Raw genomic sequence first — 41,391 nt, 5'->3', positions numbered from 1 at the left:
ATAACTGTAAATTTCAAGTTTGCCACAAAGGTATATTTATATTAAATCAGCGTCAAGGCGGAAAATAGGACGTTTACTTTTCTTTTTGCCGAAGTTCCATTGCTGCCGAAGCATGGGCAGACGGCAAACTGCACTCTTTCAAGAAAATCATGTGCCTGTCAGCCGATAGGCGGAGCGGTAGCCGTCAGCAAGCATCCTTTCGATGTCGGATTCACGGTAGAGGATTTTACCGCCCAACTGGATATAGGCTATGCGCCCTTCGTTACGGTAATCTTGAAGTGTCTGGAGGCTTACCTTCAACCGTACCGACACCTCCTTGTTGGTGAAGATTCAGATGATTCCGATTTACGCCAAAATCACCAATCAAAAGGTGAATAATGATATGAAAATTCTATCTAGTCGTATTGAAAACCGCTATGAATTACTGAAATATGGTGTACTAGTATATTTTAGTAGAAATCAGTATCAAAGCAGTTATTATACCAAAGATAATAATGTAAAAAAAATAATCAGAAAAAAGCTAAGACTTCTTTAATGAAATCCCTTAATTCTGGAGAGCAACCTCGTGAATGTATCTTATTTAAGGCAGGAATTATCCACTTGTTTTTTTTCTTAGTTCCTAAGTCCATCCATCCCTCTAACTCACCAACAGGAACAACAAAAATCCCTTTTGCTTTCAAATCATTAATCAAAGCGATAGCCGTTGGTTGAATATCAGAAGACAAACCAATGATTCCTTTATCCTTAACATCCTTCCATGACGTGAATTCTTTTTCTATCCTTTTATATGCGCTTTTAGCTCCATTCAAAGTATGTTCTCCTCTTTCTAATTGTTCCAAAAATAATCTAATCTCATTTTTTACGTGTTCAAGAATCTCATTTTCACTGGTTTTATTAACAGACGCTGCTATTACTTTTCTTTTCTCTAGTAAATCTACATTTTCTAAATTATCTCCAAGTATTTCAAGTATATTTTTCAAATCAGTGTCACCATTGAAGATATCAATATCAACAATCAGGGCAACAGGTATTTTGGCTTCAACAAGTAATTTTGCAACATCTTTATGAGTTTGTTTGTTATGAGAATGTATAAAAAGAATTTCTTGATTAGACATGTGTTCGACAGATGCTACACTTTGATAAACAGCTCTATCTGCGTCAGCCTCGCACACAACCACCCCTTTATGGAAAATCCCCTCAATTATTCGCTGACTAGACAGTATCGGGCTTTTAGATAGATTATCAGTGGCATTTGGTGGAAGTAAATTATATTCTGTTATATTGTCATGCCTATTTAATCTAAAAATATCCACTTTTTTATCGCTCGACAAAACACCCGATAAGAAATTAGAATTATGAGTACATATTAGAAGTTGCCCTTGAAACAAATCAGAATTATCAATAATCCATTTGCCAAGAAAGCGTGCTTGTGCTGGATGAAGAAAAGCTTCTGGTTCATCAAGAAGAATAATACGATCTTTCGAAAATAATAGCCCTAATATTATTCCTACAAAACTTTTAAATCCATCTCCTTGAGTGTCTATTTTTTGCAAAAACTGTGTGATTTTACATGCTTGCTGAGGGTCTTCAGGAATTTTGGGCAGTTCTTTACCAACACGTAAACATAAAGAAATGAGTTCGCTATAATCCAGTTTTATATCCATATCGAAAGCTAATTTGAATGCTTTTATAAGCAATAATTCATTATTTTCATCTAAGAATAGCGACTGAATTAAATTTGATGGCATATCCAAGTTCGGATTAAATGAAGATGTTGATAAAACAAGATTTAGACGGGTAGATGAATCTAAATTAGCAACTCTATATTTCGTTATATTTCCTAGAATATAGTTATATGATTTATTTATTTGAAAATCAGACTCCAAACTTGGTATATGTAACTCCATTGAGTCTTTTGATAAAAGATCACTTTTTATTCCAAATACAGTCTTATATCCAATGTTATGTATACTATCTTTAATTTCTAGACCTGAATAGAAGTCTTCAATAGAAGATGGTGCATCAAATTCAAAAGAATCGATGATAACAGGCTTACTCTTTTGTCCATTCTCTAATCTTTCTCGAATATCACGTAACGTTTGCGATTTCCCCGTATTATTTGGACCAACAAAGATTGCAATCTTAGTTAGCGAAACATTCTTCCCTTGTTTTGTTGTAAATGATTTTAGTTTCATACAATATGCTCTTTCTTGCAAAGATAGTTGTTATAATTCACTTTCATATTTAAGTGAGCGTAGAAATTTTTAATTCTCGATACTGAATCTTCCCTTTCTGTCAGATTTGCAGTATTTTCCTCGTATCCCTTCTGTTTTGTAGGGAATGGTATTTGTAAGTTCATCCAATGTCGTTAGAAATGAGCTGATTTTCAGAGATTCGTCATTGAGTATATCCATGATTCATTAGTTGTTAGTTTCTCATAATAATCAACCATCATAGTAATAGTTGACATATCAAATCTTTGACAATAGGTCATTGAAGCTCACCTTCCATTGAGATATACAAAATATTATTGTATTTAGAACGCCCAAATAACCAAAACCAGTCAGAAATATCCAAGTATAAACCTTTAATTGCCAACATATTCCAATATTTAACACATTTCGGCTGCTTTTTGATGCTTCCCAAATTTCCACATATTTTTGAGACATATTTCTGACGTGGAGAATTTGCGGGGCTTATTTTTTGTCACATCGTGCATAGAGTTGACAAGGGTTTACAACCGTTTACGATGAGCGACAATTTCCGCTCCGATATGCAGCGACAGTCACACCGTGTGGAAATGCGACAACGGTTGACTGCTGTTTACATCCGTTCACCACTTCAGGAATATACAAAGTGAGAAGTGAACAAGTAAACGATAAAGCAGTATGAAAACAACCAAGAAATGCCAATTTTGCGGCAAACCGTTTGTAACCCGTAGCGGTATGCAACGGTATTGCAGCGAGGCTTGTCAGACGGAAGCCAAGCGAGCCAGGACAGCGCAGAAGAATAACCTCTTCAAAGTCTCCCTGCCACTCATGGAGATACAGCATCAGGAGTATCTCACCTTTTCCAAAGCAGCCACGCTCATGGGCTGTTCCCGACAGTACATCTATAAATTAGTAGCCACCGGCAAGCTGAAAGCCTCACGCATCAGCAACCGCATGGCGATTATCCGCAGAGCCGACATTGAGCGGATGCTGGAGGGCAATCCCTACCACCGCGTCCTGCCCGGCAGCACTTCCTCACCGAAGAAATCCGTTTCATCTTCCTTACCAGCCAAAAAAGAAAAGAGGGAAAAGGAAGCCGATGAAGTGCTGGACTTCTATTCCAGTGAAGAGGTGATGTCCCTTTATAAGGTCAGGCAGTCGTGGCTCTATACCACCGCCAAGCGCAACCGCATCCCCATCTGCCGCATTGCAGGAAAGAACTACTACAGCAAGAAGCATATTGACGAGTTCTTCGGTGTGGCGGTTGACACAAGCAATATCACCGACTGGCTCTTGATTGAAGAAGCGGAAGGACTGTTCGGCATGAAGCCGTGCGCACTCCGGGCATACGCCTACCGCCACAAGATACCGACCAAAAGAGAATACGGGCGCACCTACTACTCCAAATCCCATCTGGACGAACTCCGCAGGACAGACCTCGTGAACGATGAACGCTACTACACTGTGGAACAAGTCCGGCAGATTTACGGGCTTTCCTCCGCCAACATCTGCCATATCGTCAAGGTGAAGCACATCGAAAAGATAAAAGTAGGCGTGAAAAACCTGCTTTTACGCTCCGATGTGGAGCGTGTCATGGCTGAAAGGGAGAAACAACCGTGAGCAACCGACATTGCCGGAAAATTATTTCAAAATGATTGTCGTGGAGGTATTCACGGTTGTTTCACGTTGTTCCTTTGCCACCGTAAACACGGGAACACCCCCGAAAATGTACAACTTAAAACATCATCAATATGAGCAAATGCAAGACAGTTACCTTGCGCAAGCGCAAGATTAAGAACGGAACACAGTATTCGCTGTGTTTGGACTATTATCCCGGCTACCGTGACAACACCACCATGAAGGTGATTACACGTGAAGCTCTTGGGATTTACATCTTCGCCAAACCTGCCAACCAGCAGGAGCGTGATTTCAACGCACGCATGATGAAAAAAGCGGAGATACTGCGTAATAGGCGTTATGAAGCCATCTTCAACGAGAACAACGGCTTCTTTGACAAAGCCAAGATGAAAGGCGATTTCCTCGCCTACTTCAAGGGGTTGGCAGACAGGAAGAATATCAAGTGGCAGCACGTCTATAAACATTTCGAGCGGTTCGTGAACGGCAAATGCACCTTTGAGGAGGTGGACGTGGATTTGTGCCGCAAGTTCATGGAATATCTACTTAACGCCCCACAATCCATACACACCAGCCAAAAGCTGCATATCAATTCTGCGGCGGGCTACTGGTCGGCTTTCCGTGCGGTACTTCACACCGCCTACCGGGACAGGAAGATAAAGGAGAACCCAAACGGATTCTTAGACCGCATCGAGTGCATTCCCACCATGAGGGAACATCTGAGCCAAGAGGAACTGATACGGCTTGCCGAAACGCCTTGTGAGGAAGAGGTATTGAAAAGGGCGTTCCTTTTCGGTTGTCTGACCGGACTAAGAAAGAGCGACATCAGGCAGCTCACTTGGCAGCAGATACAGCCGTACACCAACGGCAAGATGTTCGTGACCACCCGTATGCAGAAGACCAAACAGATTGTACACAACCCCATCAGCGATGAAGCCTACGGACTGCTTGGGGAACGGTGCGAGGGGCTTATCTTTGACGACTTCAAGGACAAGATGCTGCAAGGACCGCTGAAACGGTGGCTCTTGACAGCGGGAATAACCAAGAAGATAACATTCCATTGCACAAGACACATCAATTCTTCTTACTCATTGAAAACAAGAAACTTACAAAGATTATCAGCTTGACAGGTAACGATATAGAAACCAGCGGGCTTCTATATTCTGCAATGTTCTGCACTAATCAAAAGAACGCTTTTCTCACTTACAAAAGTAGTGTTTTTATCCTTTATTACCAAAGTTATTCCTCTGAAAAATGGAGAAAAGTTCACGTTAAGTATAAAGTTAAGTATAAAGCATCTCTATGATATTCTCTGCCAATATTGAATTATAAATGCGTATGGCATTGTTTTCATCGGTGTTGTAACCAAGATAGTTTATACTGCCATACCATATCAAGGATTTGTCAATGATTGCAACGTCAATAACCAATGCGTCATTAACTCTGATACTTGCTCCTGTTCCTTTTAACTGTTTTTCCTTTTCCAAATCGTTTTTGATAAAAGTGACAACCTCCACACCCTGTGCCGATATGCCTTTTAATGTATCAAGCACAGATGAATGTTTGGCAAACCAAAGCTTTGTAGCGGAAATGACAATCGAGTGTTTTGCGTTGAACAAATCATTGAAAAACTCTCTTTGGAATGTATGTCCATTAAAAATCACGCTATGACTTTCGTTGAACAAGTCCATTGGTGCATTTGACTTGATCTGATAGCCGACAGACGCATATCCTTTCAATCTACGCTTGTACATGACATCACACATCGGTACGCGAATGTCAATGTAATCGTAAATCCGGACTTCTTTCTTACCCGGGTATTCCCGATGCAACCGTCCGGCATATTGCGCGATGAGACCTTTCCATGAGACAGGCAATGCCAAGAACAAAGTGTCCAACCGGGGATAGTCGAAACCCTCACCCACATATTTTCCGGTTGCCACTATAACAAGCGGTTCCGATAATGATATGTCTTGTAAGTATTCCATTTTCTGACGTTTCTCCTTTGCCGATTCGGAACCGACAAGAGTAATGACATGTTTACAGTGTGGTATTAACGCGCCTGCTAATGTTTCGACATGGGCGGTGAGGTTGGTCAGTACAACTGGTGAACGCCCTTCTTTCAGAGCCACGCATACATCCTCTATTATAAGTCCGTTCCTATTTTCATCATCAGCCATTTTCTGAACCATCCGGGCATAAGTGGACTTTTCATCCGTCAACTCTCTATAAGAAGTAAAGCGGGGAACAAGCAGGCGTGTGAATGTTTGGGATGCCATTTGAGCTTTTGCATCTGCCGAATAACGGATTGGGCCGCATTGCATGAAGATGATAGGCTGATGTCCGTCTTTTCGGATTGCGGTGGCTGTCAGTCCATAAACATAGCGGGCATTGGCATACTTCAATATCCGTTCAAAATTCACCGCTGACACATGATGACATTCATCCACTATCAACATGCCATAGTCCCGGACAAAATGTTTCACACCGTTGTCCTCTAAACAGGATTGCATCAAGGCTATATCTATTTTTCCATGCAGTGAATTTCCCTTGGAATCCAATGTGCCGAACGGTGAAAAGGCTTTTCTACGACCACGCTTCTTGGGAAGGTTATCTTCCGTAAAGTCTATTTGCAGGAATTCTTCCAAACGGGATTTCCATTGGTCCAACAAAGCTTTGGTATGCACAAGTATCAGCGTGTTTATTTTTCGTTCTGCTATCAAGCCGATGGCAGTGACCGTCTTACCAAATGCGGTAGTGGCATTCAATATTCCGTTGTTATGGGCAATCAAGTTGGCTATGGCCGCTTTCTGTTCTTCACGGAGTTTCCCTTTGAATTCTACGGTTATATTTTCTCCATAATTGGTCTTGTCTTCCACACGGTAGGCGACTTGGTTACCTTCCAAAAGGGCAACGACCGCATCTTCACATCCACGGGGCAAGGCAATATAATCGTCTCCCATATCGGCACATGAAATGATGCGGGGAATGTTGTAAGTGGACAGCCGCATACCTTGTCTGGCATAAAATTCCGGATTCTTGAACGATGCAATTCGTTTCAGATGGTTAATAACCTTTGCCGAAAATCCCTGCAAGGGAATGTACAACATATTGGAACGTATAAGAACGGGATTGGCAGGAAAATCATTATGAGAAATCTTTTGAGGTACAGGTGTTTCCCATGGTTTCGATTCGCTGGTGGTGGACAACTCTCCCAATTCCGAAGCTGTTTCATGTTTGGCCAATATAGCGTCAACCGCCATTTCGGATATCCGTTCTATTTCAAGCAAAAAATACCATTGGTTTTCGTAAACCATGAAATTTTCGTCCACAAACACGCTGTTCCCTTCCTTGCGGGCTTTGCCTTGCAATGGCAATGCTACCAAATTACCGAACCCACCTTCGGGCAACCTGTCTTGATTAGGGAAGAAACGGTCGTATGATTTGAAATTCATCCTTCCGTATCTTTCTGTAGCTTCCGTCAATATCATATTTCCGAGCCTTCGTGCCTTGGATGCAGGCAACGGCTGTTCGAAGAATATCCAAACATGTGCGCCGTTCCCGGAACGGGAGCGTTCAATGAAGCAAGGAACACCCCAATCCTTGCAGACACCCACATACGCTAACACATCTTTCTGGTATCCATATTCGCAGGACTTATCATCAAAATCTGCACACAAGAAGTTACAGGTATTGTCGGCAAAAATGGCATAGACACCGATTACATCCTGCCCGTCCGGGCTTTTCCCTTCAAGGTGTCGGTATATATCCTCGTATTCCAACGGTTTGAACGACCTGTTGGGGCATTCCGTACATTTAAATCTTTTCTTGTCGCATAATTGCCTGTCCCATTCGTTCCGACATACTGGTTGGTAGCCGAATTTCCCACTTGTCCGGCTGTACCATCTCCGCGCGAAGACATCTTCACGTCCCTTGAACAGATTGCGGAACACATCTACTTTTTCTTCCAAAGACAAATGTTGCTTCATGGCAGGCAATGTCGAAGACGCACCGTTGCTGCTTAGCAAAGACTGTAGTCTGTCTATCTCCTTATGAAGAAGCTCATTTTCCATAAGAAGTTTGTTGTATGCCGCCAACAGTTCTTGGTATGTAGGCTTTCCTCCCATATCATTCAAAGCAACGGTGTCATATATAAAGGCAGGTACACAATGCCATCTTCTGTTTTCACATCCTTGTCGTGAAGCACGTAGGGCGTGGATAACTGGGAACTATACTTGGCGATACACTTTCTCAATGAATTCAGTGTGTAACGTTGCCCGGACTTCACCTCTATCGGTGAGATATTATGCCTGCTGGTCGTTACAGGTTTGGCTATCAGGAAGTCAATCTCCATGCGGTCGTCTGCCGATGTCCGGGAACTGTTACTGAAAAAATAAAGTTTGTGTCCTGCTGCACGAAGCATCTGCGCTACGATGTTCTCCACCAGCATCCCCTCGTTCACTTCCAGTTTGTCAAACATCAGTTTCCGGTACAGGTCGGCACTGACAATACCTCGCTCGTCAAAAGCATGGCTGATGAGCAGTCCGGTATCGCCCATGTAGCATTTCAGCGTGGTGCGTTCTTCATTCAGTTTCAGCCCGATACTCGGCTCTGTTGAGTTATAGCAACAGTTAATGATTTTGGCGTCACTCAACCAAAAGAAAGCCTGCGAATAGTCACGCATACGGGCTTCGCTCTGCAAGGCTGACAAGACAAACTTCTTTTCATGTTTCTGCAATTGGCCCGGTATTTCCTCAAAAATAGCGGCAACTTTGGTTTCCTGATTGTCGGCGTATTTGTGAATGTCATTGCGATAAAGAGCCAATATGTCACGCTTCACCTCATCCACCTTTTCAAAATCCCGCGTTTCCACATACTTGGCGACAGCCTGCGGCATACCCCCGACAATCAGGTATTGCCGGAAATAATCCATTGCCCGACGGTGGAAAGCCTCCATCGGAAGGCGTTTGTCAAACCGCATCCGGATATAAGGCATCAGCATCTCGTCTCCCATAGCCCACAGAAATTCCTCAAAGTCCATCGGAAACATTTCGATGGCATGTTCTTCAGAAGGCAGCATGATGTCCTTGACATTCTTCTTGATGGAAATCAACGAGCCTGTCTCTATGTAATCATAACGCCTGTCTGCCACCAAGTGTTTGATGGCTGCACGGGCACGTGGACAAAACTGCACTTCATCGAATATGACTAAGGAACGGGCTTCCTCGTCTTTCGTCTGACGTGGTGTGAGCTTCTGCCTAAAATAAAGCTCCAGATTCATGAAAAGCATGTCGAGGTCGTCCAAATAAAGATTGAAAAACTCCATCACCTGCGGATTAACCTTGCTGAAATCCACTAGAATGTAAGACGTGTATTCCTTACGCGCAAACTCTTCCACGATATAACTTTTTCCTATACGTCTGGCTCCTTCTATCAAAAGGGCGGTATCACCCTTATGGTCTTTCTTCCATTCCAACAGTTTATTGTATATTTTTCTTCTCATAATTCACGTATTCACTTTTATTGCTGCATTGATATTTCACATATTCAAGATTATTACGTTTGCAAAAGTACACTTTTTCTTGGATAAAAAAAGAACTTTAGGATGTTTTTATTTCAATCAGTCGTTTGACATTGGTATATCGCCACATTGATAGGCGAATACATTGTGCCACCGATTTACATCATCCAAACTTTACCCATCTAAATCCGCACCCCATTGCTGAAACCTTTATTTGATGTTTCGCTGTTGTAAACCAGTACGACAACACAACAATAAGCCAGTAAACCAGCACATCATTGAAACTATGTTGTTTCCTATCTGTATGGAATTGCTTTCTTGATTGGCCGTTTCCGTTCATCATCGTTTTCGCAAACCATTGGTTCTCTGTGTTTGTAAACAAGCGAAGATACATTTTTCTAAAATTGCATTTCCCTATTGGTGTCTAAGGCAGATTTGGCTGTAATTGGCACAGATTGGCATCGAATTGACGCTATTGTCTGCTTTTCGGGCGGATGAAAATCCGACTTTCATTCCCTGCATTCTCAAATATAGCTCAGACTTGCACATCAATTTTATTCTGGTTCTTCTTTTGGGCAGCTTAGGCATCGGGAAACGATGCTTTGGAAGCCGGAATAACAGCACAAATTCCAATCCGTTTGCTGGCGGATTGTTGCTTTCACGAGAAAGCAGCAAGGTGTCCTTCGGGTTACCCGAAGGCTTTTCGGTTACTGCCGAAAATGGCAGCAGCAAGGTATGTTTTGAGTTACTCAAAACGTTTCGGGTTACTCCGAAAACCTTGCCGCCGGGTTGCCCCTCCGAAGTCGGGCAACCTATTCAAACCTGCGGTGTTCCTATCCCATTCCTTGTACTTTATGCCGTACAATCTTATCTTGTTGTAAAGCGTGGTACGCCCGATGCCGAGCAATGCCGCCGCCAACGTGCGGTTGCCTTTTGCCTGTTCCAAGGCATGGATGATTTGTTTCTTCTCCATATCGTTTAGTGCCAATGAAGCATTGGTTGCCAATGGCATTTCGTCAAATTCTAATTTGTCCGCTATAACCGTACCACCTTCGGTATGCAGCACCGCCATGCGAACAACTCGTTTCAGTTCCCTCACGTTGCCACCCCCACGTATAGGCGAGCATCTGTTTCCTTGCTTCCGCGTCAAAGCATTTCACTTGCTTTTCAAATTCCTCGTTGGCAAGTTGCCGGAAGAAGTCCGCCAATGGAATTATGTCCTCGCGGCACTCTCGCAATGGCGGTATTTGTATGGTATATTCCTTCAACCGTTGGTAGAGGTCTGCCCGGAAACGCTTTTCGGCAATGGCTGTCTGCAAGTCCTCGTTGGTGGCGGCAATGATGCGCACGTCGGCTTTCTTGTCCTTGTTGCCGCCCGTGGGTCTGTACCGCTTGGCTTCCAACGCGCGGAGCAGCATCTGTTGTACTTCCAATGGCAGGTTGCCTATCTCGTCGAGGAACAACGTGCCGCCATCCGCATCTTCCCAAACGCCCTGTCTCTTGCTGTCGGCTTCCATGAACGCCCCTTTCTCGTGCCCTAACAGCTCGGATGCGGCAAGCTCCTTTGACAGCAGGCCGCAGTCAACTGGCACAACAGGCTTTCCCGTCCGTTTGCTCCTTGCGTGTATCTTTTCGGCGATGTGTTCCTTGCCCGTGCCGCTCTCGCCCAGTATCAGGACGCTCATGTTCGTGGGGGCAACTAGCCTTATCTTGTCGTATATCTTTCTGAACGCTTCGCTGGTACGTTCAAGAATGGGCGCGTCTTGCTGTTCCGCCCTTTTTTGCAGGCTGCGAAGCAGGGGCGGCAGGTTCATTTCCAACAGGTTCTTTGGAATGAAGTCCTCCGCTCCCAGTTTCAACGAGCGGACGGCGATGGGAATGTCGCCATGTTCGGTCATGACAATGTAGGGATTGTTCCTGACTTGTTTCCGCAGTTCTGCCAGCAGGGCGATACCATCACCGTCGGGCAGGCGCATATCGGCAAGCACGATGTCATCCTCCTGCATCTTGGCAAACAGCTTCCGTGCGTCATTGCAGTTGAAAGTGCTGACACTTTGGAAGTCTTTGCTTGCCAACAGACGGCATACATAGTCGGCAAATACGGGATTGTCCTCTACCACGATTATCCGTCCCATCGTTCCGCCTCCTTCCTTGCCAAATCTACAATCAGTTTGCCTTGTGCCAATACAGCACCGACGGCTGCATTCAATTCTTCATCCGATACGCTCTCCTTATGGATGGCATCATACAGTACTTTCAGCGGCTGTTCCGCCTTTATCAGCATCCATGAGCTTCTTAGATGGTGTACCCAGTTATCCAACGCTTCCATGTTCTTGGCTTCCGCTGCCTTGCGCACTTCCTCCATGACTGCTTATGTCGTAGTCGCCAGCTTTTCCAATGCACGCCGCTTGTTGCCGAAGGCAAGCAGGAGCAAGAGGTCAATGTGACTTACGTGTTTTTGTCCGATGCTCTTGTTCTATACAGTAAAACAATTGCTACTATTCGTCCTCGTATCATTGCATATACCACTAAATTTTTTTATAATAATTGGCAGGAACTAAATCTAGTGGTTCTGCAAGTTTATCTGTACTATATAAGACATAGAGATGATGCATTGTACGTGTCATGGCAACATAGAGTGATTTTCGCTGTTCTTCTGTAATCGCACCTTCAAATTTTGGAATTATTACCACATCAAATTGCAATCCTTTTGCACTATGATATGTCAACACCTTTGGTAAAGTATTGGTAAAATGAAGATTGCCTTGTCCTCGTCTGTCATCTGCAGCAGTCTTACACTTGTATTCTATATTGAGACCACGTTTTGTCAATGCTTCACTCATTTTAAGTACTAACTCATTACTGTAGAGCAAGATCCCAACTGATTTTCCATCATATTGCTCTATAAGTTTTCCGATTGCCTCTATTTGGTCTTCATAAGAATTATAATGTATAAAATGAGGAAAATCATTTTCCTTATTCAAATATACTTTCTCTTGATATGGCATTACATTAACACCAACGTATTTTTGAGTTATTTGAGCAACATTTTTTGGCAGTCGATAGTTGTTGTATAACTTCAGTTCCTTAAGTCCAGTTAATTTTGAAATTGCCTCAATAGAGAGAGTCTTTTTACCAAAACGAGTATAGATGGACTGAGCTGAGTCACCGAAGAATAGGAAATGCTTTTTGGCAGCACTCATAAACTCCCGAATTTCTTTAAGCTCAAAGTCTTGAATTTCATCGACTATGATATAGTCGGCAGATGGCATTCCCAACCATTTCCACTGATAGTGATAATAGAATTTATATGATTGCGAGGTGTAGCCAACTCCCATAAAGCCAGTCAATGACTTTGTAAGGGCGATCAGAATAACCGAATAGCCCATACCTGCTATTTGAGCAGCCTTGTGCATCGCAATGACTGACTTGCCGCTACCGGCGCATCCTGACACCAACATTGAACTATTGATTGTATGGTCAATAAGATCAAGTTGGTCATCATCCAAAGATTCCTCTTCTACAGGCCAATTCGTATTGCATCCCTTTAATCTTTGTGACAGAGTTATAGGGGTTTCAATTGATTTTTCAGCATCATGTTCTATTTCGTCATCAACAACATTTGAGGCTTTTGGTACAGAGATGGTATCAAAAGTCGTGTCTGATTCTGACTCTGCTATTCTTTGTTTTAGTGCTTCTAACTCACTGAGGGTATTCTCAAGTTGCTCTGACAATTTATCAGTACGATTCTTCTCCGTTTTTGCAGAAGCATCTAATTTTTCAAGCTCAGCCTTTTGCTCTGCAATCTGCTTATTCTGTTGTTCTATCTGTTCTTGCTTTTGGTCTCTTTCTTGAATAGCCTTCTCATACTCGCATCTAACTTTCTCCATTTCTTCATGGTTAGAGTTGTTTGATAAAAAACCATTCAAATCCAAAAGAAAGTTTATGCTATCAGCTGACAATAGTCTATTTGTCTTTAAAAAATCAAAATAACCCTCAAAAAATGATGCGCAAAAGTTCGCCTGGCTCTCTAAAGACAAGCCTGAACTACCAGTATGACTTCCAAGTTCGCTCGCAACACTATATAGCTGCATCAATACATTACGATAGGATTCAATGCCTTTCTTGACTCTCTTTTTGTCATTGTCAAGAAAAGAGGCTTGTAGCTCCTTATGGCTATAGAAAAGTGCATTCTGTGCCACTATGGCCAAAGCACTCCCTGTAGGTCTACGGGAATTATTATCAATTTTGATTTTATATTCAACACCTCTGCCCCCAATGATTACTTGGTTACCTTCAAGGACATCATGTCCATCCTCGTTATCACCGACTGTATCCAAAATAATAAACTTACAGATAAGTTCAATGGATGGTCGTATGTGAACGAAGAAAGATTCATAATCTTTGTCATTAAAGAATACAACCGCAAGATTGTAGTCTTTCTGTAGCCTTTCTTTTATTTGATTCATAACTTATTGCTTTATTGTCCAATACCTGCTATCTGTACAATAAGTACATAACCTTTCCCACGAGCTTTTGATTGCCAATTTCGAGTAAAATCTGTACCACTTTTTTTATCTGCTTTTTCACTGTCTTCCAATCTCCAAACACTTATGTCGCTAACAAAAAAACCATTAATACATGCGAGATTATTTTTACTGGCCATCTTGGCTATTCTACTTCCACCCGACAAACGGCCAATATAGTGATTGTTATGATATAGATAGTATTTGCCGTCTTTAGAATAACGTACAATATTAACAGGATCGTCTATTTTAACTTCTTTTTCTATGTATTCTGCACATCCACCAGGTTGTTGCATGCCATCTGACGTTGTATACGACAAATAATACTTATCAAGACCAGGTTCTTTCTCAAAGATAAGAGCCTCAGACTGATTATCTGTGGTATAAATGTTACTCTGCTCCAAGGCACATTCTCGGTCTCCCTTATACACATGCAGATATTTCTTTGCACGAGTATAAGCAACGAACATCAGCCTTCGCTCTTCTTCTATATCTGCCGCATCATCAATTACTATGGCTTGACCCGGTTGATATACACGACGTAGTTTCAAAGGTAGCCCGATATATGATGGAGTTATAATAACCGCATCAAATTCAAGGCCTTTAACCTTGTGCATCGTTGTAAGAATGATAGTAAGTTTATCTTCTTTAAGTATACGCTCATTCTTGAACTTGTCATAAATCTTATACACCTGACCGCCATCATCATTTCCTGCTACATCCATAATATACAATGCAAGATCTCCATATGTATGGACATCTTCATCCGTTCTAATAGACTCAAGATAGTTTAGCACAAGAGTGTAGGCTATGTCGATGTAGAACTGGCTCCAGCAAGGATGATCAGTCATTAGCTTTTGGAGATAAATTTTCATACGTTCGCCTGTTTCTGATTCTAATTCTATTGCAGGATATTTTTGCAGCAAATCTATCAGGCTATAAATTTCCCTTTCACGCCAAAGTTCACAAACACTAGCACCTTGTATTCTGATTCTTACACCATCAGGCAGAGTGTTTCTTATCAAGGCATAACCTTGATATACTTCGTTGTTTGTCCTAAAGAAGACAGCAATGGTCTTGAAGATTTTATAGTCCTCACCATTTATCTTAGCCTTTTCATTATTTTGCAATACATTGGCAACAAATGAAGGCAGATCTTCATTCCATGATGAACCTGCCGAGCTAGCATCTGTGAATATTGTATATGGCTCTTGTGGCTCATGTTTCATGAGTTCTGCAGAAGATTTTGGAAGATTATGCTTACGCTCTTCTGGAATGAATATTGCAGCACAATCCAAAATCTTTTGGTATGATCTATAGTTCGTGAACATACCCAACTGAACAGGAGCCAACGCGTTATTCAGCCTATCATAATAGGGTTGAGGATTCAATACCTGTGCATACTGTTCAGGCGTTAAACTTATAGGTCGTCCACAATTGTCTTTAGGAACTCTATCAAAGCCATAGATACTTTGGTTTATATCACCAATAGTAAAGAATTTCGCATCTGGAAACAAATTATGGATAGCAAACAATGTTTCTAGACGTGGATTCGTAATATCTTGGAACTCATCAACCAACACATACTCAATTTGGGGGAATATAGCTTGAAACGCAGCAGCGTCATTCCTTACAAAATTAAGAAAATGTTGTTCCCACAACTCTGTTGGGAGATTGTCTAATTTTCCACCCATGCAGATTTTTGCAAGTGCATGAAATGTATGTACGTGCAACAGATGCCCGATACGACTCAATCCCAGTTTGGTAAACAAACTGTCCAGCCGATTCCTTAGTTCAACAACCACAGCACGATTGTATGCCAAGACAAGAATATGGCTCGGCACTACATGTTCTTTGTAGATAAGTTTGGCACAGCGCAGTGTAAGGACATGTGTCTTACCAGACCCCGGTCCGGCAAGTACATTCACATTTACGTTTCGAGGCTGATTGTATATGCTCAGCTGCTCTTGGTTGCCCTTTAGTCTATCTTCTTCCATCTTCAAAGCCTCTTCGGTAAGTTCGTTAAGGATGTTGGAATTTTCAGGTGCATAGTCGCCCACCAAGGCCAAATAATCTTCATAGTTTCTGCACATAAAATATTTACGAATATATTCGCTTTGCTTTTCACTTGGAAGCATAGAGAATATATTCATTGCAGTGAGTCTGACCTTCTTTACTTTCTCAAGTGTATCAAATTCTCTTCGATAATCGTGCATGGGTGACTTTTCGTCAATACCTTCATCGATAGGAGATTCTGTGAACTCTGTGGCTTGAACCTCTATACCTGTATTCATCAATGGAGTGTGCTCTATATATGAGAGTATTTCAAGAACTGAAAGCAGTTTGTCGAAATATCCGAACTTATCACCATCATCATGAAAGTTCATTTCCAGCAACTTCTCTGCCCAACAGAATGCTCCGGTATTTTCTGTGATGAAGCGAAGCCATTCCAAACAATCAGTTTCCATATTATCGACAAAATCCTTCCAACGCTCATCCTTCACCATAATATGATACAGCACATCCTCTTCCGTCTTTATTATACGAAAGGTCACACCTGGTACATATCGCAGGATGTTAAACATTCCCACGGCAACTCTTTTCTGTATATCGTTCTTAAAGGTATCGGCCTTGGTCACGCAGCCTTTGGGAGGATTGCTGTGTTCATCCTTCCATGGCATATATATTATAGTCTCTTCTTTCTTTCTGCGTTTTTTAGTCTCTGTTTTCAAGAGTCCATCATAATTGACCTCATCCATTAGATGACGTTGAATGTATTCACGCTCATTCATATCAAGTTCTCGCTCCACACCTATCTTGCAATCAGACAACAGTTTCCGTATTCCATCCATTGCGATATGAAGTGCGAAAATATTCTGGTTATGCTTGACCATATATCTCGTCTCTCCATAACGGCGCGCCTTAAGTTCACAACGCATCTGTTCGTTTAGTGTCAGGAGATTACACTTCATACAATCCAGAATGGCATTCATGATTTTGACAAACGAAAGCTTATACGGCTTAAAGCTCCTACGCATCTCAGAAATGGGAAAAGTGAAATTCTCTTCCAACTTCTCAGCATGTAGCTTCAGATAATCGAACACCAGCTTAGCTGCCTCGTGAGAAGGCGTTTGTTGATACCGTCTGCCATACCCGACAGATGTTCCAAATAGATTAATTGAATTCTGACTCTGAGTAGGAAATTCTCTATTTGATATAGTCATGTCAAAATATGCTAAGTCGAGGTACTTCAACTTAACATATCCAATATGCTCCAGCCAATGGAACGCAAGACGTGATGCCGTTGTATCTAGAAATTTGCCGTTTTCTTCATTCTTAATCCAGATGTTATATGGCACAACTATTGGATTGAGTTTTACTTGCTCAATTGTTTTGAATCTACGAATGAACGCCAAAATTTTATCCTTGCAATCAGTTAAATCTGACCAACTCATCTGACTACGAACCAATAGATCTTTCAAATGTCTGAAATCATCAGGAGAGGTTATACACAAAGCCGGAATCTGACTACGGTCAGGAAAAGCAGCTTCATACATACCTTTATCACGACCAGCACGACCTACCTCCTGAAGATAATCTTCCAGGACTGCTGGTGGGTTGTAATGCACTACATAATGGACATTGGGAATATCCATACCCATACCAAAGGCTTTTGTCGCACAAAGTATGTTTATGCGCTCGTCTTCTGGCACATGATCTTCTTCTGCGTTTTTAAACTGGCGATAGATATCGCTTCTTTGGGTTGAATCTAGGCCTGCGTGAAAAAAGCTGATATGCTCAGCACAAGAAGCCAATAAAGAACCTTCAGGCGCAGCCTTACATAGTTCATTCAGTGCTTCTGCCGTATCTTCACACTCGTTATGAGTACGACAGAATACAAGCATGCAACTCTTTGAAAAATCGATTTTGTTGTCTTCGATGTAGTCCTTAATGGCATTTACACGTGCCGTAAGGTCATGTCCTTGATCTTTCTTGTTCTTTCCCTTTGTTACGGAAAAAGAAATGCTAATATGCTTTCTTATAGGATTATACTCTTCAGATTTCTGCCCCAGTCGTACAATGTCAGGGAAATACGACTTGAAGTCTTGTTCGACTTGGGTGGTCACAGTGGCAGAGAACATGGCAACCATTATATCAAATTCATTCTTGCTATTTTTCATGTCAACACACCACTGAACCGCATTCCTGTAATCAGGACGGAAATCCTGTCCCCATTGAGAAATACAGTGCGCCTCGTCGAAAACTACATATTCGAGACCCCTATCCATTTGAAGTCTCTGATAAAGAACATCCATGAACGAACGCACACGGAATCTTTCAGGAGTGATATACAGCAAAGCTATCTCACCTGATTGAATTCTGCGGTAAATTTGTTGCGTTTCAGCTTGCATACGGTCACCACTAAGGTAATCTACGTTGCAGACAAACCCTTTCGCATGCAGTTCCTCGACCTGATCTTGTATGAGAGCTCGCAAAGGACTCACTACAAGTGTCAATCTGTTTGAAGTCATGGCACGAGCAAGCGCAGGACCTTGGAACAAAATGGATTTGCCACCTCCTGTAGGAATAGAAATTATGCAATCTCCCTTCTTTTCAAGCATATGCTTAACGATAGGTTCCTGACCTTCTCTCCAATCTTCATATCCCCAACTGTCAAGTATTACTTTCTTGAGATACGCAGAGTCAAGCTGCTCTTCAATACCACGTGTGTCCTTGAAGAACAATCCTGCCTTTTCTAAAGATTCACGATAAACTTCTTCATTGTTCCATAGAGTGAATACGGAAGCCCTGGCGTGACAAGTTTTTGCCAGACCAGAATAATCCTCAAAGTATGGGTCTATGATATAAAAGTTGGTGTCCTTATGGTTGGCCATCACCAATGCGCAGTAATGCTCAAAGATAGGCCATGCTGCCAGTATGCACTGTCTAGCCGTTGTTCGTTTGAACTTTTCATCTTCATCACTTTCTGCACCATCCTCATAGTCTCCTTCGAATGGAAGTTTGTCCCACATGATAAGATAACGGTCAATATCCATATTGTCCCATACGTAACAGAACGCCTTGTCAGAGCGATAATTACCAATTCCTGCCAAGAACTGTTCTTTTGTAATAACTACCAAACCATTGCTGCGGGTACCAATATACTCTAGTTTACGGAAGCCACTACCTGTGGCAGGTACATAGTATCCACAACTACGGGCATATTCCTCTACACTACCAAGTTCTTTATCGTCATTGATTATATAGATCAGTGGCTGCAATGGATTCTGTTCATGTATCTTCGCCAGTAAAGTCATTTGGTAATTCCAATATGCTTTTCTGTTTGTTGAGGCAGGACTTACCCTGAAAGATGGAGCATCTAACGACGTAGTGCCCTGACTTTTTACCATATATAGCTTCGAATCGGCAACATCTTGTCCCTTTAGTTTCCAAGGCACCAACTCGGGCATCACAGGGGCGAAATGAGTTAAGAACGCATTCCTATATTTCTGATATTGAAAATTCTGATAGATGGCGAAATTACCATTAGATTGTCTTTCTGCCCATACGTTTGCTGTTAATTCTGATTGAACAATACCAAGTTTTGTCTTATCTGCATCTGTCAATAATGCAATGTTACTCGAAGCCATTGACATAGGAAGCTTACATTCCTTGTCAATAAGTTCTCTGAAACTCCATTCTTTCGCCTCCTTGCATTTATGGACGCGGTCTTGAAGCTCCGCACCTATGGTAAAAATACGAGCATACTTGTTATCATATATTTTTTTGTCTGAGAACGAATCGATATCAATGCAATCTATGTTACTCTTCGGCTTAGTAAGATACTCTGCCAAACTATCTTCGGTGAATGTAATCTTACTTGATCCCTCGTTTTCCACACGAAGATACTGAGCCAAGTTGCAGAAGAGTGGCGTAGCACATATGTCACAGAAACGTGTTAGCACGCAGTTCCACAACTTATTGTTTAACGGATGTTCATCTAGGACTTCTCTGTTGATTTCCTTGTAGTCTTCGGTTGCGTCAGAAGGATATTGCACAGGTATATATTGCGCTATTCTTGGCCACAGACTTTTTGGAGCAATCAGAAGCACACGCTCCGCATCAGAGTTACTTACTGTGCCCAGCTTGGCAATCTCTTTGAGTTTTTTCTCCACCTCTGAGTCAAGAGAACGCAATTCCTGAAAGAATTGTTTGGATGTTTTAGCAGTCTTCTTAAAGTATTCAGCATATATATCCTGCTGAAGAGTGGCAAGAATATTGTTAATCTGCGCTGGTAAGAAATCTCTCAAGCTATCACAAAGTGATTTGTCTTTTGACAGGCGATATAGTTGGTTCCAAAACAGTTCATTGGTGAGTTCTGTATCTTCCGCTGCATTGTGCTTGGTGTGTAGAGAATAGGCATATCGGCATGGGTTAAGAAGGATCTCAATTTCCAGCGTATCCCATACAAACTGGTTGGTTGTGATTCCTTTCTTCGCCAGAATAGGTAAATCCCATTCCTTGATATTATGTCCTACTACGATATCCTGCCGATTTAAAGCACGACCTAACGAACGGAGCTGATCCTCCGATTCATAACTGCGCATGTTATCCTCCTTAAGAAAGGCGAACTCTTTGATTGTTTCGCCATCCGTTTCAAGGTCAAATACAACGTAGGGTACCTCAGCCTTTTCCGTATTCCACCATTCCTTCACAAATTGCTTGTAGAGCTTTGTTTCAACAAACTCTTCTATAACTAGATTCCTAGCGTAATCGTCAGGAAGAACTTTAAGCAGTTGATATTGTTCCGTCTCTTCGGCTGTTTTAATTGCGTTTACAACTAGCTTGGCATCCAATTTCTCCAGGAAGTTCTCGTTTTCAAAATTGGCTACCGCAACATAATTCTTGACAAAGTCAAGCATTTGAGCGGGCTTAAGTGTATTGCACCAAATTGCAACCGCATCCCAAGATGAGATACGGTTCAGTAAATTTATGTCTACGATATCAAGGAAGCAAAGAACCTTATATTCATCCTTGAGATTTTCTGCCTTTGCAAGATATTCAGCAAATTTTTTGCCATATACACTACGAAGAAATAATATGAAATCATTGCTGCTGAATCCTAAGGTGTCCGATGAATACAGAACTGACAATCCCTCCAACTTTATAGTGCCAAGAAAGGTTCTTAACTCCGTCCTATGTCCATCCAGACTCTTGGCTATAAGAGTCCTGACAACATCATAGTAGCCCGACAAGTCATAACCGGAAGTCCATAGTTGTTGTACATCGGACAAATCCAAGTTGCTATTTGTCATTCGTGCATTGAGTATTCTTTCTTTAAGTGTTGAAGGAAGGTTCTTCTCATCAAATACCTTACGTAGCAATAATAAGAGACTGTCGTTGATTAGTGGCAGATGTTCTTCCAAATATAACTTCTGAAAGCCTTCCAACTTGATGGCATCCAGAAATTTGCAGCCTTTACCTGAATCTGATTCTGCCCACAAGTTCAGAGCATATCTTAATTCGTTAAAATAGTCTGCTAAATCATATCCTGCATTCCACAGCTTGACTATAACATCTGTATCATACGAATCTTCTTCAAATACAGATGATATCATTTTGTTACGCAGACTTACAGTACCTTCAGTTTCACTCAACTCAATGCCACTTGTAACTATGTTTAACAGACAGTTTCGTGTGTCTTTATCAGAAACCAGTTCGTCAATTATTGCGTCACGTTGGTCTGCATTGCTGAGTTCTATATAGTCAGTTAGTGTATTGACTATAATTTGATTAACTCCGTCTTTCGCAAGGATGCTAACAACCTTATTTATAACATTTATGTTGTATGAATCGTGCTTTTGGTCAAAGCCCTCAATTCTAGCAAATTTACCGCGGTACTCAAAGGCTTTTAAAAGAGTATGCGAGTCGGGTGAAATTCGCTTGACATCAGTTGCACTCCAGCCTCTACGGCCCGATTTTGGAGTAAAAATGACCCATTCGTTATCTCTTGGATAAGAATCAGATTTCCATTCACTCCCCGTCAGATAGAAGCCAATAATCCTATTAGGTTCAGTTTCATTACAACTAACACCGTAGTTGTTTGCCAGTATAAAACCAAAATCTTTCTTTGTGTCAAAGAACTTGACGAAGCCAATAATAGGCTCATATGCGTTTGGAGCTGTTTTCTTTTTTACAGTTATCGTACTTGTTGGCTGAGATGTAACTTCTTGAACTATTACACTCATACGATGGGTTGACATGTTGATATCCGTAACCACACATGAAACTTTACAACCCTCAGTCAGTTTGAACTCTTTGGTCAGTTTATAGTCTGCACTTATGCCGAAGCCTACATCTATATATGCAAGTTTTTTATTAGTATTTACTACGGTACCTTCAACTACCATGCCTACAGGAAACTTGTCTGCATTCTCCACCAACGGATCCGTCAAAAGTTGTTTTCTGCTTAATTGGATTTTATTGCTCTTGAATTCAAGGATTACAACATCTAACTCATCGCCCTCTTTTATCAGTCTTGTTGCATCATTATGAAATCCCCAAGCCAGTTCATCCAATTTGATAAAGCCTATATGTCCATCAAACTGAACGTATACACCATAGTTCAATACCTTAGACGCTATGGCTTTAAACATCTTACCTTTATTGGCTTCTGCATAATTCTGGTCTAGGAACTTCTCAAAAGTAAAGGCATTACTCTCTTCGTATGGTGAAGCAGAAGAGTTGACCGAACTCTTTGAAGGTTCCAGCCGACTAAGGTCAGAATCGTCAATCACATGCTCGGGGGCTTTCGGGAAGAAAAGACCCTTGCGTGATGCATAGATAAGAATGTCATCAATTGAGGCATTCTTTAGGTTTGCGTATTGTTGAAGAGTTATCGTAGCCATAAATATTCTATCGGTACTCTATTTTATTTTCTTCTGTCAGTTGTGTACTTTCTTCGTTGTATTTTATTTCTATGAGGTCTTGAACTTCAACTTTAAGGATTCGTGAAATCTCCACTAATTGAGCCAAGGAGGGTTGGAGTTTGTTGGATCTCCATCGCGATACGGTGATTTCCGACATACCCATTTGTTCTGCTAGCCATTTATTAGTAAGCATCTTGTCTGCCATGACAACACGCAATCTATTCAGACATCCTGTTTTTCCCATATTGATTTAATTGATGTATTACGACACAAAATTACTGTTTTTTGCCCACAAAATTATCATGTTCCGATAATAATTTAAATTAAATAAGCAACTTTTGTTATTCGTAGTATAACAATACGGGAACAATGCCAGATTGTGGACACCGTTCCTCTCAAGGGCAATGCTATTACGGAAACAAACTACACGCTGTCTACGGAATATGCGGCGTAATCCATTCCTTCGACATGACTGCGGCAAGCGTAGGCTGAACCAAAAGAATTGGAGGTCTCCTTCATGGGCTTACAAACACCTCAGGAACGCATTGAAACCGTCTTCTCTCAGATCAATGACAATCTCATGATGATTCACAACTATGCCAAACAATCCCGCGGGTTCTTTACTCGCATGGCAGGTAAAATTGCGGCTATGACTTTCATACAATATGTAAATTTTGCCAGACAACATCCAATCGAGAAAATAAAATATGCGCTAATTCAATTCAACCAACGGGTTTATTTTCTTTCATCCTATAATTCCTTCTAATTTATTGTTCCTATTTTATTGTATTATCTTCTTTGTGTTTTTTCTGAGTGCAAGTTTCCTTCCACGGATTTGCAGCTATTTCTGAGGGGCATTTTCGGAAGTGTAGCGGACGGTTTTGGGACACCAAAACATAAACTTGCTCCCCTCAAAATTTCGTTGGATAGGTTTGGAGTAACTCAGAAAACGCCACTCCCTGCCACAAGCTGCCACGATTGTGCCAACCCATCGTTTGATGCGCAATGCCCATTTACTTTGCGTCCAAAACCGAGTATCAACAGTAAAAAAACAGTATCGACAATGGAAGTATTGATTTTTCAGAAAGAAGCGTTTGAGGAAATGGCGGCAAAGTTCAGCCGTTTCTCAGACCGTGTGAACGAACTCCTTGCCAAGCAAGGCGGCAAGTCATTAAACCGCTGGATGGACAACCAAGAGGTCTGCCAACAGTTGAACATCAGTCCGCGCACTTTGCAGACGCTGCGTGACAACGGCACGCTGGCTTATTCGCAGATAAACCACAAGGTGTTTTACCGACCGGAGGATGTATTGCGCATCGTCAAGCCTGTGGAGAACAAACCTAAATCTGCAATGGCATGAGTGAAATGATTACCAAGAACCATGCGCTTGTCGCCGAGTTCGGCGACAGCCTTGACCGTCTGCTGGACGGTATCGAGAACTTTATGGCAAACAGCCGTCCGACATTGGGCGGTGAACGCTTCCTGACGGACAAGGAGGTGTCGGCACGGCTGAAAGTGAGCCGACGCACCTTGCAGGACTACCGCAACAACGGCATAATCGCCTATTACCAGTTGGGCGGCAAGATTCTATACAAGGAATCGGACATCGAACGGATGCTTGCCGCCAATTATAGGGAAGCGTTCAGACGGCATCCATAATTTGAACAAAGGGAATACGACCAGACAGCATCAGGTCGTATTCCTTACCTTGTCTGGTCGTATATCCTTCGTATCAACAACTTGGGGCTTTTCGTATATATGCCGCTGGCGAAAAGAACAAATATAACGGTTCTTTCCGATTGGCGGCATATAGTTTCCCCATGATGAACCGCCGGAAAGCCACGCTCTCCCTACTTCTCAACTTGAAGGAAACGGCTATCACCATTTCAAGACTGTAAACATCGTAGTTTATCCCGTTGTCCTGTTTGATGTACCGCTTCGTTTCGCTTTCCAACAATTCCATGTTTTTGTAGATAAAGTGTATAGCCTTGCGGATGTCGCAGCCGAACACGTTGAACGCATCGGACATTTCCTGCTGCGTCATCCAAACGGGAGCGGTCGGCATGGCAACCGCCCCGTTTTCTGTGATTGTGATTATTCCCCGTTCCATTGTCATGCCTCATATTATTTATTATCAATGTTTGTTTCTTTTGGCAGTTCTTGTCTTTTGTACCATTTGCCCGTTCCGTACATCATTCTGATCGCCATCAGGTTGTCCATGTCCTTTGAAATCTTCTTGTCAGTAACCTCCGCGTACCGCTGGGTAGTCCTTATACCTGAGTGACCCATCATCTTGGCAATGCTCTCGATGGGTATGCCCTCCGAAATCAAGAAAGTTCCAAACGAGTGTCTGCTTTGATGGTAGGACAAGTTTTCTTTCCGTCCTATCGCCACGCCCAGCTCGTGTATCTCGAACCACATCTCGTCACGGCTCGGAAGCGGAAAGACGGGCTTCGTATCATCCGTCGTGTTGTAGAGGTCGAGTATCTGCTCCGCTATCGGATGCAGGGGGATGAACGCCTCCACGTTGGTCTTCTTGCGGTTGATGCGGATGTAACGCCTGCCGTCCGCCGTCACACCGATATGGTGCGGATGGAGCAGCATGATGTCCACATACGCCAACCCCGTGAAGCTTGAAAACAAAAATGCCCTGCGCCCAAGTTCCTGCAACGGGTCGAGCATGGGCGTTTCAAGGATGGCTTTCAGTTCCGCACGGCTGATATGCCTGTGCTTCGGCGCGGGCTTCTTCTCGTATTCCATGTCCTCCAACGGGTTGGCGCGGAGTATCTCGTAGTCCACGGCGAGGTACACCAGCTTGCTCAGCCAGCACAGGCACTTGTTGATTTGCTGTGCGCTGAAATTCTTGTTGCGCTTCATGAAAGCCTTGTAGGAACTGCCGAACTCCTCCGTAATGTCGCTGAACTCGATGTCCTCCTTGCCCAACGATGTGAGATAGTCTTTCAGGTATTTCTGGTAATATCCCGAATGGCGGTAGGTGGACGTGGAGTTTATTTCCTTTGAACGGGCAAGCAGCCGTTCACGCTCCCTTTCGCCCATCTGCAGCAGCTTGGTGGGGATGACGGCTTTCCTTGCCAACGTGTTCTTCAGTATCTCTGCGCTCACCACGTTCTGTTTCTTTAACGAATCCTCATAAGCAAGTTCAACGGACTTCTTGAACTCCTGCAAGCGGTTGTTCTCGCGGACGGTGCGGATGGTTCCCTTGCTGCTGTTCCAGTCCTCCGGTCTGCAATAGATGCCCGTCGCCATCGTGGAACTCTTGCCGTCTATGGTGATGCGGCAGAGGACGGCGGTCGTGCCGTCAGCTTTCACCTTGTTACGGTTGATGTACGGTAATATGGAAAATGTACTGCGCATAGATGTAATGTTTTAGGATTAAAGGATAAGTTTCAAGTCTTTGGTCGCCTCGATGTATCTGTCCATGTTCTCAAACAGCTTTTTCGGAGTGACACGGGCATAGACCTGTGTGGTCTGGATGTTGGAATGACCCAGCATCCGGCTGATGGTTTCAATCGGCACTCCGGCTTCCAGCGTAATCAGCGAGGCGAACGAGTGACGTGCCTGATGGTAGCACAAGGTGCTGCTCACCCCTGCAAGGACGGCAAGGGATTTCATGTGCCGGCGGAGGTTCGGATGGTATACCATCGGGAACAGCGTCGGGCGGTTGTCATCATGGTACTTCTCAATCAGGGCGAGTGCTTCCGGCAGCAGTTTCACGCTCGCCCGGAGCTCGTTCTTCTTGCGGCGGTATTTAAGCCAAAGGCATCCCTCGTCATCGGTGTACAGATTGTCCCTTGTCACGCTCACCGCATCTGCATAGGCGGTCCCCGTATAACAGGCAAACAGGAAGAGGTCACGCACAAGGATGTGCGTGGTATGCCATGCGGGTATCTCCACATCGCGTATCTTCTCGAAGTCCTCACGGCTCAACGCCCTCGGTGTACGCTCTGTCTTTTGCGGTAAGGTGAAATTTGCAAAGAAGCATCTTTCCGCATACCCCTCCTTGTAGGCGATGCGGCAGACTTTTTTCAAGATAGCAAGATAGTGGCGCACGGTGTCCACCGCCAAGCCTTTCACGTCCATGGCATAGTTCTGATAGTCGTGTATGAACTGTTCGAAAAGCTGCCCGAAAGCGATGTCCTTCGTCTTGAACTGCCACTCGATGAATTCGCCCAATGTCCTTCTCATGTAGTAATAGCCGGGATAGGTTCCTTTGGCACGGTCGATGCCGATACGCGACTTCAAGTCCTCGCGGATACGGTCGGTCATTCTCAGCAATGTCATCTGCGTGTCCATGCTTCCCTGAAACAAGTCCTTGACCGCCGTTGCGTCAAAGTCCTGCCCACGTTCCACCAACGTGTCAAACGCCGAATTAACCGCAAGCAGCAACTTGTCCAGTTTCGCGTTGGTCTCCACCGCCTCGCGGCTCTTGCCGTCCAGACGGCTTTCCCTCGCGTTCCACAACTCCGGCTTGCACGACAGCTTGCATCCGAACTGTGCCATCGTACGGTTCACCGTTATCCTTCCCATTATCGGGGCTTTGCCCGACTTGTCCGTTCCGCTCTTTTTCAGGTAGAGCAGCACCTTGAATTTTTCAACTTTCATACGCTTACTGTTTTTGTCGCAAAATTAACTTATGAGTAAGCGTCCATTGATTTGCAGAACGGTGCGTATCAGTGCAATCGGCACGGACTTACAACAAATTCATTTTCCGTGCGTTACCTGTCCTTGCTTCGGTAACTGACGGCTAACGGCTTGGTAACTGAAATGGCTCAATATTCCGCACTCCGTTGCGTTTCCGGCATCTGGCAGAAGAATGAAAATCCGCTCATTTCAAACGGGTTACGTTTTATCGTCACTTGTTTGCCGACGTGTGCTCGGTGGGTTCTGTTCCATTACGCCCGGCATTCCTTCGGAAGCCTGCATGTGGAAATGGGCACGGATATGGCTGTCATCCAAGCCTATATGGGACACAAGAACATTACCACCACACAGATATATTCCAAAATGGCAGCACAGCAGATGTGTGACGTGGTGGACAAGATAACCCTGAAACGCAAGGAAGCATAAGGCGGTTATAAGCAGACGGAAATTCGGAGAGAGCGGTCAAGGTATTATTAACCGCTCCCTCTGTTTCCATCCCTACAAGCCATCAGAGTATGATAATTGAGTATGATTTTGGCAATTTGGTGAAAAACGCTGAAAAAGAACCCTCTGACTACGGGTAATGAATAATAATCAGAAGAATAGCATTAACTTTGCACAAAATTCAGACAGTAACCAGTAATACCCGAATGGAATATGGATTCATCCGTCAAAGACAAACATATCATTTTAGGCTTCATCGGCTTTACCATCTGCCTAATCTCATTCTTTATAACGCTTATCGTTGCCGAGAGTTTCAACCAAGACAACTTTGTAAGGCTGATAGTATTCTTGTGCAGCAACCTGTTGGGCTGGCTGTTCTACTTATCCTTCCAGACAATTATCTTTGACACTTACCAGCTTTACAAAATCAAGTCCGGCAAAAAGGAGATGAAAGAGATTACTACGGAAACCGTAGCCTTGCAGGAAGAAGAACCGCAGAATACAATAGAACCTGTAACGCAGATAGCGGAAGAGGCAAGCTCCGATGCCCAACCCATAGAACTGAATATCGACCCGAAGCGTCACGAAGAAATCCGTTCAAGTTATAAAGATGAGCAAGACAAGGAAAATGAGAGACGCATCCGCATGGTCGTGGAGTATATACATTTTTACATGCCCCGTATCGCTGACGAAGAGACCGTGAACCATGTCTGCAACGAGGTAAGCAACTGGATGAACAAGAACAACTACAAGCCGAAGCCGATAAAAAGGCGGCTGACACAGGACATCTCCAATATTCCGCTCCGTCATTTCATATGGAACATAGCGGAGCGTTGCATGTACAAGAGATATTACAATGGGGGATAACCGCGCCCGTTTCGTCAAAGAACTTTTCCCTCGCGAGTTTGCCGAAACGGATATAGCGACCATCAAGAACTTTAGGATTGACCCGTTAAAGCCACCGATTCCCATTGACGAACCCGAAGACGGCAAGCTGGATTTCCATTATCCGAATGGTTACTTGCAAAAAGAGTAAAAATCATCCCGTCTTTGAGCAATAACGACAAGTACCAAAACTACTTAACAGCCTGTTTAATAGTGTTTCCCGAACAACTTTACCCATCATTCACGGTTGGGTATCGTTATTCGGGAATTATTTTTTCGTGAAGATATTCACGATCCTATCATTGCAGTCCTTTGCGGCAAGTCTTACAAAAGAGACGAATCGCAAAATGGAAAAAGTAAATCTTACATTCAACGACCTTCCGGAGGTCGTGGCTCAACTTCGGAACGAGGTGATGAGCCTGAAAAGCCTGCTCACCGAGCAGAACAGTACAAACAATGCAAAGGCTGTGGACACCCATGTCCCCATGTCGGTGGATGAAGCGGCAGAGTATCTGGGCATCCCCAAAGGTACGCTCTACATGAAGCTGTCGGACGGGAGCATCCCTGCCACCAAGCCCGGCAAACGCTATTGCCTCTACCGTGACGAATTGGACAAGTGGCTGGAATCCTCCCGGAAGAATCCCGTGCCACTGTCCGATGAGGAACTGAACGAGTCCATATCCTCATCGCACCATCGCAAACCCAACAAACGTAACTGGTAAAAGCCATGGAAGAGGATAAGAATTATATCGGCATGATACATGGCGACCTTGCGAGGGCTTCCCAAGCGCGGAGCGGTATGCCGGAGAGTATCGGTGTGATGAGCATCAAGACAGCCAACCGCACCATACTCGAAGCATCGCTGCTGCCCACGCCCCGTGCGCTGTGGGACAGTTTCTGGTACGAGGGGGAGCTGTCCTGCCTCTTTGCCGACTCCAACGTGGGCAAGTCCATCCTTGCCGTGCAGATAGCCGACCGCATTGCCCGAACCAATAATGTGATGTATCTGGACTTTGAGTTGTCCGATAAACAATTCCAACTCCGATACACTAACGAACACGGAAACCTCTACACCTTTCCCGAAAGGCTGTATCGGGTATCACTTGACTGTAACTCACTGTTGGAGGAAAATTTTGAGGAAGCCATTATCGGCAGCATCGAGCAGATGGCATTGCAAACCGCCAGCAAGATTTTTATCGTTGACAACCTTACCTATCTGTGCTGCGCCATGGAGAAAGGTGATGCCGCAGGGCGGCTGATGATACAGCTTAACAACCTCAAAAAGAGATACGAGCTGTCCATCCTCGTGTTGGCTCATACGCCCAAACGCTCCTTGGACTGTCCTATCACCTCCAACGACCTTGCAGGAAGCAAGCGGCTCTACGACTTCTTTGACAGCGTGTTTGCCATCGGCAAAAGTGCGCAGGATGGCGGACTTCGCTATGTGAAGCAGTTGAAAGTACGCTATGGCACATACTCATACGATGCGGACAATGTAATCATCTATGAGATTGAAAAGGTGGATGCCTTCTTGCAGTTTGTACATAGGGGATATTCCACGGAAAAGGAGCATCTGAAAAAGTTGGGCGACAATGAATCGAGCCAAAGGAACTGCCTGATATTGCAATTGTCCCAATCGGGCAGGTCAGTAAGGGAGATAGCCTCACAGGTGAATTGCGGCAAATCCACCGTCAGCCGGATTATCCAGCGCAGCAAAGATGGCGATAAGACGGCTGTCCCAAGTGTCCCACCGTCCCAACCCACGGCAAGTGGGACAACGGGACAGGATGGGACACTTGGGACAATCAAGGAAGTAATGCAAGCGGAACTGTTTTCTGAACACAATAACAAGGAGGATAAGCCATGAAAAATCCTATTATACATACTGTTATAAAGGATAATGGCTTCATTCCAATGGTAAGCGATCCTGCAAACAAGAGGGTCATATGTCAAAACATTCCAAGTGTCCCAAGGTGTCCCACTGTCCCATGCCCTATGAACCGGGACAATGGGACAGGACGGGACAGCACAATAACCAACGGAAAAACAAAGGAGGCAGACAATGAGTAATTATTCGTTACAGAGATATAAAGGAACGGCTACACGGCACACTTGCCCGAATTGTGGCGACAGGCGCTCCTTTGCCTATTATGTGGATGAACAGGGCACACCCCTTCACCCATCGGTCGGCAGATGTAACCATGAAAGCGGTTGTGGGTATCACTACACCCCCAAGCAATACTTTCAGGAACATCCCGAATGTCATACAGCAAAGGATTTCTCTTTTGGTGGGCAAAGGATGAAACAACCGACCAAGCAGCCGTTACTACCGCTTACGGTATGTTACATACCGACCAACTATGTGGAAAAATCACAGAGCGTTCACAGCAACTTCTTCCGTTTCCTTTCCACGCTCCTTACCGCCTATTACGGCAGCAAGGCAAGAGAAGTATTGACCCGGTTGTTGGAAGAATACCGTTTGGGGGCTACCCGTGACGAGGCTGTCATCTTCTGGCAGATAGACCGCAACGACAAGGTACGTACAGGCAAGGTAATGCATTACAATCCCGAAGACGGACACCGTATCAAAAGAGGGTTGACATCGGCAGTGAACTGGATACACAGCATACTGAAAAAGCAACAGGTTTTGCCGGAGGAGTGGCAGCTCTCCCAATGCCTTTTCGGGGAACATCTGCTAAAAAGCAACCCCGGCAAGGTGGTGGTCTTGGTGGAATCCGAAAAGAGTGCCGTCATCGGTTCGGCTATCTTCCCCGGCTATGTATGGCTGGCGACAGGAGGCAAAAGCCAGATGAGAGAAGAAAAGCTCCGTGCGCTGACCGGGCGAATCGTGCTTCTCTTTCCCGATGTGGACGGATATGCAGAGTGGAAACAACGTGCCGGGAGCATGACATTTTGCAGGGCTATTGTATCTGACATCATCGAAAGAAACGCCACGCCGAAACAAAGGGCTGACCACATAGACATAGCCGACTGGATTATCTACCAGATACAGGAGGGCAAGCTGATGTGTACATCCAACCACTTGGTAGAAGTTGAAAAAATCCTCCAACGGATGATAGAGAAGAACCCCGTCCTGCAAAAGCTGATAGATGATTTAGACCTTGTATTGGTCGGTGCAAGTCCAATCGGAAGCAGTGATTGAAACCCTCCCTGACGGCAGGAGAGCGGAAGCCAAAGGCTGTGGTGAACGGACAAGGGCTTGCCCTTGATATAGCCCACTATAACTACACGCTTCGCTTTCGTAGTTGTGGGCTCTCCCGAGGGGCTGGGCTTTGCCCCGTCCCACTCAGGACGCTGCCCTGAGAACCCGGCAAGGGCTGTCAGCCCTATGCAACCCGACCAAAGAGTGATCCTCTCTTTGGAAACTCCGCTCAGAGGCTTCCACCCCTAAGAACCCGGAGCAGGAAGTGACCCTCTCCCTGCACCCTCCGATTAAGGCGATGCCCTAATAACCCATTGCGGTTATGAGCGGACAGCGGAAAATATTTTCATCAACAAATCAAATTCTAAAAAAATGGCAACAAAATCAAGCATACATATCAAGCCTTGCAACACCAAGTCAAGCGAGGCTCATAACCGAAGGACTGCCGAGTATATGCGTAATATCGGTACATCCAAAATCTATATCGTGCCGGAACTCTCTGCCGACAACGAGCAGTGGATAAACCCGAACTTCGGCAATCCCGACCTGCAAACGCACTACGGCAACATCAAACGGATGGTAAAGGAAAAGACAGGTCGTGCCATGCAGGAAAAAGAACGGGAGCGCAAAGGCAAGAACGGAAAAATCATCAAAGTGGTAGGATGCTCACCCATTCGTGAGGGTGTGTTATTCATCAAACCGGACACCACACTGGCAGACGTGAAGAAATTTGGCGAGGAGTGCCAAAGACGCTGGGGCATCACACCGCTTCAAATCTTCCTGCACAAGGACGAGGGACATTGGCTGAGCGGACAGCCTGAAGCCAATGACAGGGAGAGCTTCCAAGTAGGCGAAAAATGGTTCAAGCCGAATTACCACGCACACATCGTATTCGACTGGATGAACCACGACACGGGCAAGAGCCAAAAGCTCAACGACAATGATATGATGGAAATGCAGACCTTGGCATCTGATATTCTCTTGATGAAACGTGGGCAGTCCAAAGCCGAGACAGGTAAGGAGCATCTGGAGCGTAACGACTTCATCATCGAGAAGCAGAAAGAGGAGATGAACCGCCTTGATGCCACAAGGCAGTATCGGGAGTATCAGTTGGAAATGACCAATCAGAAAATGCAGGAGGCGGAAAGCAGAGCCAATTCCCTTATCGAGACTGCCAATCAAAAGGAACGGCAGAGTGAAGACCTTGACAGGGCTATCAAAGAAAAACGCTCCAAGCTGAACAGGGAGAAAGGTAGTGAACTTCTTGATGCCGCTGTCGGTTGGGCTACGGGCAAGTCAAAGGTTCTGAAAGGCGAAATAGAGGACTTGCGACATGAGATTTCCACGCACGAGGAAACCATAGAAATGTTGCAGGGCAGAATCCAAGTCATGCAGAGCGACCACCACCGTGAACTGATGAAGCTGGAAGCCAAGTACCAGTCCGAACTCAACCGTAAGGAGGCGGCACATACAGAGGAAACAGCGAGGCTCAAAAACCGCATTTCGTGGCAGAACCTGATTATCGGCAGTCTTAGTTTCTTGTTGCTCAAAACAAACGATATCTTCCGCAAGGCGGTAAACAGTGTCATCCGTTTGGCAAGGGGCTATTACAAGCCACGTTTCGATGCGGAACAGGTGTCGGACATCAAGAGTGCCCTTAACCTGTTCGGTGACGACAAACAGTTGCACCAAGCTGCCGGAGATTTCCTGTATATCACAGCCACACAGAAAGGCAAATTGGATAACCGGGAGCAAATCAAAGCTAGACGGGAAGTCGATAACGTGGTGGAGGGACATTATGACCAACAGCAGAAGAAAGGAGTTTCAATAAGAAGATAACCCATGTAGAGGTATGTTCAAATAATCGTAATATTTTGAAGCACAAACAAATAAAATGAGTAACTTTGCAAATAAATTAAAGAGGAATATGGCTAAAGACAACAACATACAAGTAACTGGTAACTTGACGGATAACTTTAGGGGGTATGCGGTATTGCTGCGCAAAATCAAACACAGAGTGCTGATTGCCCAGCAACGGGCGATTTATGCCGCCAACGAAGAGATGCTTCGGATGTATTGGGACGTGGGCGAAATGTTGCAGCAAAGCCAAGACGCTGACGGTTGGGGCAAGAAAACCTTACAACGGTTGGCTGTGGATTTGAAGAACGATTATACCGATATTAAAGGCTTTTCCGTACGCAATATGCAGTACATGATGCAGTTCTTCAACGAATATAATCAGGAGCTTACGATGGTAAAAGTGGCAACTGCTCCAATTACGAAATCACTGATTTCGCAATTAGAAAATAATCCCGAATCAATTACGAAATCGTTGGTTTCGCAAATAGGCGAATATAATTTTACCCTCCCTGTCAAGCATCTGGATTGGACGCACAATCTTGTTTTGATAAAGCAGGTCAAGAATATTCGCGCCCGGTATTGGTATATGGTGCAAAGCATTACCAATCATTGGACGACACGCTATCTGCAAGAAGCCATCAAGCTGGACGACTACGGCAAGCATGGTGCATTGGCAAACAATTTCACAGAAACACTGCCTGCACCGGAAGCTGGCGATGTGAAATCCATGCTCAAAGACCCGTACATATTCGACATGCTGACTTTCACAGAGCAATACAATGAGCGTGATGTGGAAATCGGCTTGGTCAATCATGTAGAGAAATTCCTTGTGGAAATGGGAGCCGGATTTGCCTTTATGGGGCGGCAGTACCACATCGAGGTGTCGGGCGATGACTACTACATTGACATATTGATGTACAACGCCTTCCTGCACCGCTATCTGGTGATTGAGTTGAAAGATACGGAGTTTATGCCGGAGTATATCGGCAAACTGAATTTCTATTGCTCCGCTGTGGATGATATTCTTTGTCGTGAGGGCGATAACCGCACTATCGGATTGCTGCTTTGCAAGAGCAAAGACCGCATCAAGGCGGAATACGCCCTGCGCGACATTCAGAAGCCTATCGGCATTTCCGACTATGAGTTGGGACAGGCCTTGCCTAAAGACTTCCGGGGCAGTCTGCCTACGATTGAAGAGATTGAAAAAGAATTAGAGACAAAATAAAATATTTATCCAAATAATACATATGCAAATATCTGCCCCTAAATCAACAGAAAAAGCTTTAGAAAAATTGCTTGATAAAATGTATATCAGCAATGTAAGTAAACGCTTAAGGGAACTCAATCAACCAAATGACATTGATAGGAAAAGATGGATTTGGGAGTTACTACAAAATGCAAAAGATACGATAACAAACAATCCGAATCGAGATAGCATTAAGGCTCGAATTCTTATTGATGGCGACTTGGTTAAGTTTCAGCATGATGGCGACCCATTTACAGCTGATGCAAGATTGGGATTACTATATAAATACAGTGAAGACAAGGAAAACGCTGAGAGTACAGGACGTTTCGGAACGGGTTTCCTAACCACGCACTGCCTTTCCAAAGTTGTAACAATTGAGAGTAATATGTATGGCGATGAAAATGCAATCATCGGCTTTTCTGTAACTATGTATAGAGATGGTTTTACCAAAAAAGAACTTCTTGAAGGTCTTGACAAGATGAGAGCATCTGAACTATATAATAGCGAGCCATACGACTGGACCACATATACCTATCATGTCAATTCAGAATCGGGCCGTCGTGCAGTACAATTAGGCAAAGAGAACTTCAAAGAAAATATTGCACAAACTCTATTATTTTGCAAAGAATTATCTTCTGTCGAGTTAATAGACAATGGAGAAAGGACATCAATTGAACGTATATCAGATACTCCAATCACAAACGAACTTCATCAGACTCAGTTTAGAATTATTGCTGGTGATACAAAGCCTGTGATTCGGACTTTTATATCTTATTCAACAAAAGAGTTGGATGAAGAACTTTCAGCAAAATACAAGGCGGAACGTTCTATAAGATTACAAGCTGCTTGTGAAGTTGATAGCAATAAGAACATAGTAAGTACAGACACCAAAACGTCATTGTTCTGTGTGTTCCCATTGGTCGGCATTGAAGGGCAAATACAGATGCCGATATTCGTGAATAGTCCAGATTTTGAACCAGACAGCGAGCGACAGAGCTTGATTCTCAATGGAATTACAATAGACGAAGAGAAAAATGTAATTACAGAGGTTGGTATCAACCAGAAAATTCTTTATAAACTACCTGATGTATTCAAGATTATTGTTGAATATCTTTCTGAAGAAAAGTTCAATAGTTTTTTCAACCTGTGCAATGGATTGAAGTCGTTAAAAGACCACGAGAAATTAGATAAGGATTGGTACAAGAAATCTGTTATCTCAGCACTGCGAGAGATACTGACAAGCTATCCAATAGTAACTCCTTTATCTACATCAGGAACACTTCTTAGGTTGTCAGATTGCATTATTGCTAAAGAAAGCAATCAAAAATCGGAGGACACCTTACTCGATTTGCTCACTTCACTATACTCTGAAAAATTGGTTGCTGACAATAGTAAATGGGCACACATTCTTTGGAAAGATGATGAAATAAGGTTGTGGACAACAGATGATGTTTGTGCTGACATTGAAGCCAGAAGTTCTATGGACTCTCTTGATGTTGTTTCAGACAGTGATAAATTTGTATGGTACAACAAATTTTTAGCTTTCGTGTTGTCTCAGGATGAGCTTTTGCTCAAAAAGTATGCTCTTTTGCCAAACATGAACGGAACGTTCTTGAAGAAGGACAAAGAAGGTTTCAAGCAAGGCGAGGGTGTTACAAGTATAGTTCTTGACGTTTTAGCAAAGCTCGATGGAGATATGAAGCCGTTACTCCTTCATGAATCAATAACAACCATTTCGTTGGATAGTAAATTTAATTCTACGAGTTATTCTGCCAAAGTGAATAGTTTGGCAAAAGGTATTATTGACACCCCTGCTTATACAGATGCAACCAAACTCGCGAAATTACAGCCACTTATTTCTATAGTTGTGTCAGATAGCAACAAATATGAACAGGTGTTTGTAACAAAGCGTTCACGCATATTCACAATTACAAAAGAACTTTTTCAATGGCAGGACGCACAAACGGTTGCTGATAATTCATTGAATAAAGCGGCTTGGGAGGAAACGGACAAGTGGCTTATCAACTATATAATCTCCACTATTGAGTCAAAGAATTTTTTGACAAATCTTCCTGTCGGATTAGGCGCAAAGTGGTTGAATGATACAATTCTTAGTTTAGGTATTACCTTGGCAACAATGAATAATAAGGCGATAGTCCCTAACCAAAATGGGAAATTCTGCCTTTCTAAGAATCTGTTCATTGACAATGGTATTCCAGAGGTATTGAAGAACGATGTGTTTGGGAAAATAGGACTGTCATACAAAGATATTCTGTTGGACAATGCTATTGACCTAAAATCATTGGGAAAGACAAGTGCAAAAGATATCGCAGACTTTGCCTCAGATTTATCAAACGCAACATTAGGCTACCAGAGTTGGAATAATTCAAATACATACAATAGCTATGCCCTGTATAGAAAGTACAGTGAGGAAACCCTGCGCCAAGTAGCATTATACTTGATACAGGTTCTACCAATAACAAGTTCCGAAAACGAGAATGTCTCAATTACTCAAACAGCATTAAAGAATATTGCTCGTTATTTTCTGCCTGGAAAATGTGAAGGAATAGAAGAATCCATTGAGGTCGTTGACAGCAAACTATGGCTTCGTATCAATGAGTTTATTTGCCGTGATATAGTTTCTGTAATTGAAAAGAAAGCAAATACGGAAACCTTCTTAGATGAACTTTCAACTAGCGATGATGAGTTTTTTGAGAATCTAAATGTGCTATACAAATATATTGAAAGTCGCAATCTTCAATTTTCAAACAAGGCAATATATCCAAATCAAGCAGGAAACTTTGTCGCTAAAGACAGACTTTATAAAGAAGCTGAAAGTATAGATAAACCGCTTAAAGACATTATTGCATTGATTTCTGATGAAGCGAACAACTACTACAATATCCTTATTGACCCACGTTGTGTAGCAACAATCTCCAAGCAGAAAAACTCTGCGGATGCTTATGCCTATATTGATGGAAGAATTAAGGAGCTCTATAGCAATAATTTAAATTGGGAAGATGAAAACTTCAGAAATGCTACACGTTTGTTGATTGACGAATGGGGCGAATCAAACAAGAGCCTGTTTGATGAAAACCATTTCCCCAAAGTGTATCCTATCAAAGATTCTGTTAGCATGAATGTTGTCTGGACTAAAAATGAAAGACAGCAATTGCAGACCTTGAAGAATAGTTTGAATGAAGAAGACTTGACAGAACTTGTGACTCACATTGCAGATTTTAAGGATTTGAGCAGCCGTAACAAGGAACTAGAGGACGAGAACGCCCGCCTGAAACAGGAAGTGGAGAGATTAAAGTCGGGACGAACCGCAAAAGTTGGTTTGGAAGAAAGCGAAATGTCTAAACGAAAGATGTATGAGGCTCAACTTCAAGCACAGCAAAAACTAATGGAAGAACGTCCAGACTGGAAGTTCCCAACAGGATATGGAGAATGCGATGAGGATGGTGTTCCATATTGCTATTCAAACGAGGAGGTTCAAGACGAATTAGGAGAGACAATTAAAATAGTTCTTAAAAGCTATAGAACTGAAACAGAACCATTCAAGGTAAATCCAACGGAATGGGAATGGGTTGTAAAAGAAAACGCTAAGCTGTTGGTGTATCGGTCTAATAATGAGATAGTAGAAGTCCCTAAAGACAATCTCGTTAAAAAACAGTCAACGTTCTCTATCACATTCGATTCAGAAAATCTTAATGTGGATGAACACGAAGACAGATTGAATAGTTTTTCATCACTATTGAAATATTTCAATGAGATGCACTTCAACTTCGCATCCTTTCGAATCCCAGGCAATGCAAAATCTGTCAAGAATATCTATGCAAAAAAGCAAGGAGTGCAGAACCTATATTCAGAGGAGGATTCATTATGAAGTTCAAACGAGAAGATTATATAGCATTTCTTGAAACTGAGTATGATACTCAGATGAAGGAGTATGGTCGTCTGATTGCAACTAAAGCTACAGTTCTGAAAGAACGTGGCGAAGTATTTGTTGGCAAGTTTGTTGGCTTTAGAGGAGATTTCTCCATCTTCAAAGTGCGTATCTCTGACAACATGCCTCGTAAAAATTCTTTCTGGACAGCATCTTGTTTTATCGGCGAGATGGCAAGTTACAAGAATTGGGGTGATTGTGCTTGGGCAGACCTTCGGGAACAATATCAATGTGATTACTCTGATGCACATTGCGTCTGGATTTCAAAATCAGAAGACCCTGCATTTTGCTTGGTTGGGGTGAAGAATATTACCGTGGATTTTGCAAATTTGCTTGAATCCCAAAATCCAATCATTGCCTTCGGGCCTAACGACCCACCATTGAAATATCTACTCAACTTGAAAGATATTGTCCAAAACTCTGAATGTAAAGCGACAAAAGAAATTTTAGATTATTTTTCTGTTGAAGAAAGCACATGGAATCCACAAAAGGTTGCCGCGACAGAAGACCTGAATATCCACATTCTGCGTAGTTTGGAATCTCATAATACTGTTGCCATTCAAGGCCCCCCTGGAACAGGTAAAACATATAGGATGGGAAGGTTAGTCGCACAGCTTTTGTCAGAAAGAAAAAGCGTGTTGGTAACAGCACTAACTAATGAAGCATTGAAAGTCGTTGCTTCCAAAGAGGATTTGAAACCGTATCTTGAAAGTGGCAAAGTATCAAAGACAAGCCTGACGATAGACGAGCGACACGAATTACCTAAATTGGTGGCAAATGAAGGAAACGTTTGCAATGCCACGCCCGGTCATCTCTCGCTTGCCACGTTCTACATTTCAAGTGGGTGGGCTAAAGACATGCTTGAAACTACTCCTTTTGATTATGTCATAGTAGACGAAGCAAGTCAGGCGTTACTACCAATGATTGCCGCATCGAAGAAGTTAGGAAGCAAAGTCGTATGGATAGGAGACCAGAAGCAGCTTGCTCCTATTGTTAAAACCAATGAAGACAAAATCAATACTTGTGGATGGAGTCCTATTGTGAAAGGATTTGATACTCTTTGCAATAATATTCCTATGCCAACATTCATGTTGAGCGATACATTCCGTTTGACTAAGAGAGGAGCTGAATTCACTGGTGTCTTCTACAACAATGAACTGAACTCGGTTGCAGGTGTTGATGAGATACAAACATCCTTGCCTGTATTGAATAGATTGGGAGGACCGTCTTTGGTGGATTTAGAACTTAAAATAGGAGATAAGAAACCTGTAAATGCGTTGAATGTTGCCTTTGATTTGACTGAGCGAATATTGAAAGAAAGTCCCGAAGCTAAAATAGCAATTCTATCCAAGTTCAAAGAAACGGTCAAGGAATTGCAAAAGACATTCATCACGAAACTGTACAGCGAGGAGATTCCCGACAATCTGAAAATAGAAACTGTTGACAGAATACAGGGATTGACTGTCGATTATACCATTTTTCTCATCCCCAATGCTTCTGTTATCTATTCTCTTGACAGCGAACTTTTTAATGTAGCAACATCTCGTGCAAGCCGTTGTACTATAATTGTTGCTGATAGGATGATTCTCAAAAACTTCATGTCAGATGAGGTTCGACGCTTCTTGCTGAAAATCAATGAAAACAAAGTTGCAGCATTAAACCCATCCATGACTCAAACCATAACATCTGGTGAATTAAAGGTAACGGTTCTTGGGAAAATCAATCTGCCTGAAAAACATTTGAAGGAGATTGTGGCAGACAAGGAGAATATTTTCATTATTGACACGAATGTGTTTGTAAAATGTCCAACCATTATCTCAAAAATAGGAAAGTATAAAGTTGTGATTCCCACTACAGTATTGGAAGAACTTAATCGTTTAAAATTGAAACAAAGTATTGACAAGAAAGCACTCAACGATGCGGTTAAAAACATCAACAAGGCTTTTCTTAATAATTATTCTAGCATGGAAGAAGGCGACTCGTCCTTGCTTCCCAATGGTTTCGATGCACAAAAAGCCGATTGTCTTATTCTTTCCGTTGCACTAAGATATAAAACAGAGGATAAGAATCCTATATTGTTGACTTCCGACAATCTCTTGCAATCCAAGGCTCTCGGATTAGGCATTACAACAATTTCGTTGCAAGATTTTCTTTCCGAAAGAAGATGATTGTAAGTTTACAAATAAATACGATAAAAATATGGTACTTAGTGAAAATTTTGGAGGAGAATCTGCTCTGCGACCCAAAAGCTAAGGGATAACGAACAATATCGGAAAAATATTGTACCTTTCCTCTAAAAAGAAAAATCTCCCGCTCTTATATTCGCATGTAACTTACTTGTATCTAATTAATTATACTTA

21 protein-coding genes and 5 pseudogenes are annotated in these 41,391 nt (G+C 43.1%); 14 read left to right on the top strand and 12 right to left on the bottom strand.

The features are described from left to right. Positions 1-147 precede the first annotated feature (147 nt). Positions 148-327: pseudogene (locus M1B78_RS13805) on the bottom strand (helix-turn-helix domain-containing protein); the annotation flags it as partial. Between the two features lie 182 nt (positions 328-509). After that, on the bottom strand, positions 510-2,195 hold the full coding sequence (locus M1B78_RS13800; protein ID WP_257940971.1) for an ATP-dependent nuclease: 1,686 nt from the start codon (positions 2,193-2,195) through the stop codon (positions 510-512). A gap of 693 nt (positions 2,196-2,888) precedes the next feature. Here M1B78_RS13800 and M1B78_RS13795 point away from each other — a divergent pair. Both M1B78_RS13795 and M1B78_RS13790 read left to right on the top strand, forming a co-directional pair. Continuing rightward, a complete protein-coding gene (locus tag M1B78_RS13795) occupies positions 2,889-3,830 on the top strand; it encodes a helix-turn-helix domain-containing protein (protein WP_257940970.1) in 942 nt (313 codons plus the stop codon). Positions 3,831-3,961: 131 nt separating this feature from the next. After that, complete coding sequence (locus tag M1B78_RS13790; RefSeq protein WP_257940969.1) at positions 3,962-4,972, top strand: tyrosine-type recombinase/integrase; 1,011 nt, start codon at positions 3,962-3,964, stop codon at positions 4,970-4,972. Between the two features lie 156 nt (positions 4,973-5,128). Here the strand turns inward: M1B78_RS13790 and M1B78_RS13785 are convergent, their stop codons facing one another. The 7 genes and pseudogenes from M1B78_RS13785 to M1B78_RS13755 form a co-directional block, all read right to left on the bottom strand. After that, positions 5,129-7,918, bottom strand: a complete 2,790-nt coding sequence (locus tag M1B78_RS13785) for a TOTE conflict system archaeo-eukaryotic primase domain-containing protein (protein ID WP_257940968.1) — start codon at positions 7,916-7,918, stop codon at positions 5,129-5,131. 59 nt (positions 7,919-7,977) lie between these two features. Beyond that, the gene (locus tag M1B78_RS13780) at positions 7,978-9,348 is read right to left on the bottom strand and encodes an ATP-binding protein (RefSeq protein ID WP_121736957.1); all 1,371 of its coding nucleotides are present in this window, start codon (positions 9,346-9,348) and stop codon (positions 7,978-7,980) included. 862 nt (positions 9,349-10,210) lie between these two features. Further along, positions 10,211-11,501 (bottom strand): annotated as a pseudogene (locus M1B78_RS13775) (sigma-54-dependent transcriptional regulator); the annotation flags it as partial. Beyond that, positions 11,489-11,731 (bottom strand): hypothetical protein, encoded by a 243-nt coding sequence (locus M1B78_RS13770; protein ID WP_121736956.1) that lies wholly within the window; start codon positions 11,729-11,731, stop codon positions 11,489-11,491. The pseudogene M1B78_RS13775 and the gene M1B78_RS13770, both read right to left, overlap by 13 nt. Before the next feature lie 163 nt (positions 11,732-11,894). Further along, positions 11,895-13,835, bottom strand: a complete 1,941-nt coding sequence (locus M1B78_RS13765; RefSeq protein WP_162222909.1) for an ATP-binding domain-containing protein — start codon at positions 13,833-13,835, stop codon at positions 11,895-11,897. Positions 13,836-13,846: 11 nt separating this feature from the next. Then, on the bottom strand, positions 13,847-22,801 hold the full coding sequence (locus M1B78_RS13760; RefSeq protein ID WP_257940967.1) for a DEAD/DEAH box helicase: 8,955 nt from the start codon (positions 22,799-22,801) through the stop codon (positions 13,847-13,849). Between the two features lie 7 nt (positions 22,802-22,808). Continuing rightward, on the bottom strand, positions 22,809-23,066 hold the full coding sequence (locus tag M1B78_RS13755) for a helix-turn-helix domain-containing protein (protein WP_162222907.1): 258 nt from the start codon (positions 23,064-23,066) through the stop codon (positions 22,809-22,811). 110 nt (positions 23,067-23,176) lie between these two features. On the opposite strand from M1B78_RS13755, the pseudogene M1B78_RS18905 reads away from it, so the two are divergent. The 3 genes and pseudogenes from M1B78_RS18905 to M1B78_RS13745 form a co-directional block, all read left to right on the top strand. Further along, positions 23,177-23,588 (top strand): annotated as a pseudogene (locus M1B78_RS18905) (hypothetical protein); the annotation flags it as partial. Positions 23,589-23,885: 297 nt separating this feature from the next. After that, positions 23,886-24,182, top strand: a complete 297-nt coding sequence (locus M1B78_RS13750) for a helix-turn-helix domain-containing protein (RefSeq protein ID WP_008141916.1) — start codon at positions 23,886-23,888, stop codon at positions 24,180-24,182. Then, entirely contained in the window at positions 24,179-24,481 is a 303-nt protein-coding gene (locus tag M1B78_RS13745) for a helix-turn-helix domain-containing protein (protein WP_008141917.1), read from the top strand. The genes M1B78_RS13750 and M1B78_RS13745 overlap by 4 nt, the downstream gene beginning before the upstream one ends. Positions 24,482-24,554: 73 nt before the next feature. Here M1B78_RS13745 and M1B78_RS13740 read toward each other — a convergent pair whose 3' ends face one another. From M1B78_RS13740 to M1B78_RS13730, 3 genes are read right to left on the bottom strand one after another with little or no spacing between them, the layout of a single operon-like run. Then, on the bottom strand, positions 24,555-24,938 hold the full coding sequence (locus tag M1B78_RS13740; protein ID WP_180323249.1) for a transporter: 384 nt from the start codon (positions 24,936-24,938) through the stop codon (positions 24,555-24,557). An 8-nt stretch (positions 24,939-24,946) separates the two neighbouring features. Continuing rightward, positions 24,947-26,197 (bottom strand): site-specific integrase, encoded by a 1,251-nt coding sequence (locus M1B78_RS13735; RefSeq protein WP_160217438.1) that lies wholly within the window; start codon positions 26,195-26,197, stop codon positions 24,947-24,949. Between the two features lie 18 nt (positions 26,198-26,215). Continuing rightward, on the bottom strand, positions 26,216-27,445 hold the full coding sequence (locus tag M1B78_RS13730) for a site-specific integrase (RefSeq protein ID WP_257940966.1): 1,230 nt from the start codon (positions 27,443-27,445) through the stop codon (positions 26,216-26,218). Between the two features lie 279 nt (positions 27,446-27,724). On the opposite strand from M1B78_RS13730, the pseudogene M1B78_RS18900 reads away from it, so the two are divergent. From M1B78_RS18900 to M1B78_RS13685, 9 genes and pseudogenes are all read left to right on the top strand, one after another. Continuing rightward, positions 27,725-27,910 (top strand): annotated as a pseudogene (locus M1B78_RS18900) (tyrosine-type recombinase/integrase); the annotation flags it as partial. 231 nt (positions 27,911-28,141) lie between these two features. Beyond that, positions 28,142-28,964, top strand: a pseudogene (locus M1B78_RS13720) (transposase). A 196-nt stretch (positions 28,965-29,160) separates the two neighbouring features. After that, positions 29,161-29,535, top strand: coding sequence for a helix-turn-helix domain-containing protein (locus M1B78_RS13715; protein ID WP_257940965.1), 375 nt, complete (start codon positions 29,161-29,163; stop codon positions 29,533-29,535). 5 nt (positions 29,536-29,540) lie between these two features. Then, positions 29,541-30,680 carry an AAA family ATPase gene (locus tag M1B78_RS13710; RefSeq protein WP_257940964.1) on the top strand — a complete coding sequence of 380 codons (1,140 nt, stop codon included), beginning with the start codon at positions 29,541-29,543 and terminating at the stop codon, positions 30,678-30,680. Between the two features lie 195 nt (positions 30,681-30,875). Then, positions 30,876-31,976, top strand: coding sequence for a DUF6371 domain-containing protein (locus M1B78_RS13705; protein WP_257940963.1), 1,101 nt, complete (start codon positions 30,876-30,878; stop codon positions 31,974-31,976). Positions 31,977-32,348: 372 nt separating this feature from the next. Further along, positions 32,349-33,815 carry a mobilization protein gene (locus M1B78_RS13700; RefSeq protein WP_257940962.1) on the top strand — a complete coding sequence of 489 codons (1,467 nt, stop codon included), beginning with the start codon at positions 32,349-32,351 and terminating at the stop codon, positions 33,813-33,815. A gap of 88 nt (positions 33,816-33,903) precedes the next feature. After that, complete coding sequence (locus tag M1B78_RS13695) at positions 33,904-35,061, top strand: PDDEXK nuclease domain-containing protein (RefSeq protein ID WP_122295681.1); 1,158 nt, start codon at positions 33,904-33,906, stop codon at positions 35,059-35,061. Between the two features lie 22 nt (positions 35,062-35,083). Continuing rightward, positions 35,084-38,971: a sacsin N-terminal ATP-binding-like domain-containing protein gene (locus tag M1B78_RS13690; protein ID WP_257940961.1), complete on the top strand. Its 3,888-nt coding sequence runs from the start codon at positions 35,084-35,086 to the stop codon at positions 38,969-38,971. Next, positions 38,968-41,199 carry a PIN domain-containing protein gene (locus M1B78_RS13685; RefSeq protein WP_257940960.1) on the top strand — a complete coding sequence of 744 codons (2,232 nt, stop codon included), beginning with the start codon at positions 38,968-38,970 and terminating at the stop codon, positions 41,197-41,199. Before M1B78_RS13690 ends, M1B78_RS13685 begins: the two co-directional genes overlap by 4 nt. Positions 41,200-41,391 lie beyond the last annotated feature (192 nt).

The organism is Bacteroides muris (ex Fokt et al. 2023) (genome assembly GCF_024704895.1).
GTDB classification, from domain to species: Bacteria; Bacteroidota; Bacteroidia; order Bacteroidales; family Bacteroidaceae; genus Bacteroides; species Bacteroides muris.
The sequence above is the reverse complement of the archived record's forward strand: the minus strand, read 5'-3'. Positions and strand labels throughout refer to the sequence as shown.

Excerpts from the sequence above, each read along its gene's own strand:
- M1B78_RS13800 (WP_257940971.1), bottom strand. The coding sequence starts at position 2,195 with ATGAAACTAAAATCATTTACAACAAAACAAGGGAAGAATGTTTCGCTA.
- M1B78_RS13795 (WP_257940970.1), top strand. The coding sequence starts at position 2,889 with ATGAAAACAACCAAGAAATGCCAATTTTGCGGCAAACCGTTTGTAACC.
- M1B78_RS13790 (WP_257940969.1), top strand. The coding sequence starts at position 3,962 with ATGAGCAAATGCAAGACAGTTACCTTGCGCAAGCGCAAGATTAAGAAC.
- M1B78_RS13785 (WP_257940968.1), bottom strand. The coding sequence starts at position 7,918 with ATGGAAAATGAGCTTCTTCATAAGGAGATAGACAGACTACAGTCTTTG.
- M1B78_RS13780 (WP_121736957.1), bottom strand. The coding sequence starts at position 9,348 with ATGAGAAGAAAAATATACAATAAACTGTTGGAATGGAAGAAAGACCAT.
- M1B78_RS13770 (WP_121736956.1), bottom strand. The coding sequence starts at position 11,731 with ATGGAGGAAGTGCGCAAGGCAGCGGAAGCCAAGAACATGGAAGCGTTG.
- M1B78_RS13765 (WP_162222909.1), bottom strand. The coding sequence starts at position 13,835 with ATGAATCAAATAAAAGAAAGGCTACAGAAAGACTACAATCTTGCGGTT.
- M1B78_RS13760 (WP_257940967.1), bottom strand. The coding sequence starts at position 22,801 with ATGGCTACGATAACTCTTCAACAATACGCAAACCTAAAGAATGCCTCA.
- M1B78_RS13755 (WP_162222907.1), bottom strand. The coding sequence starts at position 23,066 with ATGGGAAAAACAGGATGTCTGAATAGATTGCGTGTTGTCATGGCAGAC.
- M1B78_RS13750 (WP_008141916.1), top strand. The coding sequence starts at position 23,886 with ATGGAAGTATTGATTTTTCAGAAAGAAGCGTTTGAGGAAATGGCGGCA.
- M1B78_RS13745 (WP_008141917.1), top strand. The coding sequence starts at position 24,179 with ATGAGTGAAATGATTACCAAGAACCATGCGCTTGTCGCCGAGTTCGGC.
- M1B78_RS13740 (WP_180323249.1), bottom strand. The coding sequence starts at position 24,938 with ATGACAATGGAACGGGGAATAATCACAATCACAGAAAACGGGGCGGTT.
- M1B78_RS13735 (WP_160217438.1), bottom strand. The coding sequence starts at position 26,197 with ATGCGCAGTACATTTTCCATATTACCGTACATCAACCGTAACAAGGTG.
- M1B78_RS13730 (WP_257940966.1), bottom strand. The coding sequence starts at position 27,445 with ATGAAAGTTGAAAAATTCAAGGTGCTGCTCTACCTGAAAAAGAGCGGA.
- M1B78_RS13715 (WP_257940965.1), top strand. The coding sequence starts at position 29,161 with ATGGAAAAAGTAAATCTTACATTCAACGACCTTCCGGAGGTCGTGGCT.
- M1B78_RS13710 (WP_257940964.1), top strand. The coding sequence starts at position 29,541 with ATGGAAGAGGATAAGAATTATATCGGCATGATACATGGCGACCTTGCG.
- M1B78_RS13705 (WP_257940963.1), top strand. The coding sequence starts at position 30,876 with ATGAGTAATTATTCGTTACAGAGATATAAAGGAACGGCTACACGGCAC.
- M1B78_RS13700 (WP_257940962.1), top strand. The coding sequence starts at position 32,349 with ATGGCAACAAAATCAAGCATACATATCAAGCCTTGCAACACCAAGTCA.
- M1B78_RS13695 (WP_122295681.1), top strand. The coding sequence starts at position 33,904 with ATGGCTAAAGACAACAACATACAAGTAACTGGTAACTTGACGGATAAC.
- M1B78_RS13690 (WP_257940961.1), top strand. The coding sequence starts at position 35,084 with ATGCAAATATCTGCCCCTAAATCAACAGAAAAAGCTTTAGAAAAATTG.
- M1B78_RS13685 (WP_257940960.1), top strand. The coding sequence starts at position 38,968 with ATGAAGTTCAAACGAGAAGATTATATAGCATTTCTTGAAACTGAGTAT.